This is a genomic window from Nitrosomonas sp. Nm33 (genome assembly GCF_900107265.1).
Lineage (GTDB): Bacteria > Pseudomonadota > Gammaproteobacteria > Burkholderiales > Nitrosomonadaceae > Nitrosomonas.
Genome location: NZ_FNPJ01000003.1, coordinates 1 through 57,671 on the forward strand (window position 1 = coordinate 1; position 57,671 = coordinate 57,671).

At 43.9% G+C, this 57,671-nt stretch carries 47 protein-coding genes, 2 tRNA genes and 1 riboswitch (1 of these 50 running past the window's edge); of the genes, 33 read left to right on the forward strand and 16 right to left on the reverse strand.

The features are described from left to right. Positions 1-66: 66 nt before the first annotated feature. From glcF to BLV54_RS00995, 4 genes are read right to left on the reverse strand one after another with little or no spacing between them, the layout of a single operon-like run. Positions 67-1,338, reverse strand: a complete 1,272-nt coding sequence (gene glcF, locus BLV54_RS00980; RefSeq protein WP_090566469.1) for a glycolate oxidase subunit GlcF — start codon at positions 1,336-1,338, stop codon at positions 67-69. A gap of 4 nt (positions 1,339-1,342) precedes the next feature. Further along, complete coding sequence (glcE, locus tag BLV54_RS00985) at positions 1,343-2,416, reverse strand: glycolate oxidase subunit GlcE (protein WP_090566471.1); 1,074 nt, start codon at positions 2,414-2,416, stop codon at positions 1,343-1,345. Positions 2,417-2,468: 52 nt separating this feature from the next. Continuing rightward, positions 2,469-3,923 carry an FAD-linked oxidase C-terminal domain-containing protein gene (locus BLV54_RS00990; protein WP_090566474.1) on the reverse strand — a complete coding sequence of 485 codons (1,455 nt, stop codon included), beginning with the start codon at positions 3,921-3,923 and terminating at the stop codon, positions 2,469-2,471. Between the two features lie 9 nt (positions 3,924-3,932). Beyond that, entirely contained in the window at positions 3,933-4,826 is an 894-nt protein-coding gene (locus tag BLV54_RS00995) for a 2-hydroxy-3-oxopropionate reductase (RefSeq protein ID WP_090566666.1), read from the reverse strand. 248 nt (positions 4,827-5,074) lie between these two features. On the opposite strand from BLV54_RS00995, the gene carA reads away from it, so the two are divergent. The 3 genes from carA to greA all read left to right on the forward strand — a co-directional run bounded on the left by carA (position 5,075) and on the right by greA (position 10,015). Then, on the forward strand, positions 5,075-6,232 hold the full coding sequence (gene carA, locus BLV54_RS01000) for a glutamine-hydrolyzing carbamoyl-phosphate synthase small subunit (protein WP_090566669.1): 1,158 nt from the start codon (positions 5,075-5,077) through the stop codon (positions 6,230-6,232). Positions 6,233-6,279: 47 nt separating this feature from the next. Next, entirely contained in the window at positions 6,280-9,477 is a 3,198-nt protein-coding gene (carB, locus tag BLV54_RS01005) for a carbamoyl-phosphate synthase large subunit (protein ID WP_090566477.1), read from the forward strand. Positions 9,478-9,538: 61 nt separating this feature from the next. Continuing rightward, positions 9,539-10,015 (forward strand): transcription elongation factor GreA, encoded by a 477-nt coding sequence (gene greA / locus BLV54_RS01010; protein ID WP_090566480.1) that lies wholly within the window; start codon positions 9,539-9,541, stop codon positions 10,013-10,015. A 43-nt stretch (positions 10,016-10,058) separates the two neighbouring features. Here the strand turns inward: greA and yhbY are convergent, their stop codons facing one another. After that, a complete protein-coding gene (gene yhbY, locus BLV54_RS01015) occupies positions 10,059-10,388 on the reverse strand; it encodes a ribosome assembly RNA-binding protein YhbY (RefSeq protein ID WP_090566483.1) in 330 nt (109 codons plus the stop codon). Between the two features lie 36 nt (positions 10,389-10,424). Here yhbY and BLV54_RS01020 point away from each other — a divergent pair, with 36 nt between their 5' ends. From BLV54_RS01020 to cysG, 5 genes are all read left to right on the forward strand, one after another. Continuing rightward, a complete protein-coding gene (locus BLV54_RS01020) occupies positions 10,425-11,045 on the forward strand; it encodes an RlmE family RNA methyltransferase (protein ID WP_090566486.1) in 621 nt (206 codons plus the stop codon). 158 nt (positions 11,046-11,203) lie between these two features. Further along, the gene (ftsH, locus tag BLV54_RS01025) at positions 11,204-13,108 is read left to right on the forward strand and encodes an ATP-dependent zinc metalloprotease FtsH (RefSeq protein ID WP_090566488.1); all 1,905 of its coding nucleotides are present in this window, start codon (positions 11,204-11,206) and stop codon (positions 13,106-13,108) included. Between the two features lie 120 nt (positions 13,109-13,228). After that, entirely contained in the window at positions 13,229-14,062 is an 834-nt protein-coding gene (folP, locus tag BLV54_RS01030) for a dihydropteroate synthase (RefSeq protein WP_256329013.1), read from the forward strand. Between the two features lie 29 nt (positions 14,063-14,091). After that, positions 14,092-15,456 carry a phosphoglucosamine mutase gene (gene glmM / locus BLV54_RS01035; protein ID WP_090566491.1) on the forward strand — a complete coding sequence of 455 codons (1,365 nt, stop codon included), beginning with the start codon at positions 14,092-14,094 and terminating at the stop codon, positions 15,454-15,456. A gap of 411 nt (positions 15,457-15,867) precedes the next feature. After that, positions 15,868-17,271, forward strand: a complete 1,404-nt coding sequence (cysG, locus tag BLV54_RS01040) for a siroheme synthase CysG (RefSeq protein ID WP_090566494.1) — start codon at positions 15,868-15,870, stop codon at positions 17,269-17,271. Between the two features lie 47 nt (positions 17,272-17,318). Here cysG and sbcB read toward each other — a convergent pair whose 3' ends face one another. The 4 genes from sbcB to metK form a co-directional block, all read right to left on the reverse strand. Beyond that, positions 17,319-18,785, reverse strand: coding sequence for an exodeoxyribonuclease I (gene sbcB, locus BLV54_RS01045; protein WP_090566497.1), 1,467 nt, complete (start codon positions 18,783-18,785; stop codon positions 17,319-17,321). A 124-nt stretch (positions 18,786-18,909) separates the two neighbouring features. Then, the gene (gene metF, locus BLV54_RS01050) at positions 18,910-19,755 is read right to left on the reverse strand and encodes a methylenetetrahydrofolate reductase [NAD(P)H] (protein ID WP_090566500.1); all 846 of its coding nucleotides are present in this window, start codon (positions 19,753-19,755) and stop codon (positions 18,910-18,912) included. Positions 19,756-19,897: 142 nt separating this feature from the next. Next, positions 19,898-21,310 carry an adenosylhomocysteinase gene (gene ahcY, locus BLV54_RS01055; RefSeq protein ID WP_090566503.1) on the reverse strand — a complete coding sequence of 471 codons (1,413 nt, stop codon included), beginning with the start codon at positions 21,308-21,310 and terminating at the stop codon, positions 19,898-19,900. Between the two features lie 16 nt (positions 21,311-21,326). After that, positions 21,327-21,406: riboswitch (S-adenosyl-L-homocysteine riboswitch) on the reverse strand. Positions 21,407-21,483: 77 nt separating this feature from the next. Next, complete coding sequence (gene metK / locus BLV54_RS01060) at positions 21,484-22,647, reverse strand: methionine adenosyltransferase (RefSeq protein WP_090566506.1); 1,164 nt, start codon at positions 22,645-22,647, stop codon at positions 21,484-21,486. A 209-nt stretch (positions 22,648-22,856) separates the two neighbouring features. Between metK and gltX the strand changes: the two genes are divergently transcribed. The 7 genes from gltX (at position 22,857) to hemB (ending at position 28,191) form a co-directional block, all read left to right on the forward strand. After that, positions 22,857-24,248 (forward strand): glutamate--tRNA ligase, encoded by a 1,392-nt coding sequence (gene gltX / locus BLV54_RS01065; RefSeq protein ID WP_090566508.1) that lies wholly within the window; start codon positions 22,857-22,859, stop codon positions 24,246-24,248. A gap of 53 nt (positions 24,249-24,301) precedes the next feature. After that, positions 24,302-24,377, forward strand: a tRNA-Ala gene (locus BLV54_RS01070). Positions 24,378-24,410: 33 nt separating this feature from the next. Further along, a tRNA-Glu gene (locus BLV54_RS01075) sits at positions 24,411-24,486 on the forward strand. A gap of 131 nt (positions 24,487-24,617) precedes the next feature. Next, entirely contained in the window at positions 24,618-25,607 is a 990-nt protein-coding gene (locus tag BLV54_RS01080) for a biotin--[acetyl-CoA-carboxylase] ligase (RefSeq protein WP_090566674.1), read from the forward strand. A 10-nt stretch (positions 25,608-25,617) separates the two neighbouring features. Continuing rightward, positions 25,618-26,367 (forward strand): type III pantothenate kinase, encoded by a 750-nt coding sequence (locus BLV54_RS01085; protein ID WP_090566511.1) that lies wholly within the window; start codon positions 25,618-25,620, stop codon positions 26,365-26,367. Positions 26,368-26,378: 11 nt separating this feature from the next. Further along, the gene (gene yihA, locus BLV54_RS01090) at positions 26,379-27,101 is read left to right on the forward strand and encodes a ribosome biogenesis GTP-binding protein YihA/YsxC (protein WP_090566514.1); all 723 of its coding nucleotides are present in this window, start codon (positions 26,379-26,381) and stop codon (positions 27,099-27,101) included. A gap of 82 nt (positions 27,102-27,183) precedes the next feature. After that, a complete protein-coding gene (gene hemB, locus BLV54_RS01095) occupies positions 27,184-28,191 on the forward strand; it encodes a porphobilinogen synthase (protein WP_090566517.1) in 1,008 nt (335 codons plus the stop codon). Between the two features lie 16 nt (positions 28,192-28,207). Here hemB and BLV54_RS01100 read toward each other — a convergent pair whose 3' ends face one another. Beyond that, positions 28,208-30,532 carry a penicillin-binding protein 1A gene (locus BLV54_RS01100; protein ID WP_090566520.1) on the reverse strand — a complete coding sequence of 775 codons (2,325 nt, stop codon included), beginning with the start codon at positions 30,530-30,532 and terminating at the stop codon, positions 28,208-28,210. Between the two features lie 234 nt (positions 30,533-30,766). On the opposite strand from BLV54_RS01100, the gene BLV54_RS01105 reads away from it, so the two are divergent. The 5 genes from BLV54_RS01105 to pilQ are packed head-to-tail and all read left to right on the forward strand — an operon-like array spanning position 30,767 to position 35,746. Then, positions 30,767-31,870, forward strand: a complete 1,104-nt coding sequence (locus tag BLV54_RS01105; protein WP_176969634.1) for a pilus assembly protein PilM — start codon at positions 30,767-30,769, stop codon at positions 31,868-31,870. Continuing rightward, a complete protein-coding gene (locus tag BLV54_RS01110) occupies positions 31,867-32,466 on the forward strand; it encodes a PilN domain-containing protein (RefSeq protein WP_090566527.1) in 600 nt (199 codons plus the stop codon). The genes BLV54_RS01105 and BLV54_RS01110 overlap by 4 nt, the downstream gene beginning before the upstream one ends. Further along, complete coding sequence (locus BLV54_RS01115; protein ID WP_371113266.1) at positions 32,467-33,099, forward strand: type IV pilus inner membrane component PilO; 633 nt, start codon at positions 32,467-32,469, stop codon at positions 33,097-33,099. It begins immediately after the preceding gene. After that, positions 33,096-33,617, forward strand: a complete 522-nt coding sequence (locus tag BLV54_RS01120; RefSeq protein WP_090566530.1) for a pilus assembly protein PilP — start codon at positions 33,096-33,098, stop codon at positions 33,615-33,617. Before BLV54_RS01115 ends, BLV54_RS01120 begins: the two co-directional genes overlap by 4 nt. Continuing rightward, positions 33,617-35,746 carry a type IV pilus secretin PilQ gene (gene pilQ / locus BLV54_RS01125; protein ID WP_090566532.1) on the forward strand — a complete coding sequence of 710 codons (2,130 nt, stop codon included), beginning with the start codon at positions 33,617-33,619 and terminating at the stop codon, positions 35,744-35,746. The genes BLV54_RS01120 and pilQ overlap by 1 nt, the downstream gene beginning before the upstream one ends. Before the next feature lie 4 nt (positions 35,747-35,750). Here the strand turns inward: pilQ and trmL are convergent, their stop codons facing one another. Together trmL and BLV54_RS01135 are read right to left on the reverse strand one after the other, a co-directional pair. Then, positions 35,751-36,221: a tRNA (uridine(34)/cytosine(34)/5-carboxymethylaminomethyluridine(34)-2'-O)-methyltransferase TrmL gene (gene trmL / locus BLV54_RS01130; protein WP_090566535.1), complete on the reverse strand. Its 471-nt coding sequence runs from the start codon at positions 36,219-36,221 to the stop codon at positions 35,751-35,753. Then, complete coding sequence (locus tag BLV54_RS01135; RefSeq protein ID WP_090566538.1) at positions 36,214-36,936, reverse strand: ComF family protein; 723 nt, start codon at positions 36,934-36,936, stop codon at positions 36,214-36,216. The genes trmL and BLV54_RS01135 overlap by 8 nt, the downstream gene beginning before the upstream one ends. 112 nt (positions 36,937-37,048) lie before the next feature. Here BLV54_RS01135 and bioB point away from each other — a divergent pair, with 112 nt between their 5' ends. From bioB to bioD, 5 genes are read left to right on the forward strand one after another with little or no spacing between them, the layout of a single operon-like run. After that, positions 37,049-38,056, forward strand: a complete 1,008-nt coding sequence (gene bioB, locus BLV54_RS01140; RefSeq protein ID WP_090566542.1) for a biotin synthase BioB — start codon at positions 37,049-37,051, stop codon at positions 38,054-38,056. Between the two features lie 12 nt (positions 38,057-38,068). Beyond that, positions 38,069-39,235, forward strand: a complete 1,167-nt coding sequence (bioF, locus tag BLV54_RS01145; RefSeq protein ID WP_090566545.1) for an 8-amino-7-oxononanoate synthase — start codon at positions 38,069-38,071, stop codon at positions 39,233-39,235. Between the two features lie 44 nt (positions 39,236-39,279). Then, positions 39,280-40,038, forward strand: coding sequence for a pimeloyl-ACP methyl ester esterase BioH (gene bioH, locus BLV54_RS01150; protein WP_090566548.1), 759 nt, complete (start codon positions 39,280-39,282; stop codon positions 40,036-40,038). Beyond that, complete coding sequence (gene bioC / locus BLV54_RS01155; protein ID WP_090566551.1) at positions 40,028-40,918, forward strand: malonyl-ACP O-methyltransferase BioC; 891 nt, start codon at positions 40,028-40,030, stop codon at positions 40,916-40,918. The genes bioH and bioC overlap by 11 nt, the downstream gene beginning before the upstream one ends. Positions 40,919-40,936: 18 nt before the next feature. Then, positions 40,937-41,599 (forward strand): dethiobiotin synthase, encoded by a 663-nt coding sequence (bioD, locus tag BLV54_RS01160; protein ID WP_090566554.1) that lies wholly within the window; start codon positions 40,937-40,939, stop codon positions 41,597-41,599. A 231-nt stretch (positions 41,600-41,830) separates the two neighbouring features. Here bioD and pip read toward each other — a convergent pair whose 3' ends face one another. Further along, positions 41,831-42,793, reverse strand: a complete 963-nt coding sequence (gene pip / locus BLV54_RS01165) for a prolyl aminopeptidase (RefSeq protein WP_090566557.1) — start codon at positions 42,791-42,793, stop codon at positions 41,831-41,833. A gap of 503 nt (positions 42,794-43,296) precedes the next feature. Between pip and BLV54_RS01170 the strand changes: the two genes are divergently transcribed. The 7 genes from BLV54_RS01170 (at position 43,297) to BLV54_RS01195 (ending at position 49,800) form a co-directional block, all read left to right on the forward strand. Further along, positions 43,297-44,457 carry a patatin-like phospholipase family protein gene (locus tag BLV54_RS01170; protein ID WP_090566683.1) on the forward strand — a complete coding sequence of 387 codons (1,161 nt, stop codon included), beginning with the start codon at positions 43,297-43,299 and terminating at the stop codon, positions 44,455-44,457. A gap of 12 nt (positions 44,458-44,469) precedes the next feature. Beyond that, positions 44,470-45,192 (forward strand): TerC family protein, encoded by a 723-nt coding sequence (locus BLV54_RS01175; RefSeq protein WP_090566560.1) that lies wholly within the window; start codon positions 44,470-44,472, stop codon positions 45,190-45,192. 43 nt (positions 45,193-45,235) lie between these two features. Continuing rightward, positions 45,236-45,661: a universal stress protein gene (locus BLV54_RS01180; RefSeq protein ID WP_090566563.1), complete on the forward strand. Its 426-nt coding sequence runs from the start codon at positions 45,236-45,238 to the stop codon at positions 45,659-45,661. 281 nt (positions 45,662-45,942) lie between these two features. Continuing rightward, the gene (locus BLV54_RS01185; protein WP_176969636.1) at positions 45,943-48,321 is read left to right on the forward strand and encodes a GspE/PulE family protein; all 2,379 of its coding nucleotides are present in this window, start codon (positions 45,943-45,945) and stop codon (positions 48,319-48,321) included. Continuing rightward, positions 48,309-48,608, forward strand: coding sequence for a hypothetical protein (locus BLV54_RS15350; protein WP_143032382.1), 300 nt, complete (start codon positions 48,309-48,311; stop codon positions 48,606-48,608). Before BLV54_RS01185 ends, BLV54_RS15350 begins: the two co-directional genes overlap by 13 nt. A 9-nt stretch (positions 48,609-48,617) precedes the next feature. Beyond that, a complete protein-coding gene (locus BLV54_RS01190) occupies positions 48,618-49,154 on the forward strand; it encodes an REP-associated tyrosine transposase (RefSeq protein ID WP_090566569.1) in 537 nt (178 codons plus the stop codon). 226 nt (positions 49,155-49,380) lie between these two features. Further along, complete coding sequence (locus BLV54_RS01195; protein WP_090566572.1) at positions 49,381-49,800, forward strand: REP-associated tyrosine transposase; 420 nt, start codon at positions 49,381-49,383, stop codon at positions 49,798-49,800. Between the two features lie 438 nt (positions 49,801-50,238). On the opposite strand, the gene BLV54_RS01200 is transcribed toward BLV54_RS01195, so the two are convergent. The 3 genes from BLV54_RS01200 to BLV54_RS01210 all read right to left on the reverse strand — a co-directional run bounded on the left by BLV54_RS01200 (position 50,239) and on the right by BLV54_RS01210 (position 54,134). Then, entirely contained in the window at positions 50,239-50,694 is a 456-nt protein-coding gene (locus tag BLV54_RS01200; protein WP_090566575.1) for a pilin, read from the reverse strand. 202 nt (positions 50,695-50,896) lie between these two features. Continuing rightward, on the reverse strand, positions 50,897-53,689 hold the full coding sequence (glnE, locus tag BLV54_RS01205) for a bifunctional [glutamate--ammonia ligase]-adenylyl-L-tyrosine phosphorylase/[glutamate--ammonia-ligase] adenylyltransferase (RefSeq protein ID WP_090566577.1): 2,793 nt from the start codon (positions 53,687-53,689) through the stop codon (positions 50,897-50,899). A gap of 190 nt (positions 53,690-53,879) precedes the next feature. Next, entirely contained in the window at positions 53,880-54,134 is a 255-nt protein-coding gene (locus BLV54_RS01210; RefSeq protein WP_090566580.1) for a hypothetical protein, read from the reverse strand. On the opposite strand from BLV54_RS01210, the gene BLV54_RS01215 reads away from it, so the two are divergent. Continuing rightward, positions 54,133-57,671 carry the 5' portion of a YhdP family protein gene (locus tag BLV54_RS01215; RefSeq protein WP_090566581.1) on the forward strand. 367 nt of this gene lie beyond the right edge of the window, so 3,539 of the gene's 3,906 nt are visible here — the first part of the coding sequence; its start codon is at positions 54,133-54,135; its stop codon lies beyond the right edge, outside the window. The two genes, BLV54_RS01210 and BLV54_RS01215, sit on opposite strands and share 2 nt — an antisense overlap.

The following is a 57,671-nucleotide window of genomic DNA, read 5'->3' on the forward strand; positions in this document are numbered from 1 at the left end:
ATACGATACGACAAACTAAAGAGAAATTATGAAAGTATGGTTGCCATGGCATGCGGGTATCTGTGGCTACCTGTGTGAAATGTCAACAGACCCTAGTATTTCATCCAAAACTTCTATCCAGTGCCTGACGGATAATGAGGTACCGCTTTGTAGATGCATTAAGCAACCAATATTTGCAGTTACGAGCTGATCTGGTTTCTCGGCAGTAAGGTTAATTAATTTTTCTTTGAGCAATTGTTGAGATAATTTTGGCTGAAGGATGGAGTAAGTGCCAGCAGAACCACAACAAAGGTGAGCATTTTTAACAGAACAAAGCGTAAAACCAGCAATACCTAGTATTTTCTCGACAACACCGCGAATCTGCATACCATGCTGGAGCGTACAAGGAGAATGAAACGCAAGCTTTGTTTTGTCATATGGTTCTGATTTTTCAAGGAGAGTGGCCAGGTTATCTGTTTCTGCTGCTAAGATTTCACTGATATCTTTGGCTAATGCTGAGATTTGTGTAGCTTTTTCCTCATAAGCTGGATCGTGGTGCAATAAATGCCCGTAATCCTTGATTGTGACTCCACAACCGCTTGCTGTAATCACGATGGCTTCTATCGGCTGTGTATTCTTTTTTTCATCAATAAGTGACCACCAGGCATCGATATTGCGGCGCATGTGATTCAATCCATCTTGCTGAGTATCAAGATGGTAAGAGAGCGCGCCACAACAGCCTGCTTTTTCTGCCGTAATTAGCGAAATTCCAAGCTTATCGAGAACGCGCGCGGTAGCAATATTGATGTTAGGTGAAAGCTCCGGCTGCACGCATCCATCGAGTACGAGCATGGTTCGTTGATGTTTTTTTGTTGGCCACTTTTTGTTATTTTGAATCTTGGGAGGGATTGATTTTTTTAATTTGCCCGGAAATAAAGGGCGAAAAAATTGGCCTATTTTGAACAATGATTTAAATAAATATCGGTTAGGCAGCGTTTTGTTCAATAAATAGCGGATGCTTCTCTCACGCATGCCACGTGTTACATTTTTGTGAATAACACCTCGCCCAATATCGAGTAGTCGACCATATCGTACGCCAGAGGGACAGGTTGTTTCACAAGCGCGGCAAGTAAGGCATCTATCAAGATGACGCTGTGTTTTCTGTGTGACTGGCTGCCCTTCCAGGACTTGTTTCATCAAGTAAATGCGACCTCGTGGGCTATCCAGTTCATCTCCCAATAATTGATAAGTGGGGCACGTGGCCAGGCAAAAGCCGCAATGTACACAGGATCTCAATATGGCATCAGCTTCCTGGCCTTCCGGGGTGTGTTTAATAAAATCAGCAAGATTAGTCTGCATTGGTTTAGTACTCCGAATATATTCGTCCTGGGTTGAATATTCCGGCAGGATCAAATTTTTGTTTCAAGCGCTTATGGAGTGTCATCATATAAGTAGTTAAGGGATGAAAAACCTGAGCAGAGGATTTTTCACCATAAAACAAGGTAGCATGTCCGCCTGCAGCTTCTGCTTGCGATCGAATTGCTTTTTCATTTAAATTTTCATCGCTCGCCAGCCAGCGCAATGCACCACCCCATTCTAATAATTGTTGTCCTGGCAATAATAGCTTCGGGGTAGAAGATTTGATTGATAAGCGCCACAGCCTCCCCCCCGAATGAAAGAAGGGGTGAGTATGCTCACGTATGGATTGCCAGAACGATTTTCCTTGTTTAATTTCTTCTCCACCAAGTTTAAGACGGGCGGCATGCACGGCAGACTCGGCGCCGGAGAGTCTCACAAAAAGATTATCATTATAAAAGCAGGTGGCAGAAATAGGTAATGGTTTACTTGCCCATTGATGCATCTTGTCAATCGCTTCGGATTCTTTCATCTGCATGCCTAGAGTTATTTCCATTGATGGTAGCGGCAATACCTTGAGTGAAACTTCCAACAGAACTCCTAGGGTCCCCATTGCGCCTGTTACAAAACGTGAAACATCATAACCAGCAACATTTTTCATTACCTGCCCGCCAAAATGTAAATCATCCCCTCTGCCATCAAGCATACGTACCCCGAGCACAAAATCACGGACTGCTCCAGTATATGCTCTTCGGGGTCCAGATAGCCCAGTAGCGATACAGCCACCCAATGTTGCATTTTCACTAAAATGAGGCGGCTCAAAAGCCAGCATCTGATGATGTTCGGATAATATCGTTTCAAGATCAACCAGGCGTGTACCTGTTCGTGCGGTTACGACAAGTTCACTTGGTTCGTAATTTACGATGCCGGAATAAGTTGCTATATCAAGTGTGTCATACGCTTGACTAGTCAACTGGCCACCATAAAAATGTTTGCTGTTACCGCCACGTATATAGAGCGGTTTTTTGTTTTTCACCGCAGCATTAATAGCATGAATAAAGTGTTCAACTGCCTTTGGCATAAGGTAGAAAAGATAATGTGGTTTGGAGGGATTTTTCTAGTGTATTGCTCAATCAGAATCTAGGTATCGTTGGAAATTTATCTTCTCCACGATGTACATGCATAGCTCCTAATTCTGCGCAGCGATGAAGCGATGGAATAGCTTTTCCGGGATTTAGTAAGCCATCTGGATCAAAAGCTTGTTTGATTGCATGAAATAGGTTTCGTTCTGCAGATTTGAATTGAAGACACATTTGATCCAACTTTTCTACTCCAACGCCATGCTCTCCAGTGATCGTTCCGCCAGCTTCGATACATATTTCCAATATTCTAGCTCCGAAAGCTTCGGTTTTCTCTAATTCTCCAGGTTGATTGGCATCATAAAGTATTAGAGGGTGTAAATTACCATCACCCGCATGGAAAACATTCAAACAGCGCAATCCATATTCAGCAGAAAGGGTTTCAATGTCACGTAATACTTGGGCTAAGCGCTTGCGAGGAATCGTGCCATCCATGCAGTAGTAATCGGGAGATACTCTACCGGCAGCGGGAAAAGCAGCTTTGCGTCCCGCCCAGAAACGCAGTCGCTCTGATTCATCGCGTGAAATGCTGATTTTGATTGCGCCACTATCCTGCATGATTGTACTTATCTTTTGAATTTCATCTGCGACCTCTTCTGTCATGCCATCGGCTTCGCACAATAGGATGGCAGCAGCATCTAAATCATAGCCGGCATGCAAAAAATCCTCCACTGCATGGATAGTGATTTTATCCATCATCTCCATACCAGCCGGAATAATTCCGGCGCTGATGATGTTAGCTACAGCGTCTGCAGCTTTTTGGACATCATTAAATGCTGCCATCACTAATTGTGCTTTTTCAGGTTTGGGAAGGAGTTTAACTGTGATCTCGGCGATGATACCTAGCAGTCCTTCACTGCCTGTCATTAAAGCCAGCAAATCATAGCCTGGGCTATCGAGTGCGCTACTTCCAATTTCGATTGCTTGGCCTTCCACGGTTAGCACTCGCAACTTGAGAATATTGTGTACCGTCAATCCATATTTCAGACAATGTACTCCGCCAGAATTTTCAGCTACGTTACCACCAATCGTGCACGCTATTTGTGATGAAGGATCAGGAGCATAATACAAACCGTATGGTGCAGCTGCCTCACTAATCGCCAAATTCCTTACCCCTGGTTGTACACGTGCCGTGCGTGCTACTGGATCGATTTCAAGTATGTGTTTCAATTTGGCGAGCGATAGCAAAATACCTTCATTATGAGGCAGCGCGCCACCAGATAGACCCGTTCCTGCACCACGCGCAACTACCGGAGTTTTGGTGGCATGGCAAATCTGTAGAATCTTGATCACTTCTTCTTCTGTTTGAGGGAGCGCAACGATCATCGGGGTTTGCCGATATGCAGATAAACCATCACATTCGTACGGTTTTAAATCCTCCGTTTCATATAGAACAGCATTATGAGGAAGAAAGGAGCACAGTTTACTGATTAATTCGAAACGGGACATAGGTCGATATCATTCTTTTATTTGATGATTGGCTAATTTTTCAAGAATACAAACAAGGGCGGAGTTATCCCACTTGGCGCCTCCATGAGCAATGCATGCATTATAAAGCGATTCGGTTGTAGCTGTATTGGGTAAACTTACGCCTAAGTCAGATGCACATGAAAGGGCGATAGCGAGATCTTTCTGTTGCAATTCGATCCGGAATCCTGGATCAAATAAACGTTTGATCATGCGATTTCCATGAACCTCAAGAACACGTGAGGAGGCGAAACCTCCCAGCAAAGCTTGTCGCACTCTTGCCGGATCAGCACCCGCCTTGGATGCAAACAGGAGTGCCTCGCCTACCGCTTCTATTGTAAGCGCAACTATAATCTGGTTTGCAATTTTGCAAATTTGACCCGTACCATTAGCACCTATCAACGTGATTGTTTGTCCCATCAAACCAAGTATGGGCTTTATTTTTTCAAATACACTTTCGTCGGCTCCGACCATGATGGTTAGTGTAGCATTCTTCGCGCCCACATCACCTCCCGAAACAGGAGCGTCCACATAATCACAACCTAGTTGATTGATTCTGTTCGCGAATTTTATGGTTTCGAGAGGAGAGATAGAACTCATATCCACAATTATTCTTTTAGCAGGATTTTCATTCAAAGCATCAGCGATTCCATTATGACCAAATAAAACTTTTTCAACATCAGGTGTATCAGGTAGCATCAGAAAAATAATTTCTGCATTTTGAGCGACTTCTTTGGGTGAAGCGCAATTCTTGCCGCCTTGTTTGATAAGTTCCTCAGGTACGCCGCTACGAGAATGCAGAAATAATTTGTGCCCACCACGAATAAGATGTCCTGCCATGGGCGTCCCCATGATACCTAAACCAATAAAGCCAATATTATTTATCACTCAATCTCCTTTAAGGATATTATTTTCTTTCTGTCAGCAAAAAATTGATCTGATCACACCTAATTTAGAGGGCTGATAATAACTAAAAAGTGTTTTGTTGATAATGCTATAATTTTGTTTACTTGACAGTGTGCTTACTGTTCATAGAAAACTCACTTTATCTCACGTATAATCAATAGAGATTTTGAACGTGGGCATTGCAAGTCTACGTCTTTATGTCTGGTCAGATCCACAAGGAGCCTTTTGTGTCACAACATCCACGTGCTATCCTCGTTTTGGAAGATGGCACTGTTTTTCATGGAATTTCTGTCGGTGTTGAAGGGGTAACTACTGGCGAGGTTGCTTTTAATACAGCTATGACAGGTTATCAAGAAATTCTTACTGATCCTTCCTATTGTCGTCAAATCATCACGCTTACTTATCCCCATATTGGTAACACTGGGACTAATTCAGAAGATATAGAATCATCAAATATAGACAAAGTCTATGCTGCCGGTTTAGTGGTGCGTGATTTACCTGCCGTTTCTAGTAATTGGCGAAAAACTGAATCACTCCCTACCTTTCTCAAAAATCAGAAAGTTGTTGCCATTGCTGAGATTGATACCCGTAAGCTTACACGTATTTTAAGAGAAAAAGGGGCTCAAGCAGGCTGTATTATGGCTGGTAAGATCGATGAATCCAAAGCATTGCAGGAAGCTAGAGCATTTCCAGGATTAGCCGGTATGGATCTTGCGAAGGTCGTTAGCTGCAATCAAGCATACGAATGGAAGGAGGGTGAATGGAAGTTGGGGGGTGGGTATCATATCCAGCAAACAACACACTTCCATGTTGCTGCTCTTGACTATGGAATTAAACGCACCATATTGCGAAAGCTGGTGCAACGTCATTGCAAAGTAACAGTATTTCCAGCACAAACACCGGTAAATGAAATTCTAGCCTTGCAGCCTGATGGTATATTCTTATCAAATGGACCTGGTGACCCAGAACCCTGTAATTATGCGATTAATACTACCCAAAGGTTGCTGGAAGAAAAAATCCCGCTTTTTGGTATTTGCCTGGGCCATCAGATACTTGCACTTGCAATTGGCGCTAAAACAATCAAAATGAAATTTGGTCACCATGGTGGAAATCACCCTGTCCAAGATCTGGACAATGGTCGAGTGATCATCACAAGTCAGAACCATGGATTCGCTGTAGATATAAATACGCTTCCATCCCATGCACGTATTACCCATCTTTCGCTATTTGATAATAGTTTGCAAGGCTTTGAACTTACTGAAAATCCGGCTTTTACTTTTCAAGGGCATCCGGAAGCGAGCCCTGGTCCACACGATGTGGATTATTTATTCGATCGTTTTATCGGTCAGATGAATCAGCGTAAAAAAAGCCAATTTGAATCATAGTAGCTTGTATACATACTCAGTTTTACAGATTGCCTGGTTAGAGGAATATGCCTAAACGTACTGACTTAAAATCCATTCTCATCATCGGAGCTGGGCCAATTGTCATTGGTCAGGCCTGCGAATTCGACTACTCCGGTGTACAGGCATGCAAAGCCTTGCGTGAAGAAGGTTATCGTATTGTTCTGATTAACTCCAATCCTGCGACAATTATGACTGATCCAGGAATAGCCGATGCAACGTATATCGAACCCATCACTTGGACGATGATTGAGAAGATTATTGAGATTGAGCGTCCTGATGCCCTATTGCCAACAATGGGGGGGCAAACAGCCCTGAATTGCGCGCTTGATTTAGTTAAACATGGTGTTCTCGAAAAATATGGTGTGGAGCTCATTGGCGCGTCCCGTGAGGCCATTGATAAAGCTGAAGATCGGGAAAAATTTAAAGAGGCGATGTCGCGAATTGGGTTAAATTCAGCACGTTCTGCAGTCGCGCATAGCCTGGAAGAAGCATTGCAAGTCCAGGCCATGATTGGTTATCCTGCTATTATTAGGCCATCATTCACTTTGGGTGGCAGCGGGGGAGGTATTGCATATAATCGTGAAGAATTCGTTGAAATTTGCGAGCGTGGATTGGATATTTCCCCAACTAAGGAGCTCCTTATCGAAGAATCAGTCATTGGCTGGAAAGAATTTGAAATGGAGGTGGTGCGTGATAAACATGACAACTGCATCATTGTATGCTCTATTGAAAATTTTGATCCAATGGGTATCCATACCGGTGACTCGATTACAGTTGCGCCAGCACAAACTCTCACTGACAAAGAGTATCAGCTCATGCGTAATGCATCTATTGCAGTGTTACGTGAAATTGGTGTAGAGACGGGTGGCTCCAACGTGCAATTTGCCATCAATCCGCAAGATGGTCGTATGTTGGTTATTGAAATGAATCCACGTGTATCACGCTCTTCAGCATTGGCGTCCAAAGCAACAGGATTTCCCATCGCTAAAATTGCTGCCAAGCTGGCAGTCGGATATACGCTTAATGAGCTTGGTAACGATATTACCGGAGGGATGACGCCTGCTTCTTTTGAACCAACAATTGATTATGTGGTAACTAAGGTTCCACGCTTTGCTTTTGAAAAATTTCCTCAAGCTAATGATCGACTAACCACCCAGATGAAATCTGTAGGAGAGGTGATGGCTATTGGCCGTACTTTTCAGGAATCGCTACAAAAGGCATTGCGCGGATTGGAAACTGGCGTAGATGGTTTGGATGAAAAAACCACTGATATCGAAACCATTGAAACTGAGTTAGGTCATCCTGGTTCTGAACGCATCTGGTATATTGCTGATGCATTCCGTTGCAATATTTCATTTAATGAAATTCATCATCTCACACATATTGATCCTTGGTTTCTCTCACAAATTGAGGATTTAGTGAGACAAGAGCAAGCGCTTAGAGACAAAAAGCTAGACTCGCTCGATTTACAGGCATTGCGTAAATTGAAGCGATGTGGTTTTTCCGATCGGCGGTTGGCCAAATTGCTTAATACAAGTGAGACGGCTGTGCGAGCACGTAGGCATCAAGAAAATTTACGCCCTGTTTACAAGCATGTTGATACCTGTGCAGCAGAATTTGCTACCTATACGAGTTATTTATATTCCACTTACGAAGAGGAATGCGAAGCAAATCCCAGTGACAGAAAGAAAATTGTTGTGCTGGGTGGCGGGCCTAATCGAATTGGTCAAGGGATTGAATTTGACTATTGCTGTGTTCATGCATCCCTTGCTTTACGTGAAGATGGATATGAAACCATCATGATCAATTGTAATCCAGAAACGGTATCCACAGATTATGATATTTCTGATCGATTGTATTTTGAATCGCTTACGCTGGAAGATGTGCTTGAAATTGTAGCAATAGAGAAACCGGCGGGTGTTATTGTGCAATATGGTGGTCAAACGCCTCTTAAGCTTGCACGGGAACTTGAAGCTAATGGTGTCCCCATTATTGGTACCAGTCCAGATATGATAGATTGTGCCGAAGATCGTGAGCGTTTTCAGGAGATGCTTCACAAGTTAGGGTTAAAACAGCCGCCTAATCGTACAGTGCGCAGCGCTGAGGCTGCCTTGTCAGCAGCAAGTGACATTGGTTATCCTTTAGTCGTTCGTCCCAGTTATGTGCTTGGTGGTCGTGCTATGGAAATTGTTCATGAGCAACGTGATCTCGAGCGCTACATGCGTGAAGCCGTCAAAGTATCCAATGATTCACCCGTTCTGCTAGATCATTTTCTTACCAATGCGACTGAAGTAGATGTCGATGCAATATTTGATGGAGAAACCGTTTTAGTTGGTGGAATAATGGAGCATATTGAGCAGGCAGGTGTCCATTCAGGGGATTCTGCTTGTTCTCTTCCTCCCTTTAATCTCTCCTCAGCCATGCAAGATGAATTGCGTCGGCAAACCGGAATGATGGCTCGTGCTCTCAATGTAAAAGGATTAATGAACGTACAGTTTGCTATTCAGAATGAGACTGTGTTTGTACTGGAAGTCAATCCCAGGGCATCTCGTACGGTTCCTTTTGTCTCTAAGGCAACTGGCCTTCAGCTAGCAAAGATTGCTGCACGCTGCATGGTTGGTAAGAAAATAGCCGATCAAGGTATTTTAAAAGAAGTTGAATTGTCCTTTTTTTCAGTGAAAGAAGCGGTTTTCCCTTTTGCTAAACTCTCCGGCGTAGATACTATATTGGGACCTGAGATGAAATCTACAGGGGAAGTCATGGGAGTGGGTTCTACTTTTGCAGAGGCATTCGTTAAATCGCAGCTTGCTACTGGTGTTCGGTTACCCATGACTGGTAAAATTTTTATCAGCGTGCGTGGCAGTGACAAACCAGAGGCTGTTAGTATTGCTCAAAAATTTGCAAAGCTAGGATTCACTATTTATGCCACTCATGGTACTGCGGAAGCGATGGCTGAGGCTGGTTTGGTGGTCAATAAAATAAATAAGGTTGCAGAGGGCCGGCCACATATCGTTGATATGATCAAAAATGGAGAAATTTGTCTGATTATTAATACAGTTTCCGATAAGCGAAGCGCAGTTCAGGATTCATATTCGATCCGGCATGCTGCGTTACAAGCGAGAGTTACATATTACACGACTATGGCTGGAGCTCGTGCAGCATGTATGGGTATCGCTGAAATGCGTGAGTTGCAAGCCTATAACTTACAAAAACTACATGCATAATGAAAAAGATTGAATTCCAAATAAATAATATAAAATCGATAATAAAAGGTGGAAAAGTGTTATGAGTCCAGTTCCATTAACCGTGAGAGGTGCAGAAAAACTGCGTGCAGAATTACATGAAATGAAAACTGTACAGCGCCCTGCTGTCATTGCCGCTATTGCAGAAGCGCGTGCTCATGGTGATCTTTCTGAGAATGCTGAATATGACGCGGCAAAGGAAAAGCAAGGGTTTATTGAAGGACGCATTGCTGAACTGGAGGCCAAGCTTTCAAACGCTCAGATCATCAACCCTGAGCTGCTAAATGCGGATGGCGCCTGTGTTTTTGGTGCTACGATCGATCTTAAGGATATGAACAGTGAAGTGATAGTAACCTACCAAATTGTAGGGGATGACGAGGCTGATATTAAAGAAGGAAAGATTTCTATCAGCTCTCCAATTTCCCGTGCATTGATCGGTAAGTATGCGGGTGATATAGCAGTAGTAGAAGCGCCAGGAGGTATCAGGGAATATGAAATTCTGGATGTAAAATACATTTAGTGTATTGATTAATTCCTTCTAGAACCTTCTAGAAGGATAATGATTAGTTTCTTGTGATTAAGGTGGTTTCTTGAGAAATCTTAGCAGGTGACTCTCTTTCTTCGGGTTCTGGACGATAAATGACTAGAATTTTACCAATATGATTTATAGGAAAGGCTTCCAATCGCTGACAGATTTCTTCAAGCAATAAGGCTCTCTCTTTTCTATCTCCATTCAATATTTTAATTTTGATAAGCTCGTGGCTTGAGAGACCTCTATCGAGTTCGTTTATTACGCCTGTTGATAGACCCTCTTTACCTATAATCACGACTGGATTAATGTGATGAGCTTGCGCAGCAAGCGATCGGCGTTGGGAAGTATTAAGTTTCAACATAGATAAATTCTTTATAAAATTCTATTTTACTACGTGATGAAGTCTGCTAAAACTAGTAAAGCATGGATGACAGAACATGTTAATGATTTTTTTGTCAAACAAGCAAAAAAAGAAGGTTATCGCTCGCGAGCAGCATATAAATTAAAAGAAATTGCTGAGCGCGATCAACTTTTTAAACCAGGAATGACAGTTATAGATTTGGGCGCAGCACCTGGCGGTTGGTCACAAGTAGCAATTGAAAAAATAGGAAAAAGTGGGAGAGTTTTTGCATTAGACATACTCGAGATGCCCTCCTTATCAGGTGTTACTTTTATCCAGGGTGATTTCAGCGAAGAAGCAATTCTGAAAAAATTTAAAATTTGTCTTGGAAATTATCCCATAGATCTTGTAATTTCAGATATGTCACCAAATATAGCTGGTATAGGAGTCAGTGACCATGCACGCAGTACTTATCTTGCTGAATTGGCATTGATGTTCTCCAGGGAGCAATTGAACCCGGGTGGGAATTTCCTTGTCAAATTTTTTCAAGGAAGTAATTTCGATCAATATCTGAAGGATATGCGAGCAAGCTTTAAAAAAGTAGTTATTCGTAAACCTAAGGCATCACGAGATCGGAGTAGCGAACTATATTTATTGGGGTTAGGGAAAATCTGTTAGACTGAATATCCGTTTTGTCAATTGAATGGCGGATATTAAGTTTTGTTTTAACCAGATACTTTCAAATAACCAGTTTTGTCACAAATATTACAAAATAGGATTAGAATGAGAAATTTAACATTCTGGCACATCATTAAGGTGCAAACCAAGGGGCTATCATGAATAATCTAATTAAAAATATGGCTATTTGGCTGGTGATTGCGTTGGTGCTAATGACAGTATTCAATCAATTCACTGTACGTCAATCATTACAGGCGCCGCTGGAGTACTCTCAGTTCATCAATGAAATGAATCAAGGCAGGATTGCGAAAGTGATTATTGATGGGCGCACGCTTAAAGGAACCAAATCAGATGGTCGGCAATTTATAACTTATGCACCGTCAGATCCGTGGCTAGTCAGTGATCTGCTCAGAGCAGGGGTGATCGTCGAAGCTAAACCAGAAGAAGAGCCTTCTATGCTAATGAGCATATTCGTTTCATGGTTCCCTATGCTATTGCTGATTGGAGTATGGATTTTCTTCATGCGTCAAATGCAAGGTGGTGGACGAAGTGGCGGAGCATTTTCTTTTGGTAAGAGTAAAGCCAGGATGTTGGATAAAAATAGTAATCACGTGACATTTGCAGATGTTGCGGGTTGCGAAGAAGCAAAAGAAGAAGTAGCAGAGTTAGTTGAGTTTCTGAGAGATCCTACAAAATTCCAGAAATTAGGTGGACGTATCCCCCGAGGTGTGTTAATGGTGGGTAATCCAGGAACTGGAAAAACATTATTAGCCCGGGCTATAGCAGGAGAAGCGAAAGTTCCCTTTTTCAGTATTTCGGGTTCGGATTTTGTCGAGATGTTCGTGGGTGTTGGTGCATCCAGGGTAAGAGACATGTTTGAACAAGCCAAGAAACATGCGCCTTGCATTATTTTTATTGATGAGATTGATGCAGTTGGTCGTCAACGCGGTGCTGGTTTAGGTGGTGGAAATGATGAACGTGAGCAAACACTGAACCAATTACTGGTAGAGATGGATGGTTTTGAAGGCAATATGGGTGTAATCGTGATTGCGGCAACCAATCGTCCTGATGTACTTGATCCCGCTTTGTTACGTCCAGGTCGTTTTGATAGGCAAGTTACAGTTCCACTTCCTGATATTCGTGGTCGTGAGCAAATACTTCAGGTTCATATGCGGAAGGTGCCTATTTCTCCAGATGTCCATGCAGATATTATTGCAAGGGGAACACCTGGGATGTCAGGTGCAGATCTTGCAAATCTAGTTAATGAAGCAGCGTTGTTTGCAGCACGTGCTAACAAACGTTTAGTTGATATGGAGGATTTTGAGCGCGCAAAAGATAAGATCCTGATGGGTACTGAGCGACGCTCGGTGGTTATGCCTGAAAATGAACGGCGTAATACTGCTTATCATGAATCGGGGCATGCTGTGGTAGCTTATCTTTTACCAAAAACTGATCCTGTGCACAAAGTTTCAATCATCCCTCGTGGACGAGCACTGGGTGTGACGATGCAGCTGCCAGCTGAGGATAGATATAGTATGGATCGTGACCAGATTCTGCAAACTATCGCAGTAATGTTTGGGGGGCGTATCGCAGAAGAGATATTTATGAATCAAATGACTACAGGTGCTTCCAACGACTTTGAACGTGCTACTGAAACTGCCAGAAGAATGGTTACCCAATGGGGCATGTCTGATACACTTGGACCAATGGTTTACGGCGAAAATGAAAGTGAAGTGTTCCTGGGGCGATCAGTAACTACTCATAAGAATGTAAGTGAAGCGACTATGCAAAAAGTTGATATGGAAATTCGCCGTATTATTGATGATCAATATGCGCTTGCTCGTAAACTTATAGAGGAAAACAGTGATAAAATAGAAGCCATGACTAAAGCACTGCTTGAGTGGGAAACTATCGATAGCGAGCAAATCAAAGACATTATGGAAGGACGACCACCCCGTCCCCCACAATCGCCACAATCTCCAGCTTCAGTTAAGGAGAAAGAAGGTAAGCAATCTGCAGGAGCTATTGCAACTGAAACACCGGCACAAGAAGCTGAAGTATAATCAATAAAGGCTTTCCTAGATCAAATGGTCTGCGTATCAATTAGTACGCAGACCATATTTTTTATCCAGATAGTATATCTTTTGGTATTTTGCTAGGTACCTGATTTTCTTAGTCTTACAGTGAACCAATTGCAACAATTAAAACTGAATGATGGTCCTTATGTAATGGGGATCATTAATGTAACACCTGATTCATTTTCCGATCACGGCCTCTACGCAACAACAGATAAGGCTCTTGAGCTTGCTGAACGTTTGATTCAAGAAGGCGCAGATATATTAGATATTGGAGGTGAATCAACGCGACCTGGAAGTTTAGGTGTTAGTCTTGAAGAAGAGCTACGCCGTGTAATACCTGTGGTAGAGATTTTGTCTCAAAAAAATATTCCAATTTCTGTAGATACCTCTAAACCAGAAGTCATGCAAGCTGCGATAAGCGCTGGTGCGTCCATAATAAATGATGTGAATGCGTTGCAGGCGCCGGGTGCTATCGAAATTGTCGCAAAAAGCAGGGCAATAATCTGCTTAATGCATATGCAGGGAAAACCAAGAAGCATGCAAGAAAGCCCTTATTATGTTGATGTGGTTTCTGAAGTTAAAAGCTTTCTCCAGCATCGCATTGATATTGCAGTCTCAGGTGGTATTCCATACCATCGTCTCATCATAGATCCCGGCTTTGGTTTTGGTAAAACACTCAAACATAATCTTGAGTTACTCCGAAATCTCGATCAGTTTGTGCAAATGAACGTGCCCATCCTGGCAGGGTTATCGCGAAAATCCATGCTGGGAGCAATTACTGGGAATGATGTGGATAACCGAGTTCATGCGAGTGTAGCGGCAGCCTTATTTGCTGTCACTAAAGGTGCCAAAATTCTACGTGTCCATGATGTTAAGGCAACAAAGGACACTATCATGGTTCATAATGCATTAATTACAAGGAATAATGAGGGCAATTAACTTCTGGTTTTAAGGATTCAATTCGCAAAATGAATAAAAAATACTTTGGAACTGATGGTATTCGTGGACGAGTAGGGGAATTCCCCATCATACCTGAATTTATCATGCATCTTGGTTATTCGGCTGGGAAAATACTAGCCGCCTCTGATTGGCATCTTGCAAAAGGAGAACGACCAACAGTTCTGATAGGAAAAGACACGCGGGTATCAGGTTATATGTTTGAGTCTGCTCTGGAAGCAGGGTTTTCTGCCGCAGGTGTCGATGTCTTATTATCCGGACCATTACCTACCTCTGCAATTGCTTATTTAACCCGGGCTCTTCGCCTTCAAGCTGGAATTGTCATTTCTGCTTCGCATAATCTGTTCGAAGATAATGGCGTGAAATTCTTTTCGTCAGGAGGGACCAAATTACCTGATGACATAGAAATTAAAATAGAGGCAGGATTAAACAATCCAATTCAAACAATGCCTTCAGCAAAACTGGGGAAAGTACAACGTCTTAATGATGCAACAGGGCGTTATATCGAGTTTTGCAAAAGTACCTTTCCTTATGATCTTGATCTTCGTGGTTTACGTATTGTAGTAGATTGTGCTCATGGGGCGGCTTATCATATTGCTGGACATGTAATGCTTGAGCTGGGAGCAGATGTCATCACTATCTGTGCAGAACCAGATGGTTTTAATATCAATCACGAATGTGGAGCAACCCATATCACCACGTTACAGAATTCAGTTAAGCAACATGGAGCTGATCTTGGTATCGCGCTCGATGGTGATGGTGATCGTGTATTGATGGTTGATAAAGATGGAACTATCTATGATGGGGATGTTTTGCTTTATATTATTGCTAAACATCGTCAGCAAAAGAATATTCTGAAAGGTGGTGTGGTTGGCACGCTTATGACAAACCTAGCTATTGAGAAAGCTTTTGGGGAGCTTGGTATTCCTTTTATGAGAGCGCGCGTTGGTGATCGTCATGTGCTTGAATTACTGATAAAGAATAATTGGCAATTAGGTGGAGAAGGTTCTGGGCACATTGTATGTCTCGATAAGCATACAACAGGTGATGGAATCATTACAGCGCTGCAAATTTTGTATGCATTACGTGATACAGCCTTGACTTTGGCGAAGTTTACGCAGGATGTAGTACTATATCCGCAACGGTTAATTAATGTGAATGTTCCTAAAGGCTTTGATTTTCGTAATGATGTAACGATTACTTTGTCTACACAGCAGGCAGAAAGTGATCTTGGAAGCGATGGACGAATATTACTTCGTGCGTCTGGGACTGAACCACTCATCAGGGTAATGGTAGAAGGCAGGATGAAGCAAAAAGTTGATCATTGGGCAGAACAGATTGCTAATGCGGTTCAGCTTGCTGCTAATTTACAATAGATAGAAGATATAAATGATGGGGGATTGTACCTCAGTACTCATGCTCAATAACGCTTGATATCCTATAAAGAATTTGTAAATAATTAGTATGAAGGACTTGCTGATGTCGAGCCGAAAAAAATATGAGAGCCATCGGTCCAGGGATAAATAACCAAGTAGAATCAAATTAATCCAGCATGGCTTAATGAAAAGATCAAGTTGTTGGGTAACGAGGCAAATTGGATCTCAGAATTGATGAAGTACTAAAACTAAAAAGGAGATTATGATTTAACGACATAACTTATTTAGTATATTGCTAATCAATCTATCGCTGTTAAATCTACTTATCGGGAAAAATTGAAGCTCAAGAATTTTTCAATATACGAGAATGTTATAACGAGCAATAAACAAAATAAGAGATTTATCGGTTCTATGGACTTTCTGCCAATTTTTCTTAATATTAAAGAACGTAACTGTCTCGTCGTCGGTGGAGGAGAGGTTGCTGCCAGAAAGACCGTATTATTATTGAAAGCAGGAGCGCAAGTCAGCGTCGTATCTCCAAATCTTAATGATGAGCTAAGTAATCTTCTCCAGCGAGGCAGCATTGCTTATCATGCAGATACTTTTAACTCCATGCATCTGAGAGATGTGGTATTGGTGTTTGCTGCAACGAATGAACGCTCAGTCAATCAATATGTTTCTGAAACCGCTAATCGACTTGGTATACCGGTTAATATCGCTGATGATCCCGCATTGTGCTCATTTATCATGCCGTCGATATTGGATCGTTCCCCTATTCTAGTGGCCATTTCTAGTGGGGGAACATCACCTGTATTAGCAAGGTTATTACGCGCACGACTGGAGGCTTTGATACCAGAAGCTTATGGCCGTTTGGCCCATTATGCTGCTAAGTTCCGTGAGCATGTCAAGCGCCGTTTCAGCTCTCCCAAGAAGCGACGTTTATTCTGGGAAAAAATTTTACAAGGCCCATTTGCTGAAATGATTTTCTCGGGAAAAGATCAGGAGGCGCAAGCATATTTGCTTAGCTCGCTTGAGCACGAAACAAGCGAACTACCTTGCGGAGAAGTATATTTGGTAGGTGCCGGACCAGGTAATCCCGATTTACTTACCTTTTGTGCGATGCGTTTAATGCAGCAAGCTGATGTTGTCGTATACGATCGTTTAGTATCTCCAGCCATACTCGATATGGTAAGACGCGACGCAACGCGTATCTATGCAGGGAAGGAGCGCGATAAGCATGTTTTACCACAAGAATCAATCAATCATTTATTGGTAAGATTAGCAAGAGAAGGAAAGCGAGTACTTCGACTGAAAGGAGGTGATCCTTTTATTTTTGGCCGAGGCGGCGAAGAAATTGAAACATTATCTCAGCATCACATTCCTTTTCAGGTAGTGCCAGGAATCACAGCAGCATCAGGCGTTGCTTCCTATGCAGGTATTCCGCTTACCCATCGTGATTATGCCCAATCCTGCATTTTCGTTACGGGGCATCTCAAAAACAACACTATCAATTTAGATTGGCAGGCGTTAGCCAGACCGCAACAGACTATCGTGATTTATATGGGATTGCTTGGATTACCCGTACTGTGCGAGCAGCTTATCGCGCATGGTCTTCCAGCATCGACACCAGCAGCCATTATACAGCAGGGAACCACTCACAAACAGCGCGTCGTAATTGGCTCGCTAGAAACATTACCTGCCCTTGCTTCGGCTGCTAACTTGGTTCCCCCAACGCTCATTATTGTTGGAGAAGTGGTCAAATTACATCAAAAATTAGCCTGGTTTGAGCCCATATGTGATTCCGATGGAGAGTAATTAGAGGGCATGGGTTAATTCTAAGGAATGTGAATTTACTATGGGAGTTATTCTTTCATATTGAATAAATCCCAAGGTATGTTATTGGCTGTAGCTAATTCTTTACCCCATGTCTCAATGGCGTTCAATATTTGCAAAATATGAGCATTTTCTGCATACGTTTCACACAAATCCCTTATTTTTTCGGCAAATTCGATTAAAGTGATACTATTACCACAATTTTTCTCTGTAAGATGTTGATGGCATATTGCTCCCCATCGCTGTAATTCTTTTGCCGACAAGGTATCTGGCCAATTACGTGCACGATATCGAAATAATAGTTCATGGAGTCGCTTATCCTGGAAATTAAAATGATTATGTGTAAGCTGCCAGGGTGATGCATCGCGTACTGCAGTCATGAGAATGCGATCGCTCTCACTGAAAAAATTATCATAAAGTGCCAGATCTACATCTCTAGCTGTCTCAAATTCCATACCAGAATAGGCTTGCGCTACTCGCTGCATAAATGCCGTATTTTTATGCAATATTTGCCAATGTTGATTGCAAACCTCTACATTAAGATTAATTCGTGATGCAGTAGATTTATCGAGAACATTCTGAGGAGCAAGTGCAGGACATTTGTTAATCTTTATTGATTTCACAGGCAAGCGTGACACTTCCTCAGGTAATGCTGATTGGGGTGTGAACAAGCGTATTGCCAGTTCCTCTACACTCAATTCTATAAAAGGTGCTGGATTGTGGCGCAGATCATAAACCAAAATACTGTTACCGTTTCCCTGCTCTTGAATCATTGGCATTACTATTGTAGTGCAGCCAGTTTCTGAGGGATACATACGAGAAGTATGGATAACAGGGGTGTGATTGATTAGATCCAATAATAAAGCTGCTTTATGCTTGTTGCGAAGCTGAAAAAACCAGTTATATAGACGTGGTTGTTTATCACATAACAAACGCGCCAGCTTGATAGTTGCTTTGACATCTGATAGCGCATCATGGGCAGAATCATGATGAATATTATTGGCTGCTGTTAGATCCTCGAGACGGAAGCTGGGCTTACCATCATCATGCCTAGGCCATATAATTCCCTCAGGTCTGAGAGCATAAGTCATGCGCACCAAATCGATGAGATCCCAGCGCGAATTCCCTTGTTGCCATTCACGCCCATAAGGATCGTAAAAATTTCTATATAGGGTGAAGCGCGTAACTTCATCATCAAAGCGCAATGTATTGTAGCCAACACCACAAGTCCTGGGCTGTGCCAGTTCTTTGTGAATTTTTGCAATGAATTCTGGCTCAGGGAGACCTTGTTGATCGGCTATTTGAGGCGTAATTCCGGTCAGTAAACAGGCATCGGGTTGTGGCAAAATATCTTTTGATGGTTTGCAATAAATGACTAGAGGATCACCGATTTCATTAAGTGCTTCATCAGTTCTCAAACCGGCAAACTGAGCTGGTCGGTCGCATCTGGGATCAGAGCCGAAAGTTTCATAATCATGCCAATACAATGTTGTCATTGCGTGTATCTGAGTGATCTTTTTATTCAACCGTTATGGCTGCATCTATATTTTTCTCCAATAATACCCAAAGCTTATAGAGGCAGTTAAATCAGAAAAATTCTGCAGAAGAGCGGTAATAGATTTATAAACCAAGGCGTTGCCAAATCTTTGTAGTCAGGACAGCTGAGTTAAGTGTATAAAAATGAAGTCCGGGCGCACCTGCTTTGAGCAACCGTTCACATAAATCGGTTACCACGTCTAGTCCAAAAGCATGGATAGAAGCAATGTCATCTCCATATCCTTCAAGTTTTTTTCTGATCCAGCGAGGAATTTCAGCACCGCAATTATCCGCAAATCTAACTAGTTGAGAAAATTTGTTGATTGGCATAATACCAGGGACAATCGGTACATTCAGATTGGCAGCCTCGCACATATCAACAAAATGAAAATAAGCATCTGCATTATAAAAAAACTGCGTAATAGCTGAGTCTGCACCCGCTTCTATTTTATTTCTAAAATTTCTGAAATCTTCTTGAACAGATCGAGCCTGTGGATGATATTCTGGATAAGCTGCGACATCCATCTTGAAGGTATTGCCAAACTCATTGCGAATGAATGTAACCAATTCGTTTGCATAACGAAATTCACCCGGTTGAGCCATTCCGGAAGGTAAATCTCCACGCAGTGCAATGATGTGGTGAATCCCATTTTCTTGGTACTTTCTCAAGATTGAATAAATATTTTCTCGAGTAGAACCAATACAGGAAAGATGTGGCGCAGCAGGATGACCTTCTGCCAGGATTTCTAATACTGTCTCAAATGTCCGATCACGAGTGGAGCCCCCTGCACCGAAGGTGACCGAGAAAAACTTTGGCTTGAACTGGGCAAGCTGGCGGCGCGCAGCTCGTAATTTCTCCACCCCTTCTGGAGTTTGTGGGGGAAAAAGTTCAAAGCTAAAAGTAGGCGAAAAAGCTTTCTGTGATTTCAACTTATAGTGTCTATGATCATTACAAAGTTAAGGGGGTAATCTTACTAAGATAGTAAAAATGATTACCTACCCCCTCTATCAAAAAGTATTATTTAAGCAAGAATCTTATTATATTCAAATTGTTCCTGCTTTTAATACATGATTAATATCGATATGCTTCTGGTTTGTAAGGACCATTCTTATCCAGATTAAGGTATTGCGCTTGTTCGTCGGTTAATTCGGTCAGTTTCGCACCCAACTTTCCAAGGTGTAAGCGTGCTACTTTTTCATCCAGGTGCTTAGGCAATACATAAACTTTTTTCTGATAGTTTTCTCCATTTTGCCAGAGCTCAATTTGTGCCAATACCTGATTGGTAAAGGAGCTGGACATGACAAACGAAGGATGACCCGTCGCACAGCCCAGGTTTACCAATCTACCTTGAGCTAATACGATAATCCGACGGCCTGTCGGGAAAATGACATGATCAACCTGTGGCTTGATATTTTCCCATTGATATTGCTGAATTGAGGCGATATCTATTTCAGAGTCAAAATGTCCAATATTACAAATAATCGCCTGATTTTTCATTTTCAGCATGTGATCATGATGAATCACGCGGATATTACCTGTTGCAGTCACAAAAATATCCGCTTTATCGCATGCATCATCCATGGTTACTACGCGATAACCTTCCATAGCGGCTTGTAGTGCACAAATTGGGTCGATTTCAGTAATCCAGACTGTCGCCCCCAAACCCCGCAGTGATTGTGCGCAGCCTTTGCCCACATCACCATAGCCACATACCACTGCAATTTTACCGGCAATCATGACATCGGTAGCACGCTTGATACCATCCACCAGCGATTCTCGGCAACCATAAAGGTTATCAAATTTTGATTTGGTCACTGAATCGTTAACATTAAATGCGGGGAATGGCAAAGCTCCCTTTTTTTGCATTTCATATAAACGATGAACACCTGTGGTCGTTTCCTCAGTGACGCCTCTGATGCTGGCAAGCTTTTCAGAATACCAGTTGGGTTGACTGTTAATTCGTGATTTGATCGCTGCAAAAAGTACGCGTTCTTCTTCATTGGTAGGATTTGCAATAGCTGAAGGGTCTTTCTCGGCCTTACTTCCAAGTGTTAGTAGTAAGGTCGCATCGCCACCATCATCCAGAATCATATTTGCGTTGCTGGTTTTTTCACTTTTCGACCACTCAAAAATACGGTGAGCATATTCCCAGTAATCTTCCAGTGATTCACCTTTATAGGCAAATACCGGAATATTTTTTGCAGCAATGGCTGCTGCTGCATGATCTTGTGTTGAAAAGATATTGCAGGAGGCCCAGCGAACCTCTGCGCCCAAAGTAATAAGTGTTTCGATCAATACTGCTGTCTGAATTGTCATATGCAATGATCCCGCTATTCGTGCACCTGTCAGCGGTTTTCGTTCTGCATATTCCTGGCGCAATGCCATCAAGCCTGGCATTTCTGTTTCAGCAATAGCAATTTCTTTTCTTCCCCACTCTGCTAGGGAAATATCAGCAACGCTGTAATCAATGAATTGACCGTTCATAGTTAAATTCTCCTAAAATGAACGAGCGCCGTTTTTTCGCTATCCTTATAAACTGAGCCTGACGGATTGATAGCCGTTGCAGCGCTCCTCAGTTTATGGGAACAATCCAAGCTTACACTTAAATAGGGAATAGTAATCTCAGTAAGTAGATTTTATTCTTGAAATTGAATCAATTAGATTCCAGCATCAACGCGAAGCTGCGCCGCTTTATCAGTTTTTTCCCAAGTAAAATCCGGATCTTCCCGCCCAAAATGACCATAGGCAGCAGTTTTCTCGTAAATCGGTCGTAATAGATTAAGTTTGTGGATAATTGCTCTTGGGCGCAAATCAAAGTGTTGCTCTATTAGTTTAACGAGTTCCTCGTCAGGTATTTTTCCGGTACCGAAAGTTTCAACCATTAGAGAGACTGGGCGTGCAACGCCGATAGCATAAGCAACTTGTACTTCACATTTAGTGGCAAGTCCAGCTGCTACGATATTTTTTGCTACATGACGTACAGCATAAGCTGCAGAACGATCTACCTTGGAGGGATCTTTACCAGAGAAAGCACCGCCACCATGATGAGCAGCACCACCATAAGTATCCACAATAATCTTACGGCCTGTTAGACCGCAATCACCCATAGGTCCGCCGACAACAAAACGTCCCGTCGGGTTAATCAGATACAGGATATTTCCACTTAACATTTCCTTGGGAAGTACAGGCTTAATAATTTCTTCGATAACCGCCTCGCTCAGGGTAGCATGAGAGATATCTGGATCATGTTGAGTTGATATGACAACTGTATCTATCCGCTGCGGCTTACCGTTGATATATCTCACCGACACTTGAGATTTGGCATCAGGCCGCAACCATGGCAACCGTCCATTCTTTCTTAATTGTGATTGTCTTTCCACTAAACGATGAGCATAATAAATTGGCATTGGCATTAATTGTGGGGTTTCATCACATGCGAAACCAAACATTAATCCTTGATCCCCCGCGCCCTGATCCATTTCTTCTTCTTTACTACGATTAACTCCTTGTGCAATGTCAGGTGATTGCTTATTAAATGCTGTTAATACAGCACAGGTGTTCCAATCAAAACCAATCTCGGAGCTGGTATAACCTATTTTTTTAACTGTTTCACGTGCAATTACATTGTAATCGACTGACGCATGTGTTGTAATTTCACCTGATAAAACAATTAACCCTGTGCTGCACATCGTTTCGCAGGCTACCCGCGCATTTGAATCTTGACTTAATATAGCATCTAAAACTGCATCTGATATTTGATCTGCAACCTTGTCAGGGTGTCCTTCAGAAACAGATTCAGAAGTAAAAAGATATTCACTCATGTTGTTTGAAATTTTTTAAAGTTGCTCAGTATAGCAAATAGTGTGAGATTAAATAAAAGAATAAAGCAAGATCATTAAGTTGTACTTATTTCGAGCTTTTTGTTAAGAATAAAAATGTAAATTAAAAAATATATTCCAATAGAACACTATCTTTCATAATTGCGTAAACTGTTCTGTTTCTAATTGATATTACTCATAGCATTTTTATAATGGTACGTACACGATTTGCTCCCAGTCCTACTGGCTATCTTCATATTGGAGGGGCTCGGACAGCCCTTTTTTCTTGGGCATTTGCCCGCAAACATAGTGGTAAATTTATTTTAAGAATTGAAGATACCGATCTTGAACGCTCAACTCAACAATCTGTGCAAGCTATCCTTGATGGGATGGCTTGGCTAGGTCTTGATTATGATGAAGGTCCCTTCTATCAAATGCTGAGATTGGCGCGTTATCATGAAGTTGCTGAACAATTACTACGGAACAATCTAGCTTATCGCTGTTATGCCAGCAAAGAAGAGTTGGATTCGTTACGAGAGCAACAACGTGCTGCTGGGCTAAAACCAAGATACGATGGACGCTGGCGTGATGCGAAACAAACTCCTCCAGACGGAGTCAAGCCAGTTATACGCTTTAAGAATCCCACAGATGGACATGTAGTCTTTGAAGATTTGGTCAAGGGCCAAATTGTTGTGGCCAATAGTGAGCTTGATGATCTGGTCCTGCTGAGAAGTGATGGCATACCCACTTATAATTTTGGTGTTATTGTGGATGATCTGGATATGAACATCAGCCATGTTATTCGCGGAGATGATCATGTCAACAATACACCCCGCCAAATTAATATTCTTAAAGCACTTGGCGCTCCTATACCTCAGTATGCACATGTGCCAATGATATTAGGGGCAGATGGTGAAAGACTATCTAAGCGGCATGGAGCAGTTTCAGTGATGAATTATCATGAAGAAGGCTATTTGCCTGAAGCTTTGGTCAATTATCTCGCACGACTTGGATGGTCTCACGGTGATGAAGAAATATTCAGTACTGATAAGCTGATCGAGTGGTTTGATTTAGCAACAATAAGTCGTTCTCCAGCAAAATTTAACCCGGAGAAACTGATGTGGCTTAATCAGCACTATCTTAAAAACGAAGATGATTTACATATAGCCAAAATGATTACACCGTTTCTTGAGAAAGACGGTTGTAATATCCCTAATGAGCAATATTTATTGAAAATAATTAACTTGCTTAAAGAAAGGGTCAGGACGATTAGCGAGCTTGCTGATGCGGCTGTTTATTTTTTCCGCCCACTAGAACCATCTCATGAACTCAAAGTTCAGTATTTCAATCAGGAGGCAAAATCCATATTGCTTTATTTAATTGATAAATTTACCTCTATTGATTGGAGTCGCCAGGCTATCCATGATGAAATTAAAAAAGCAGCCACAATATTTAATGTCAAATTACCAAAGGTAGCCATGCCTTTGCGTATAGTTGTAACAGGCGAGACACAAACGCCTTCAATTGATGCGATATTGGAGTTACTGGGGAGGACAGAGACCCTCAAACGAATAAATCAACAAATATCTTACTTTCCAGATTGATCTTCAACTTTACAATAATCAAGTGTACCAGTATAATCCTTTCTCCTTCAGTCGGGGGTATAGCTCAGCTGGGAGAGCGCTTGCATGGCATGCAAGAGGTCAGCGGTTCGATCCCGCTTATCTCCACCAGTATCTCTCGATAGTCATTGTTAAGATATTCTGGTCCCCATCGTCTAGAGGCCTAGGACATCACCCTTTCACGGTGAGTACAGGGGTTCGAATCCCCTTGGGGACGCCACTATATGAAGGTATTCGTGGTAAGATTAACCATTAGCATGAATACTCAATCAGAAATTACTCCGCTTTCCATTTCACCTGGATAAAAGCATTTTTTCTGGGATGCTCGTAAATTTTTACACAGATCTAAATGTGAAATCGCTTACATTTGCTATTTTAAGACAATTAAGTGATGGCGAATTTCATTCAGGAACAGAACTTTCCCAGATTCTCGGTATGTCGCGCACAAGTATCTCAAATGCTTTGCATGATCTTGACAGATTAGGGTTGGTTATTCACAAAATTCCAGGCCGTGGTTATCGCTGGCTTAATCCTGTGCAATGGTTAGATACAACCGTGATTCAGACGCATCTGGCCGGAGAATCAGATCGCTTTCATATTCAAGTCCTGGATGTTACTGAATCGACTAACACTTTACTGCTGCATGAGATTACAAGAGAGAACATCATTCATGATGGAAGGGTTCATGTCATTGCTGCCGAACTGCAAACCCAGGGGCGGGGACGTCGTGGTCGGCAATGGTATACAGGTTTAGGAGACAGCCTGACTTTTTCGTTATCGTGGCAGTTTCAGCGAGGTGTCAATTTTCTATCTGGCTTGAGTTTAGCGATAGGTGTTGCAGTCGTTCGAGCATTGATATCAGTCGGGATCAAAGGTGTGACTCTAAAGTGGCCTAATGATCTACTATTTGAGTTTATCAAGTTAGGGGGAGTGTTAATTGAGTTGCAGGGTGACATGCTTGGACCGGCTATTGCAGTAATCGGTATAGGGATCAATCTAAGGTTACCTGATCATATTAAAAATAAGATAGATCAAAAGACGACAGACATCTATACCATTGTTCATGAGATACCTGATCGCAATAAATTGTTGGCTGTTTTATTGAGAGAATTGGTAGCGACATTGAATACTTTCGATCAGAAGGGTTTTTCATTATTTAGAGATGAATGGGTACGTTATCATGCCTTTGAGAATAAACTGATTGAGCTGCATTTACCGAATGGTTCTATACAGCAAGGCATAGCCCGTGGTGTTGCGTCTGATGGATCATTACTGGTAAGTACTTTGATCGGCGAGCAAAGTTTCAATGGTGGTGAGATCAGTCTGCGTAAATTAGATTGAAACAAAATCCATGTCTTATCTTTTAGCTATAGATTCTGGTAATACTACTATCAAGTGGGGGCTGCACAATGGTAATGACTGGTATGAGCGAGGAATCGTTGCTCAGAACCAACGCGTATTGCTGAGCCAAATTTGGCGAGATGTGCCGGAGCCGTCAGCTATTATCGTTTCCAATGTGGCAGGATCTTCTGCTGAAGCGGCGCTGTTAAATTTGTTTGCTATTTGGAAAGCAATACCACATTGGATTTCGGCAGCTGCTTATCAATGTGGTGTCAGGAATCATTACTCAAATCCAGCGCAATTGGGTAGCGATCGCTGGGCGGGTTTGATCGCTGCTTGGAGAATGAGGCAACAAGGTTGTCTTGTGGTCAATGTAGGTACTGCAATGACAGTAGATACTCTTTCTGATAGAGGAGAATTTTTGGGTGGAATTATTTTGCCTGGCTTTAATTTAATGAAGCAGGCACTAGCGAACCAGACTGCATTATTAACGTTAAAAGAAGGTCGTTTCCAAGATTTTCCGGTTAACACTGCGGATGCCATTCACAGCGGAGTAGTTCATGCATTGACGGGTGCACTAGACCATATGTATACATTGCTTTCAGCTAATTTGGGTCGCGATACTTTAAATTGTATTATCAGCGGCGGAGGTGCTGCTTTATTGTTACCTTATATTAAAATTCCTACTATGATTGTGGATAACTTAGTACTGGAAGGATTAAAGGTTATTGCCCAAGAAAAGTCTGAAATAGTTCAGTAGAAAATAGGTATATGTCGTTATTTCAGAATATCAGTTTTTATACTACCGTCAATCAGCTGAGGGATTTACCTCGGGCATCCGGTGTGGAAGTTGCTTTTGCTGGGCGTTCTAACGCGGGTAAATCCAGTGCAATCAATACTCTTGCCAAACGTGGTCGTCTTGCTTATGTGAGTAAAACACCTGGGCGGACCCAGCATATTAATTTTTTCCGGCTTGAGGATAGTAACTTCCTGGTTGATCTTCCTGGTTATGGTTATGCCAAAGTGCCTTTAGCAATTCGTCAGCATTGGGAACATTTACTCAGCACTTATTTGCAGACTCGTGATGTGCTGTACGGTATGGTACTCATTATGGATATCCGCCATCCTTTGACCAGGCTTGATCTACAGATGCTAGAATGGTTTTCGCTCACAAAAAAACCAGTGCATGTTCTGTTAACTAAATCAGATAAACTGAGTCGCAGTCAAGCTGCTTATGCGTTGAAAGAAGTAAAGTATTTCTTAACAGACCGATATCCACACTGTACAGTGCAACTTTTTTCTAGCATGGTGGGATATGGTATTGAAGAAGCTACCGCCATTTTAACTGATTGGTTCGGGTCAGCCGGAGCAAAGATTCATCAGCATACTATCGAACTAGAGACAAAAAAAAACCCGGTTAAAGGGGAAAAAACCGGGGGGAATCGCCTTATATCAAAGGCCTCGCCTCAGGGAGGGAAGGCGAGAGACGATTAAAAATATCGTCTATCTATATAGAGATAAAATTTCTTAGTAAGTTCCCTCCCAATTAATATTTTTATTTTTTAGATGAGTAATCATGTCATTCATTAGTCAGTTTCCACAAAAGAGAATGCGACGTTTACGTCGTGACGATTTCTCCCGCAGTTTGGTACGAGAAAATCATTTGCGAACAGACGATTTAATTTATCCTGTCTTTGTTCTAGAGGGAAAGAAACGAGAAGAAAAAGTAACTTCTATGCCGGGTGTTGAGCGGTTAAGTGTTGATTTGCTCATGCCTCAGGCTGAAAAGTGCTTGCGACTTGGAATTCCCGCTATAGCTATTTTCCCGGTGATTGACTCTTCACTCAAGAATTTGACTGCAGATGAAGCATTCAATCCGGAAGGGCTAGTACCACAAGCTGTCAGTCAGTTGAAGAAGAATTTTCCAGAGTTAGGGATTATTACTGACATTGCACTTGATCCTTATACCAGCCATGGTCAAGATGGACTGATTGATGCTAATGGTTATGTGATGAATGATGAAACAGTTAGGGTCCTGGAACAGCAGGCACTTGTCCATGCACAGGCAGGAGCGGACGTAGTTGCCCCTTCGGATATGATGGATGGGAGGATTGCTGCTATTCGTGCGGGATTGGATAACAATAAGTTTATTCATACTCGCATTCTCGCTTATTCGGCAAAATATGCTTCCAGTTTTTATGGCCCATTCCGTGATGCAGTGGGATCTTCTGCTAATCTGCGGTCAGGTAACAAATATACTTACCAAATGGATCCAGCCAACTCGGATGAGGCATTATGGGAAGTAGGGTTGGATTTGCAAGAAGGGGCCGATATGGTCATGGTAAAACCAGGTTTGCCTTATCTTGATATCGTACGCAGAGTAAAGGAAAAATTTGGTGCACCTACGCTTGTTTATCAGGTCAGTGGTGAATATGCCATGCTCAAGGCAGCTGCAATGAATGGCTGGTTAGATGAGGAGGCTTGTGTCATAGAATCCTTGTTGTCATTCAAGCGTGCGGGAGCCGATGCAATTTTGACTTATTTTGCAATTGATGCTGCTACTTGGTTGAGAAAAAATCTATAAGTCTGTATTCAGTTTATCAAAATAACTGATCCAACAGTTCTTCTATCGATCCAAAATCCTCAGCAGGTAAATCAGCCTCAGGGGGGAGTTGTTCGTTGAAAAAATATTCAGTCATCGCTCCTCCCGCTTCTCTCAAACCGGTTTCCGGGTTGATTCTAGCTATCGTGATTCCTGGGGGAGGGGTATAAGTCGCAACAGGTACATCTTTTAACGCCTTCTCCATGTAGTTTATCCAGATGGGTAATGCTACACGTCCCCCAGTTTCGTTCTTACCCAATGTCTTAGGCTCATCAAAACCTGCCCAGCTTATTGTGACTAGATTTTTTTGAAAACCACAAAACCAGGTGTCAATAAAATTGCTAGTCGTACCTGTTTTTCCGGCGATATCATTGCGACCGAGTCGTTTTGCCATAGTGGCTGTTCCTCGTTGAATAACGTCTTGCATCATACTTGTCATAAGAAATGCATTCCGTGAATCAATCACTTGCTTGGCACTTTTGCCGGCAACGACAGGTTGAGCATGCTCAAGAATTCTACCTTCATCATCTTCTATTCTCTCAATAAAGTAAGGATGAATGCGGAAACCACCGTTAGCAAATGCTGCATAGCCTACAGCCATTTGCAGGGGTGTTACAGAGCCTGCTCCAAGTGCCATAGGCAGAAAAGGTGGGTGACGATGACTGTCAAATCCAAAGCGAGTAATGTAATCCTGTGCGTAGCGTAATCCAATTGATTGAAGAATTCGAATGGAGACAAGATTTTTTGAATGAGTCAGGGCAGTGCGCATACGTATTGGACCACTGAACTTGCCATCAAAATTTTTAGGCTCCCAAGACTTACTGCCAGTTTGTGCCGCATCGAAAAATAAAGGAGCATCATTGATGATGGTCGCGGGTGTAAATCCTTTTTCCAGTGAAGCTGAATAAATGAATGGTTTAAAGCTGGAACCTGGCTGTCGCCACGCTTGAGTGACATGATTAAACTGATTGAGATTGAAATCAAATCCTCCGGCCAAAGCACGAATCATCCCATCGGTTGGATCAATTGCAACGAGCGCGGCCTCAATTTGTGGAAGTTGGACAATTCGCCAGACATTCTTCTCATTCTTTTGTATCCGAATTAATGCCCCAGGACGAATACGTTTATTACCAATTTTAGGGTCATCGGTAAGAAATCTTTTAGCAAACTTGAGTCCATCCCCGCTAATCTGAATAACTTCTCCACCCTTGTGATAGGCTTTAACAGAATTTAAATTAGCGGATAGCACAACAGCAATGAGAATATCGTTGCTATCATGAAATGCTTGTAGAGCTTCTTCCAGATTTTTTTTCAGGTTTGTATCGTTTGTATCATTTCTGGGTAACTCAACAAAACCTTCTGGTCCTCGATAACCATGGCGGTTATCATATTCTAATATGCCTTTACGGAGTGCTTCATAAGCCGCATCTTGATCTGACTTTCTCACAGTTGTATAAACTTTAATGCCGCTTGTATATGCTTCTTCGCCAAAGCGTTGATACATTACCTGTCGAGCCATTTCAACTACGTACTCAGCCGGCATGGCAAAATTCCGTACTTGGCGATGGATAGATAACGGTTGCTTTTCTGCCATGGCTAATTGTTCGCTGGTAATATAGTTGAGCTCGTGCATCCGTTTCAGCACATAACGTTGACGTATCTTTGCACGTTTTAGATTAACAACTGGGTTAAATCGTGAAGGGGCTTTAGGTAATCCTGCCAGCATGGCTGCTTCAGTTAGATTAATTTCATCTAGTGGCTTTCCGAAATAAGTTTGGGCTGCAGCTGAGAAACCGTAGCTTCTTTGACCAAGATATATCTGATTGATATAGAGCTCTAGAATTTTATCTTTACTCAGGCTGTGCTCAATCTTAAATGACAGTAATGCCTCACTGAATTTTCTGGTCAAGGTTTTTTCCTTGGTCAGAAAAAAATTACGCGCAACCTGCATAGTAATCGTACTCGCACCTTGAAGAGCGCCTCCTCCAGAAAAATTGGAATAAGCTGCTCGCAGAATACCGATGTAATCGACTCCGCCGTGTTGATAAAAACGGTCATCTTCAGCAGCTAGGATAGCTTGTCTAAGATAGACTGGCGTTTCATTGATTTTCACAAAATCTCTACGCTCTTCTCCAAATTCTCCGATTAATAGTCCATCTGCGCTATAGATCCGTAACGGTATTTTCGGTCGATAATCCGTTAAAACCTCAAGTGAAGGTAGTGTAGGGATAATCACAAGTGCTGCAAAAACGATCAGCAAAACTCCAATCAAGCTTGCAGCCAGCACTGCTAGAAAAGAATAGGCCAGCCAACGAAATAACATGAAATATAAAGTTTCTAACTATGTGGGATAAAAATCAATCTCTAATTATAGAGGGTATATCTGCTGTTTTTATATAAATCAAACTGTTTTGGAATCTGCCAGAATTTTGCCCGGTCTAGCAGCTTGCTAAAGAAAGTAGGATTGACCCGAAGGTTTCAGCATACCAATGAAAATCTTTGCATGTAATCTGACAGTGAAACCGCTTTACTTTAAGGTATTGTTTCTAATAAATCAATGTTTAATAAAAGCTTTGATATCAATCTTAATTTCTTCTCTACAAAGTCGTCACGGCTCCTGGGTGTAGACATCAGTTCTTCGTCGGTGAAAATGATCGAGCTTTCCATGGTTAACAAAGCTGAGAACACATTACGTCTTGAGAGATATGTAATTGAGCCGATGCTGAAAGAAGCCATTCTTGATGGAAATATCAATAATCTAGAGGGGGTAGGAGACAGCATCCGTCGTGCATGGAAGCGCATGGAGACACGTGTAAAGAATGTCGCACTTGCACTACCCGCGGCTGCTGTCATTACCAAAAAAATTATCGTGCCAATTGGACAACGAGAAGATGATCTGGTTTTTCAAGTTGAAACAGAGGCGAACCAATATATTCCTTTTACGCTGGATGAAGTAAATCTGGATTTTCAGGTAGTCAGAGCAATACCTGAAAATCCGAATGAAGTGGAAGTGGTGATCGCTGCTGCACGCAAAGAAAAAGTGGAAGATCGTGTTGCTGCTGCATTAACTGCCGGTCTAAAAGCAGCAGTGATAGATGTTGAACACTTCGCTGCCCAAGCTGCTTTTGAGTTAATTGAACGTCAGTTGCCTGAAGGAGGCAAGGACCAAGTAATTGCCCTGGTCGATATCGGTGCGAGCATTACCCGTTTAAATGTTCTTCACAATGGGGAATTTGTTTATACACGTGATCAGCCATTTGGAGGAGATCAGTTAACTCAGGAGATTCAGAATCAGTTTAATTTGACATTTGAAGAAGCAGAGGTAGCCAAGCGCAATGGGAATTTACCTAAAAGCTACCAGGCGGATGTGTTGCAACCTTTTTGCGAAACACTTGCGCAGGAAGTGACACGTGCTTTGCAGTTCTTTTTTTCTTCTACTCAATATATACAGGTTAACTATATTTTTCTTTCTGGTGGGTGTGCAGTGATTCCTGGTTTGGAGGAGGTTATGACTGAACGCACTCAAGTTATGACACAAATCGTTAATCCTTTTGTAAATATGGAGCTATCTAACCGTATCGCCCTCAGGCAGCTGAAAGTAGATGCACCCTTATTAATGGTTGCCTGTGGATTAGCAATGCGGAGCTTTGATCCATCATGATCCGCATTAATTTACTTCCGCACCGTGAGTTTAAACGTAAGGCACGCCAGCAGCAGTTTGCCATACTGGCTGGAGTTGCGTGTGTTCTTGGAATACTGATTATCTGGGCAGGGCATGAGGCTATCTTAGGAAAGATTGAGTATCAGAATAGGCGTAATCAATACTTGCAGAGCCAGATTGCTATTCTCGATAAGCAAATTGCAGAAATCAAAAAAATCAAGCAGCAACTCCAGGAAGTGCTAGCGCGCAAAGAGGTAGTGGAGACATTACAAGTCAATCGTACTAATGTCGTTCATATATTAGATCAGCTGGCAAGACTAATGCCAGATGGGGTATATCTCAAGAGTCTCAAGCAAACTGATCAGCATATCCATCTTTCTGGCTATGCGCAATCAAATGCATGGGTATCTACCTTAATGCGAAATTTAGACGCGTCACCCATATTTGAATCTCCTCTATTGATCGAGATCAAGGCAGTTAATGTCAATAATATGCGTATGAATGAATTTGATTTGAATGTGAGGCTCGCCGAGGTGTTGGCTGGCTTCGATAATGAACATACGCCGGCAAATATTTCCAATCAGTTAAGAAGGTAGATGACGATGAATTTGTTGGAACAATTGCGACTACTTGACCCCAATGATCCAGGTGGCTGGCCAGTAGCAATCAAGGCCGGTGCATTAACCAGCTTGCTGATAGCAATTGTCGTTATAGGTTATTTTCTGGATTGGCAGGAACAATCGGAAATTCTTGAAAGGGTTGAAGCAGAGGAAGTCACGCTCAAAGAAACTTACCTGATCAAAAAGAGGAACGCTGTTAATTTGGATATTATGCGGCAGCAATTACAGGAGCTCGAGCAGACGCTAAGTATCATGCTGAAACAATTGCCCAATAAATCTGAAATAGACGCTTTGCTGGTAGATATTAATCGGGCTGGTTTGGGACGAGGATTGCAATTTGAATTATTTAAGCCCGCAGCTAGCGAAACGATCAAGGAAATTTATGCTGAATTACCCGTAACGGTACGTGTGATAGGCAATTATCACGATATTGGTGCTTTTGCAAGCGATGTTTCCCAATTACCACGTATTGTGACGTTAAATAATATCAATATTACTCCTGGGAAGGAGCAATATTTGGTATTAAACGCTGTCGCGAAGACCTTTCGCTATCTCGATGATGAAGAGCTTGCTAATCAGAAGAAGAGTAATAGTGCGGGGAATAAATGATTAAGCGGTTTTATTATTTATGGTGTGCGCTATTTGTTATGGTTTCTGGCTGCAGTGAAAGTAACTACAGTGATCTGGAGGAGTTTGTGAATAAATCGGGGGATGGGTTGCGTGGCAAGGTAGATCCATTACCTCAGATCAAGTCTTTTACTCAGTTCAATTATGAAGCATTTAACATTCGAGATCCTTTCAATGCTCAAAAAAATATTCAATCCAAGAAGCATGACACTCTTCAGCCTGATCTGAAACGGCATAAGGAAGCGTTGGAGAATTTTCCGCTGGAAAATCTGATAATGGTTGGAACATTGCAGCGAAACAAGCAAATTTTTGCATTAGTGAGAACGCCTGATAATACCGTGCATCGTGTCAAGGCTGGTAACTACTTGGGTCAGAATTTTGGATTGATTACAGATATTTCTGAGACAGAAGTCAAACTAAAAGAAATCATACAAGACAGTGCCAATGATTGGGCCGAGCGTCTTAGTACTCTCGCATTGCAAGTGCAGGAGCAGAAATAATGAAAATGACGATAGCGAGAGAATTTTTCTATAGGTGGCGATATGCATCCCAACTCATACTATTATTCATATTATTTCAGATTCCTATCGTCACGGCGGATAATTTGGCACGTGCGGGGTCAACGCAGCAGAACAGAATCAATGCAATTGATGTGGTTAGCAATCGAAGCAGACAAATCATGGTTAAAGTATCGCTTGATCAACTGCTTGATACTGCTCCTGTAGGCATTTCTTTAAATAATCCGGACAGGATTTATTTTGATTTTATCAATACTGTTAATGCGCTTGGTAAAAGAGTGCAGGAAGTAGGTGAAGGAGGTTTGGATAGCATTAACATTGTTCAAACTGAAAACCGTACCCGCATGGTGATGAACTTGTTAAAACCTATGTCATATGAGACTAAAATTGTCGGAAATCACCTGCTTATTTCGCTAAATGGAGCCAATGCAAAAAAAGTTGCCAGCGCTTCTGTTCATTCTCCTGACACCATGGATATTCAGGAGAAAAAGCTAGTTAGCCTGCAAGATATCGATTTCAAGCGTGGTCTGAATGGCGAAGGCCGTGTAGAAGTCGATCTATCCGCGCCAGGGGCAGGAATCGATGTTCGCCAACAGGGTAATCGGATCATGGTCGAATTCATCAAGGCTTATTTGCCCCCTCATTTAGCGCGGCGCTTGGATGTGGTGGATTTTGCCACACCTGTGCAAATCATAGAAACAATGCCAAAAGGCAATAGCGTCCAGATGGTCATAGAACCAAAAGGGCGGTGGGAGCATACTTCCTATCATGCAGGTACTAGATTTATTCTAGATGTCAAACCGATCGTCGAAAGTGAAGATGTTCCTGCCCACAAGAAACTGGTCACGGGAGGGTATACTGGTGAGAAACTATCGCTTAATTTTCAGAATGTAGAAGTCCGCTCGGTTTTGCAGGTTCTGGCTGATTTTACTAATCTGAATATTATTGCCAGCGATTCAGTTAAAGGAAGTCTTACTTTGCGCCTGAAAGATGTTCCTTGGGACCAAGCTTTGGATATTGTACTTCAATCCCAGGAGCTCGATAAGCGTAGAGTGGGTAATGTTATTTTTGTGGCCCCACGTGAGGAATTGGTCGCCAGGGAAAAAACCGAACTGGAGTCTCGTCAGCAAATTTCTGAATTAGAACCTTTGCATACTGAAACTTTCAAGTTAAATTATCGGACAGCCAGTTCAATTCCTCTCAAAGGAATTTTGAGTCAACGTGGAACTGTAGAAGTTGATGATATCAGTAATACTTTGACCGTTACCGATATTCCTATCAGACTGGCAGAGGTCGCCAAACATGTTAGAAATCTTGATACCTCTGTGCGTCAAGTCATGATTGAGTCCCGTATCGTGGTTGCGACGGATACATTTAGTCGCAATCTGGGTGCCCGATTTGGCGTACAAAGTGCTCATCAGATAGGAAACCGTAATCTGGGAATCTCTGGCAATCTGGATAATTCCAGCGCTCTTGCTGCTGGCGCTGCCCCGAGCGGTGGTCAGAATCTTAACGTCAATTTACCCGCTGCTGCGATTGCGGGTGCAGCCGGAGGGCCTGCTGCTTTAGCGCTCAGTTTAATCAAGATCAATGATGATTCGCTGATCAATTTGGAACTATCCGCGCTAGAATCAGACAGTAAAGGTAGAGTGATTGCCAGTCCACGTCTAGTAACAGCTAATCGCGTAGAAGCGATCATTGAGCAGGGAACCGAAATACCTTTCCAGATTGTCAGCCAGCTCGGCAGGCCGCAGATTCAATTCAAAAAGGCTGTACTGGCTCTTAGGGTAACGCCACAGATTACTCCGGATGACAACATTATTATGAAACTGCAAGTCAATCAGGACACCCGTGGTCAAGATACGCCCGCTGGACCAGCGATTGATACCAAACAAATTACAACTGAAGTATTAATCGGGAATGGTGGAACGGTTGTAATTGGTGGGATTTTCGAGCGACAAGAAAATATAGCTAATAACAAGGTGCCTTTGCTGGGTGATGTACCGATACTTGGTAATATCTTCAAGAATAATTCAAAACGGGATGATAAACGGGAGCTCCTGATTTTTGTTACTCCCCGGATCTTGAATGAAAATTCAGGTATGCGCTAAAGGATTAGAATTTCTTGTCCACGATAAACCCAAGTTGTCGCCAAGCCTCAAAGACTACAATAGAAACTGCATTAGCAAGATTCAAGCTGCGACGGTCAGGCAGCATTGGAATATGGATACGTTGGGTATTCGAAAAACTCTCCAGAATCTCGATCGGTAATCCGCGGCTTTCTGTACCAAACAGAAAAATATCTTGAGTGTGATATTTAACCTGATCATAGCGCTGTGTTCCTTTAGTGGACACAGCAAAAATACGCCGCCCTGGCAAACTGTGAATACATTCTTCCCAATTTTTGTGTAGGACCACATTAGCAAATTCATGATAGTCCAGTCCGGCCCGGAGTAGTTGCTTGTCATTCAGGAGAAAACCTAACGGTTTGATCAGATGAAGTGTCGCTCCTGTATTTGCACAAAGTCGGATGATATTGCCGGTATTAGGAGGAATTTCAGGTTGATAGAGAATAACATCAAGCATAAGGCATATTCTGCAAAATAGTCTGATGCTCAGTTGTTTTGATTAAAGCGGTTGACGGAATCGCTCTGGTGATCACCCATACACTTACCTCGATTGCTCCTTGTTTACGTACCACTTTTGCCAATTCATTCAATGTTGCACCGCTAGTCATGACATCATCCAGTAAGGCAACATGCTTATGCGCGAAATTCGTTGTGCATTCAAATGCATTGCGCATGTTAGTTTGTCGCTTCTTCCAGGATAATTCAGTTTGAGAAAGTGTGTCTCTGGTACGTACACAGGCATGAGGCAATAGTGGAATATTCATTTGCCTGGATATATGTCGACTTATTTCTAACGCTTGGTTAAAGCCTCTCTCTTGTAATCTAATCGGATGGAGCGGAACAGGGATGATGACATCGGGTGGAGGGCAATTATTCGTTTTTGCAATCAATAGATTGGCCAAGATGGGCGCCAGGGTCAGATTTTCTTGATATTTAAGTGAACGAATCATGGCATCGACGGGAAAAGCGTATTGTAATGCTGCGATCGTACGTGTCCATACTGGATGATTCTTCAGGCAATTACCGCAGACACGTGAATCTTTTGTTGGCAATAAGCACAAAGGGCAATGCTCAGAAGGTAATTGGGGTAAGTTATTATAACATGCGTGACATAGATCACTTTCGCAGGCTGCCAAGCATAAAAGGCAATTTGCTGGGAACAGAATTTGCATAAAATTTAATCGCCTGTTCAAAAATCTTGAAAGAAAATTTGACAATTGAGGTCTGATCCTTGATGATTCCTGGCATCGTATTATAAATCGAGCAAAATTTTCTGACCTTATTATGATTGAATCCAGTACAAAGTGTGTTTCAAGCGAGAAAAAGAAAACTATTGGTGATCAACAGGATCGTAGTCGTGTGGCGCAATGGAGTGTTCCACAAATCCAGGCCTTATTGGATTTGCCTTTTCCTGATTTGATTCATCAAGCGCAATCGATTCATCGGCAATACCATGACGCCAATGCAGTTCAATTATCTACCCTGATTTCTGTGAAAACAGGTGGCTGCCCGGAAGATTGTGGTTATTGTCCCCAGGCCGCGCGCTATCATACCGGTGTTGAGAATCAGGATATGTTGTCGCTGGATACCATTATGGCCGCTGCACAGACAGCCAAGGCGGAAGGAGCGACACGGTTTTGTATGGGAGCAGCCTGGCGTGGCCCCAAGCAACGAGATATTGACCGCATGACCGAAATCATAGAGGCCGTAAAGGATCTGGGACTTGAAACCTGTGCCACTTTAGGCATACTGAAACCAGGGCAGGCTGAGCAACTCAAACAGGCTGGTTTGGATTATTACAATCACAATCTGGATACGTCTCCAGAATTCTATGGAGAAGTCATTACCACACGTGACTACCAGGATCGCCTTGATACACTTGAAGAAGTGCGCAGGGCAGGCATTAATGTATGCTGTGGTGGTATTGTGGGTATGGGTGAATCCCGGCTTGCTCGCGCCGGATTGATTGCTCAGCTGGCAAATCTAGATCCTTACCCTGAATCAGTGCCGATCAATTATCTTGTGCAAGTTGAGGGCACACCGCTTTATGGTACGGAAGCACTTGATTCGTTCGAGTTTGTACGTACCATTGCAGCAGCCCGTATTACTATGCCGAAAGCGATGGTCAGATTGTCTGCGGGAAGACGGCAAATGGCAGAGACTATGCAAGCATTGTGTTTTCTTGCGGGAGCTAATTCCATTTTTTATGGAGACAAGCTGCTGACAACAGGTAATCCCGAAACAGACAGCGACAAAGCGCTATTTGAGAAATTGGGGTTACGCACCTTATAACCGGAAACCGGAATGCTAACAAATCTCTCAGCTAAACTGAGGGAGCGGGAAAACGCGGGGTTGTACCGTCGTCGACTAATGCTCGAAAGCCCTCAGACGATTCATCCTACGATTGAGGGAAAGCAGTATCTTGCTTTCTGTAGCAATGATTATCTAGGGCTTGCCAACCATCCGGCATTGATTGAAGCGGCTTGTGCGGGAGCACAACGATATGGCGTTGGATCAGGCGCTTCCCATCTGATCTGCGGCCATTCTTCGGCACATCACACGCTTGAGGAAGCATTGGCAAGCTTTGTAGGTTTACCCCAGGCATTATTATTTTCTACCGGCTATATGGCCAATATGGCGGTGATAACGTCGTTGGTTGGTCGCGGGGATACCATTTTCGCCGATAAACTCAATCATGCTTCACTCAATGATGCAGCGCTGCTTTCTAAGGCAACCTTTACGCGTTATCCCCATCTTGACTTAGCCAGGTTGGAAAGGTATCTGGCTGAATCGGAAGCAAAATGTAAACTCGTAGTAACCGATGCAGTATTCAGTATGGATGGCGATATCGCTCCTGTTGTTGAGCTATTGACGTTATGTGAGCAGTATGACGCCTGGTTGTTACTGGATGATGCGCATGGCTTCGGAGTACTCGGCAAAAACGGTAACGGCGTGCTGCATACGTTTGATAAATTTAATTTGCGCTCACCTCTCCTCGTTTACATGGCTACACTCGGTAAAGCAGCGGGTGTTTCCGGTGCTTTTGTGGCTGCTCAACCGGAAATAATAGAAACGCTCATCCAATTCGCGCGCACCTATGGTTATACCACTGCTACGCCTGCGTTATTGGCTCATACTCTCATGACCAGTTTGTCATTGATCGAACTGGAAGCATGGCGACGCAAAAAATTAATAAAACTTATAACTCAATTGAAAACCGGGTTGCAATCATTGCGTTGGTCATTAATGCCTTCCATGACGCCCATTCAGCCATTAGTGGTAGGGCGCAGTGACGAAGTCATGCATTTAAGTGCAGCGTTACGTGACAGAGAAATCCTTGTGCCTGCAATCCGCCCACCTACTGTTCCGAAGGGAAAAGCTCGATTGCGGATTTCCTTATCGGCTGCACACTGTGAAGAGGATGTTGAGCAATTAATCGAAGCTTTACATGATTTGGCAAAAATCATTTAACTGGAAACAAGCAAAACACTTAATATGAAAAATAGCAGTGTAATATGAATCGGTTGCATGTAGAAATTTTAGGGAAGGGACCAGATCTCGTGATGTTGCACGGCTGGGCAATGCATAGTGGTATCTGGGACAGTGTCCGTGACCAGCTGGCGCTGCATTTCCGGCTGCATTTGGTCGATCTGCCAGGGCATGGCCAGAGTCCGGTATGGAAGTCGTATTCACTCGAAGAAATCGTGGCAAGTGTTGCGGAGATTTTGCCTGCGGAAAGTATCGTATGCGGCTGGTCACTCGGCGGGCAGGTAGCCATAAAGCTGGCTTTATCTATGCCGACGCAAGTGAGTCAACTTGTTCTGGTGGCGACCACACCTTGTTTCGTCAAACGGAATGATTGGCAGTGGGGAATGGATCAATCTACGCTGCTGCTTTTTATGGAGAATCTGGAGCGCCATTATGCTCAGACTCTAAGCCGTTTTTTTACCCTGCAGGTAAATGGTGGTTGTGACATGACAAGCGTATTAGCACAAATACGCAACCATTTTTTTCAACATAAACAACCTGATGGTCACGCGCTCAGAGCTGGTTTACAGATTTTGTTGACAACCGATTTACGTGAAAAATTAGCTGATGTTTCTCAACCTGTCTTGCTCTTGCATGGAGAAAATGATGTGATCACGCATGTGGATGCAGCCAAATGGATGCACCAGCATTTGCCTCACGCAAAATTAATCGGCTTTCCACACTGTGGTCATGCCCCGTTTTTATCGCATCCCAATCAGTTTGTAACCAGTCTGTATGATTTATGATCACATTTTAGATAAGCGTCAGTTGCGTCAAGCATTTGAACGAGCTGCAGTCAGCTATGATCAAGCGGCCGTTCTGCAGCGGGAAGTATGCGAGCGCATGTTATCACGCCTCGATTACATCAAACATACTCCTGATTGGATACTCGATATGGGCAGCGGTACCGGCTATGGCAGCCGTAAGCTTATCGAGCGTTATCCACACAGTAAATTGGTGGCGGTGGATATCGCGCTTGCAATGCATCTCCAAGCGCGTCCTTCGCATCCTTCGCTTCCTCGATGGCAGCAGTGGTTACCGCTGGTAAAACGCTCTATTACTCATTATGTGGGCGCGGATATCGAACAGCTTCCGCTGCGGGATGCTTGCATGGATATGATCTGGTCGAATCTGACCGTTCAGTGGTGTAATGATCTCAAGCAAACCTTTGCGGAAACACATCGTGTTCTGAAAAGCGGAGGACTGCTGATGTTTAGCACCTTTGGCCCAGATACCTTGAAAGAATTAAAGCAGGCTTTTAAAACGGTGGACAGTTACAGTCATATCAACCGATTTATGGATATGCACGATATCGGCGATCTGCTGGTTTATAACGGTTTTGCCACACCCGTAATGGATATGGAATACATCACGCTCACTTACCATGAAGTCATGGATATCATGCGTGACCTCAAAGCGATCGGTGCACACAATGTGACTTATGGCAGGCAGCGTGGCTTGACTGGAAAAGGAAGATGGCAACAGGTGATGAAGCATTACGAATCATTGCGTCAGGCAGGGAGGCTGCCTGCGACCTTCGAAGTAGTCTATGGTCATGCCTGGAAACCAGAACCACGACAAAATGTTCTTAAACCCGAAACCAGACAGAAGCTCGGTCTGGAATAAATTATCGTATTGAACGCTATGCCAGTGGGTTACTTCGTGACCGGAACGGATACGGGTGTAGGTAAAACCCTCACAAGTTGCGCGTTGCTACACGCGTTTGCCATGGCTGGTAAATCGGCGATTGGCATGAAGCCAATTGCGGCAGGTTGCGAAAATGGTAAATGGATAGATGTGGAGCGCCTTGTTGAGGCCAGCAATGTACCAGCAGCGCGTGAATTGATTAACCCTTATGCGTTGGTACAGTCGATTGCACCGCATATCGCGGCCAGGCAAACTGGTATCGTTATTAATATAGCAACTGTTCAACGGGCTTTTAAAGCGTTGCAGGAAATGGCAGAAGTCGTCATTGTCGAAGGGGCAGGAGGATTTCTGGTGCCACTTGATGATCGATACGATAGCAGCGATCTGGCGCGTACATTGGGATTGCCCGTGGTGCTGGTAGTAGGATTGCGGTTGGGTTGCCTCAACCATGCCTTATTGACTGCCCGTGCTGTTCATGTAAGCGGCTTATCCCTGGCAGGCTGGGTAGCCAATCAGATTGATCCTCATATGGAGAACCAAGCCGAAAACATTCATACCTTGCAAGATCGCCTTAATTGTCCTTTGCTTGGCGTTTTGCCGTTTAGCGAAAAAATAGCGGCGAGAGAATACGCCAGCTTGCTCGATATCACGCACTTGTGAGGTTGTGAATAAATCTACTGCGCTCACCAATCACTGTGTTGGGCGGCGGTACTCGCTCCTCGCCTATCTATTTGATATGTAGCTACGCTAAAACGCAGTTTCGCTAAAACTTCGTTTTATCGAAACTCGCTTCGTTCGTTTTCTCGTAGCTCCGTTCCGTCCGCCTTGCGTTTGGTGCACTCGTTACGATTTCTTCACAGCCTCTATGGAGTTGAACAGCTGGCAGGGGTACTATTTCACCAGCTTGAGTATAGTTTTGAATTTTTCCGTGGCCTGGATTAATGCTGATCGAATACCGGGTTCCCACGCAGAATGACCCGCATCCTCGATAATGATATATTCGGCTTGAGGCCAGGCTTGGTGTAAGTCATCTGCGCTGATGATCGGGCAAACGGCATCATAACGTCCCTGCACGATGATAGCAGGAATGCCGTGGAGTTTTTTGACATTATCCAGCAACGAATTCTGCGGCAAAAAGATATCGTGACTGAAATAATGGGCTTCCATGCGTGCAAGCCCGAGTGCAACCGTATCACCTGAAAAGTAATTAACGGTTTCTGGGCTGGGTAGCAAAGTGGAGCACCTGCCTTCATAGCTACTCCATGCACGGGCGGCAGGCATATGGATGGCAGGATCGGGATCCATCAGGCGTTGATAATAAGCTGCCAGTATATCTTTTCGCTCATGGGGAGAGAGCGGTGCGACAAAATCTCGCCAGGGTTCGGGAAAGAAATGGCGCAGCCCATAAAGAAACCAGTCGATTTCACTTTTGCGGCAAAGAAAGATGCCTCGCAGAATGAATCCCAGGCAACGTGAGGGATGCGCTTCTCCGTACGCCAGTGCCAATGTGCTGCCCCAAGAACCCCCGAATACCAGCCACTGTTCGATACTTAGAGACCGTCGCAATGTTTCGATATCCTCGATAAGATGGGGCGTGGTATTGTCTTGAATTTCACCCAAAGGCATCGAGCGGCCCGCTCCACGCTGATCGTAAATAATGATGCGGTAGTGAGCAGGATCAAAGAAGCGACGATGATTGGGTGTTGATCCTGCACCTGGACCACCATGGAGAAACAAGACAGGGATGCCATCAGGATTGCCTGATTGCTCCCAATATAGGGTATGCCGCGCATCGACTGGCAACATTCCTTGTTGATAGGGCTCGATTTCTGGGTGAAGCTCAGTATGTGACATGTCATCCTCTATTATTGATGGTATAAATCCGGCAGTTTACTGGTTGTGGAGATACTGGAAAAGCAAAACAAATTACTGAATTTTGTTATTTGCTCGAAATAATCCTAAAAACTGTAGTTGAACGGGATGGAGTATGTGGTGATCCAGGTGCGAGGCAAGGCGCGATGAGGTCGCAGAGTCGTCCCCTGCAACGAAGAGCAACATCGCATTCGTGCCTGGAGCGACATATGATGCACCTCAATCAAGCGATCAGCTGCGGTTCTTAGGATAATTTTTTGTTAAAGCAGAATAATCATTGATTCAGTATACCTGGTTAAAGGAAATGATTATGATGCATACCTAAAGACAGGATGTAAGTGTTTAATGTTGATAGCAGAAATAGAAATACCTGAAAATGTTGTTGTGAGTTCAGTATGCTAATGCGTTATCATTCAGTGCGAATAATTTTTCTGAGAAAGCTTTGTGTGATGCGCTTGAAAAGCTGAGAAAGAAGCTGATTGCCAGTGAGCGAGCTGAATAATACTTCCGCACGATTATCAAAATTAGGCCTGGTTTTGACAGGTGGGGGAGCGCGTGCCGCTTATCAAGTAGGTGTGCTGCGCGCAATCGCTGAATTGTTACCTTCTCATGCGCGTAGCCCTTTTCCTATTATTTGTGGAACCTCAGCAGGCGCCATTAATGCAGCTGGTTTGGCCATGTCGGCCACCCATTTTGCCACGGGTGTGCGGCAACTGGAGGCAGTGTGGGGGGATTTGCATGTTGATCAAGTGCACCGGGCAGACCTGCTCGGTGTGATCCGTAACACAGCTCGTTGTGTTGGCTCATTACTGTCGAGTGATCTGGTTAGAACGCCTTTTTCGCTATTAGATAATGCTCCGTTAAGAAAGCTGCTTAGCTGCCGTCTGCCGTTTCGTGGTATCCAGCGAAGTATCCATCTCGGCGCCTTGCATGCACTGGGTGTGACCGTTTGGGGATATACTTCAGGGCAATCGGTAACGTTTTATCAAGGCCATGAAAGTATCAAACCCTGGAGCCGGGTGATGCGTGTGGGTGTGGCAACGCGTATTGGTATCCAGCATTTGCTTGCTTCTTCGGCTATTCCTCTCATTTTCCCAGCGGTTCGGCTAAACCGCGAATACTTTGGCGACGGCTCTATGCGACAACTCGCACCGCTAAGTCCAGCGTTACATCTCGGGGCAGATCGAATCCTGGTGATCAGTGTAACCAAAAAAAGAGAAATTCCCCTTGAGCGTGTTAAAGTAACGAGTTATCCGCCCGTAGCACAAATCGCGGGTCATATGATGAGTAGTATTTTTGTTGATAGCCTGGAAATTGATCTGGAGCGTTTGCAGCGCATTAATGGAACTTTAGCGCTCATTCCGCCTGAAACAAAAAAAGAGGGAAGTATTTTGCTGCGTCCAATAGAATCGATGGTGATTTCACCTAGCGAAAGAATCAACGAAATTGCCCTGCAGCATGCTCACTCCTTGCCACGCACCATGCGCTATTTATATCGTGCAGTAGGCGCATTGAGTCCGAGTGGTTCGAGATTGTTGAGCTATGTTTTATTTGAAGCTTCTTATTGTCGTGCCTTGATTGATCTTGGCTATCGTGACACGATGCAACATCAAGATGAAATTCTTAAATTCATTACTATGTCTTGAGAGAAATTAAATATGGATTTTTCTGATCCCCAATTCTGGGTTGCAGCATTACAAATTATTGCAATTGATATTGTACTTGGAGGAGATAACGCAGTGATCATTGCGCTTGCTTGCCGGCGATTGCCTGAGAAGCAGCGCAACCAAGGAATTTTCTGGGGAGTATTTGGTGCGATAACAATACGCGTCATATTGGTTTTCTTTGCGCTTAATCTATTGACACTTCCTTTTCTGAAACTTATTGGCGCGCTGCTGCTGCTTTGGATAGGGATCAAACTACTGCTACCAGAATCGACAGATGATGGACATGAAATTGATGCCAACACAACCCTGCTGGGAGCTATTAAAACGATTATCATCGCTGACACCGTCATGAGCCTGGATAATGTAATAGGTATTGCTGGCGCTGCTCAAGGTGATCTTACCCTGGTTATTTTTGGCCTCCTGGTGAGTGTTCCGATCATTGTCTGGGGCAGTAAACTGGTCATGAAACTGATGAATCGTTTCCCCCTTACCATTTTTGTTGGAGCTGGATTGCTTGGCTGGATTGCGGGTGACATGGCAATTACCGATTCGGTGACTAAAGAATGGGTCAATGTGCATGCTGCTTTTCTACACTGGCTCATGCCGATTTGTACTGCATTAGCCGTGATCGTTACTGGCAAGTGGCTGGCAGCTAGAGCACAGAAAAATATAGCCTTGGTTGATCTCATGAAGGATACGAATAAACCAGTGTGACAATTAGGTAAGTGATGAAAAACACAATTTAAAGGAGTGCTTCATGTTAAAAATACTGCTGCCAGTTGACGGCTCCACTGCCTGCTACAAGGCCATTGCCCATTTTATCCAGTTGCTCAAGTGGTATAAGGAAGTACCGGAAATTCATCTGCTCAATGTGCAGTTTCCATTGCATGGTGATGTTTCCATGTTTATCAACCAGGAAAATATCAAGCAATATCACCAAGAAGAAGGATTGAAGGATTTAAAACTGGTACGCGATTTATTGGACGAGGCTGGTATTGCTTATCAGTACCACATAATTGTAGGTGATGCAGCAAAAATGATCGTTCAGTTTGCGACAGAAAAGCAATGTGACCAAATTGTTATCGGACCACGTGGACTCGGCACAGTACAAGGTTTGCTGCTGGGTTCGGTCGCCAGTAAGCTGATACATCTTTCACCGGTTCCAGTTCTTTTGATCAAATAACAGGAATCGGGTGTAATTCCTCTGCTATTACCGAGAATGCCAACAGGTAAATCGTGTTAAATATCTGGACAAGAAACCACGTCTAGCAATTCAGAGTATAGGTTATAGCGATCTGAATCCAGGTAACTGATAAAAACAAACATGCTTTGAACGCGTTTAATGGGCCTGTTTGGCTCCGTTTTACTTACATTCCCAATAACGATCGGTTGATTGCACCTGGCAGTGGTTAGCAGGTGCAATCTTTTTAATGTAGATCTTCTTGAATAAATATCACGATGAGTATGCAAATTGTACCTGAACCATTGTCAGACAATTTTACTGAAATCAATGGCCAGCAGAATTTCTCGCAGAGATTACAGGAGATCACCAGCAAGATTCAGGCTGCCAGTAATCTCGATGAGCTCATGCCGGAAGTGAGTAAGGACATCTGTACTTTGTTCAACGCGGATCGACTGACTATTTATATGGTGAGTGAAGACAAATCATCTATTGTTTCACGCGTTAAGACTGGATCCGGTTTATTTCAGGAGTTGAAGCTGCCGATTAGCGAGCACAGCATCGTAAGCTTTGTCAGTTTGCACAAAAGAATCGTCAATTTGAAGGATGTTTACGATCGGCATGAATTGATGAAACTGGACGCACAATTACGCTTTCACAAGCAGGTAGATAAACGAACCGGCTATCGGACCAAGCAAATGCTGATGGCACCGATCTTGAATGGAGGGGAAAACGAATTACTGGGTGTCATACAAGCCATTAACCATAAGGATGATAAGCCTTTCCCTGACATCATCGTTGAGAGCATAGGCGAAGTTTGCCAGGCACTGGCTGTTGCTTTCAAGCAGCGTCAGAAACAGCAATTATTAGTAAAATCCAGATATGATCATTTGATATCAGACGCTGTCATATCGGCGTCTGAGCTTGAGTTGGCAGCACGATCTGCGCGTGAAAAAGGATGTGATCTGGAAGATGTGCTCATCGATGAATTTCGGATTAGCCCCGCCCAAATTGGCGAAGCATTAGCTGATTACTTCCATGTACGCTATGAGCCATACCGGGCTGACCGGGTTAAACCGATCGAGGTCTTGAGGAATCTCAAGCGGGATTTTGCTGAGAGTAACCAGTGGCTGCCGATTGATGAAACTGAGGAGGGTTTGGTGATATTGACGCTGGACCCGGAAAGAATCAAAGCGCTGCGCATAGTCAATCAGATTTTTCCCAAGCATAAAATTATTTATACCGTCTGTACCCAGCGAGAGTTCAAGGCGACATTGGATTTGTTCTATGGGAGTGGAAAAGGCACTGCCTTGGAAGACATCGGCAGTATCGATGAGATGCTTTCTAAGCTCAAAGAGAATGAGGAAGAATCGGTCGTCGAAATAGATGAAACTTCTGCAGCTTCTGAAAACGAGCTGGTCAAGCTCGTCAATAAGATCATTATGGACGCCTATAGAATGGGTGTTTCCGATATCCATATTGAGCCTTATCCTGGCAAAGAAAAAACCAGAATTCGTTTTCGCAAGGATGGCTCGCTGATGCCTTATATCGAAATTCCGGCCAGCCATCGCAATGCGCTGGTAACGCGGATCAAGATCATGTGTGACCTGGATATTTCCGAGAAGCGCAAACCGCAAGATGGCAAAATAAAATTCAGAAGGTTTGCGCCGCTTGATATTGAACTAAGGGTAGCTACGCTTCCTTCTGCTGGCGGGCTGGAGGACGTCGTCATGCGTATTTTGTCAGCGGGGGAGCCGATTCCACTCGATAAAATGAATTTTACTGCCCGCAATCTGCAAGAACTCAAATCAATCATCAGCAAGCCCTATGGCTTGTTTTTCGTCTGTGGTCCGACCGGTTCCGGTAAAACAACCACGCTGCATTCGATTCTGAAGCATCTCAACACACCGGAAACCAAAATCTGGACAGCTGAGGATCCGGTTGAAATCACCCAAAAAGGATTGCGTCAGGTGCAGATCAATGTCAAAGCCGGCCTCACCTTTGCCACGATAATGAAATCCTTTCTGCGGGCAGATCCGGATATCATCATGGTGGGTGAAATGCGCGACAAGGAAACGACCAGTCTCGGTATTGAAGCCTCACTGACCGGTCACCTGGTGTTTGCTACTTTGCATACCAACAGCGCGCCAGAGTCGATCATCCGTCTGCTGGATATGGGCATGGATCCATTCAATTTCTCCGATGCCCTGCTTGGTATTCTGGCGCAACGCCTGGCCAAACGTTTGTGCAAGTGCAAAAAACCGCATATTGCCAGCCAGGAAGAAATCAGCATGCTGCTCATGGAATATTGCGAAGAATTGAAAAATATCGAGCATTTCAAGGTTAACCCTGACGCTGCTTATCAGCAAATCGAAACCCGCTGGCTGCAGGAATATGGTGATGAGCAAAAACAGATTACACTGTACGAGGTGGTCGGCTGCGATGCGTGTAATGGGACGGGTTATTCAGGGCGCGTAGCGCTGCATGAACTCCTGACCGCAACCGATGCCCTGAAAAAGAACATCCAGGAACATGCGCGCGTAGCTGAGATGCTGGTGACTGCACTCAATGATGGCATGTGCACCTTGAAACAGGATGGCATCGATAAAGTGCTGCAGGGTATTACTGACATTCATCAGGTGAGGGCGGTGTGTATCAAGTAATTCCCGGGAAAGGTCTGAATAAGTGGCTGCTGTGGCGCATTGCTTCGTTGCGCGGTGCTCGTCCCTTCGCCTATCTTTATGTGATATGGCTCAGGTCTTGCGCTCCGTGCGCCTTGCACTGTATCCGCCTCGCTTACTTATTCAGATCTTTCCTGGAAGACCGTTCCCGTAGAAAAGTTCCAAATTTACCGTTCGGCCTGAGCTGTGAGCCTGTCGAACAGTCGAAGGCCAATATTACAACGAGCAAGGTAGGGCGGATAAGCTTGTGTCATCCGTCATATGTATAAATTTAACCAATGTCGAATTATCGACGCAATCACATTCCTGGCGGAACCTGCTTCTTTACGGTTAACTTGCTTGATCGGCAATCACAGTTGCTCGTTAAGCATATCACCGAACTTCGGGAAGCTGTCCGTATAACCAGACATCAGCAACCCTTTCATATTGATGCCTGGGTCGTGTTGCCTGATCATCTTCATTGTATCTGGACATTACCGCCCAATGACCATGATTATTCCAGTCGATGGCGATCCATCAAGAAAACGTTTTCAAAATCAATCCCAAAAACCGAATATCTTTCCCCTATCAGGGTTAAACGTCATGAACGGGGTATTTGGCAACGGCGTTTCTGGGAACACACCATTACAAATGAGGCTGATTATGCCGCCCATATGGACTATATCCATTACAATCCGGTTAAACATGGTTGGGTAAAAACGGTCAAGGAATGGCCTTATTCAACTTTTCATCGGCTAGTCAAGAAAGGCATTTATCCCCCTGATTGGGCAAGTTTGGATATGACATTGAGTGAAGTGGGTGAAAGACTCGAATAAAGAGGAGTTATATGTAGGATATAGGCAGAGGCAGGCGGATGACGCAAGCTTATCCGCCCTACCTTGCTTATTCAGATCTTTCCTGGAAGACCGTTCCCGTAGAAAAGTTCCAAATTTACCGTTCGGCCTGAGCTGTGAGCCTGTCGAACAGTCGAAGGCCAATATTACAACGAGCAAGGTAGGGCGGATAAGCTTGTGTCATCCGCCATATGTATAAATTTAACCAATGTCGAATTATCGACGCAATCGCATTCCTGGCGGAACCTGCTTCTTTACGGTTAACTTGCTTGATCGGCAATCACAGTTGCTCGTTAAGCATATCACCGAACTTCGGGAAGCTGTCCGTATAACCAGACAGCAGCAACCATTTTATATTGATGCCTGGGTCGTGTTGCCTGATCATCTTCATTGTATCTGGACATTGCCGCCTAATGACCACGATTATTCCAATCGATGGCGATCCATCAAAAAAGCATTCTCAAAATCAATCCCAAAAACTGAATATCTTTCCCCTATCAGGGTTAAACGTCATGAGCGGGGTACTTGGTATTCAACTTTTCATCGGTTAGTCAAGAAAGGCATTTATTCCTCTGATTGGGCAAGTTTGAATATGACATCGATTGAAGTGGGTGAAAGACTCGGATAAAGAGATATATAGGATAAAGGTAGGCGGATGACGCAAGCTTATCCGCCCTACCGTGCTATGCAGCATGAGCGTTACCTCCATTTATGTTTGATTTTAGGTTTCAATACCCACATCAAACTCGGTAACGCTCTCTAGTTCAAGTGCTTTGTACGATTAGATCTGAACTTCTACATATTATCTACCCTACTGCTGCGCTAACCCTCTCTTGTAGGGGTGCGGCTTGTAGGGCGCAGTAAGCGCAGCGCATTGCACCGGATGGTGAAGTGAGGCACATAAGGCGCAATACCCGCTGGTTATTGCGCCTTACGCGGGTTGATTGAAGTGGGTGAAAGACTCGAATAAAAAGATATATAGGATGTAGGCAGGCGGATGACGCAAGCTTATCCGCCCTACCTTGCTACCTTGCTGGGATGTTTTTTTGATCAAGCATTAGCTAGATTAGCAAATCGCACCGCCATCCCGGGTACGGCAGGTACTGTTGGTGGCATCTACTGCCCAAGTCAATTTACCTTGAGCATCAGGAGTTGGAATGAGAATGTAGGTTTCACCATTTAATCCATTAAACTTTGCTGCTGCTTTAGCAGTGATTGCCCCACTACCATCAGCTGCAAGAGCAACATCACCAACTGCACCGGCAGCAGTAGGCGCTAGGGGAATCACTCCATTAAAACCAAAAGCAGCCTTGACTACTTTACCTTCCTCAAAACAATCTCCTTGTTGGACGCAGACTTCAACACCAGCTTTGATACCAGATGTTGCATTAATAACTTCACTGAATCTCGCTTTTAGAGTGTATTGTTGATAAGCAGGCACGGCCACCGCTGCCAAAATACCGATAATGGCTACTACAATCATTAACTCGATCAGGGTAAAACCTTTTTGCATTTGTTGCATGAATCATTCTCCTTTGGGTTGAAAAAAATGGCCCACTGAGTGCATGGGACAATATGAGCAGAATTCGCACGATATCTTTTACTTAAAATAATGCTGCTGGCATCATAACGGCATTCAGGAAAAAAGTTTATTTTGAAATAAGTGGTTTATTGGGTGCTTTTCTCAAATTAGCATGGAGTAAACTACTTGGAGTTAGTTACCCCTATATACCAAATACCTGTTCCCATAGTTGCAATACTGCCATGCGCGCATGGCTTAGATAATCGGCTTGGATACGGGCAAACTCAACTGGTTTTTCCTGGAAAGCAACTGATCCCGCCAGCTCATGGTCGGCATTCAAGCGCAAACGGTGCTGTAAGCGACGAAATTCGCGGTAGGCTGTCAGCACTTGCTGGGCTGTTTCAGTTGGAATAAGTCCCAGTTCACCGGCAAGTTTCAGCAGAGCGATATTGCCAATATTACCGGTGAGTTGCGGGTATTTGTGCGCGTGGCCGAGCACCAGATATTGCACGATAAATTCCACATCGATGATGCCTCCTCGATCATGCTTGATATCGAACAGTGTGGTTGGATTGGGGTGGGCATCCAGCATTTTTTCGCGCATCATCAAAATATCCTGTCTTAGCTTAGCAAGATCGCGCTGTTCACACAGAATTTCCTTGCGGATTTGCTCAAATATTTTTCCAAGATGCTGATCACCCGTGACGAAGCGGGCGCGTGTCAATGCCTGATGCTCCCATACCCAGGCTTGTTTATGCTGATATTGGGTAAACGCTTCAATGGAAGAGGCCAAGAGACCGCTGGCGCCGTTAGGACGCAAACGTAAATCAGTTTCATACAGAATTCCAGCCGAAGTGTGGCTGGTTAGCCAGGTATTGGTGCTTTGTCCCAGTTTGGTGTAGATCTCCTGCGCATCGGGATGGTTGTCCTGGTAAAGGAAAATGATGTCGAGATCGGATGCGTAGCCAAGTTCTTTGCCACCCAGTTTGCCGTAGCCGATGATGGCAAAAGCAGGCTGTTCGCGGTGCTTTTTCTTGAGCCCTCTCCAGGCAAGGTTGAGTACGTTGTCGAGAATGAGATCAGCGAGCTCGGTCAGATGATCGCTGAGCGTTTCCAGTAACAGCTTTCCTTCCAGATCAATTGCCAGTAACCGAAAAACCTGTGCATGCTGGAAATGCCGCAGGACATCCATTTGCCATTCGGTGATATTGCTTTTGGGGCTGTCGACATGGTTGAGCTGGCGTGCCAGCTCTTGCCTGAGCGCAGGCCAATCGGGCAGTTGAGACGGCCCCCGTGGTGCTAACAATTCATCGAGCAGGATAGGGTGCCTGCCCAGATAATTACTTGCCCATTGACTGGCGCTGACCAGCTTGGTGACCCGAGGCAGGGTTTGTGGGTGTTCCAACAATAAGGCCAGGTAGGCTGCATGCTGACTGATATGCTCCAGCAGTTGCAGCATACGCTCCAGCGTGGCTTCCACCGGCGGAAACTGAGCAATCGCTTCTACCAGGATGGGCATCAATGATTTGATTTTTGGCTGGTTGGCTGGTGGTAATTGTTGGAAAAAATAACCGCCATAGAATTGCTGGATACGCGCCGAGATTTTTTCAGGCTCGGTAAACCCCAACGTCGTCAGCTGAGTGGTGGCAGCTTCCACCTGAGTTCTGTCTCCGGCTTGCTCTTGCCAGAAGTTCGCCAGGATGTCATGGGTTGGAGATTTGCGCGGGGCAGCAAAGATCAATTCAAAATGGCGGGCAACATTGTTGCGGTGGATATCGAGCTGTTGCAGGAAATTGGCAAAACCGGGATATCCCATGGCTGCTGCAATTAATTCTTGATCTTCAGGGTTTTCAGGCAGATTCTGGGTTTGCTGATCATCCAGATATTGCAGACGATGTTCCAGCTTACGCAGAAAGCGATAGGCATCGATGAGTTCAGTGAAGGTTTGAGCAGGGACAGGCTGTTTCTGCTGCAGGCGTTGCAGAGCAGTTAGCGTAGGACGTATACAAAGATCTGCGTCCCGTCCACCGCGTATCAGTTGAAAAACCTGGGTAATGAATTCAATTTCACGGATCCCGCCAGGACCCAGTTTAATGTTGTCATGCATTTCGCGACGATCTACTTCCTTGCGTAGTTGCGCATGCAGGCGACGCATGGCTTCATAGGCCTCAAAATCCAAATACTTGCGAAAGACAAAAGGGCGTGTGATTTCCTCCATCAGGATCGCGGTTGGTGTAGCGGGGCCTGCAATAACCCGACTTTTGAGCCAGGCATGCCGCTCCCATTCTCGCCCCTGCGTAACAAAATATCCTTCCAGCATTGCGAAACTGATTGCCAGGGGGCTGTTTTCTCCGTGCGGACGCAAACGCATATCGACTCGAAACACATAGCCATCCACTGTATAATCATTCAAGCCGGCAATCAGCTTGCGTCCCAGGCGAGTAAAGAAATCATGGTTGGAGATGGATTTTCTGCCATTCGTTTCTCCATCTTCGGGGTAGATGAAAATCAGATCGACGTCGGAAGAAACGTTGAGCTCTCCTCCTCCCAGTTTGCCCATGGCAACGACTAATAGTTGCTGCGGGGTTAAACTTTTTTCACCAATAGGTGAACCAAACTGATTTGGGTGAGTCATCCAGTTTTGATGATGTGCGAGTGCAAAACGAATGGTGACCTCTGCTAAATTGGTCATCGTGACCATGACTTCAGCCAGATCAGCCATACCAGCCAGATCGCGTGCAGCCAGACGCAGAATGACCCGTTTACGGAGTTTACGCAAGGCACTATGCAGACCCGTTTCATCTAAGGTTTGGATCGAGCAGGCTGTGTTCAGGAATGCGAGCATTTCCTCACGTGTAAAGGGGTGATGAAGATTTTCAACCAGATAAGTGCGTAAATCGGGCTCGCTTTCTAGTAGACGTCGCGCATAGCGGCTGAAGCGAAGGATGCTTTCCAGCACTAATTCAGGTGATGAATCGTTGGTATGTAAAAACATATTCAAGGTTGAAATAAAACATTTTTGGTGTGCTGAAACCAGTTATATCGATATGTAGATAGAATGAGTGTTTTGTGTGGGTTTCCGGACCGGAAAATGTTCCTGTTTCATATTAGATACTGATTGTGATCAAACTCTTCTTTTTGTTTTCTAAGGATTAAGCAGTTTTTCTCAGATTAAAAACTGAGTTTCATATTAAACCTGGATACTTTAGTTGATTGCTCGTTCTAGTGTTAATATTATAAATATAATAACCTTTCCTATAAGTTTCATCCTTACCTTGTGGGTGTTTCTGCTCCGGCACCGATTGTGCGATTTTGCAAGCAGATGGCTGCGTTGCAACTCTTTGGAATGGAACGACCATTCCGCGCCGTTGCTTACCCTGCACTTGCAGAACTACACACTCTATCCTGCTCAACTGAAAATCCAGGTTAAATTGTGCCATGATGCATTCCTTTATTAAGCATAGCATCTTAACCTTACGTAGGCTCGGGTGGGCTGTGTTTGCTGTCACAATGTTTTTTTTCCTGCTGCTGTTGTCATTGCGTTATTGGCTGCTTCCCGATATTGAGCGCTACCGACCAAACATCGCTGCCGCTATTTCTCAGGTTGCAGGACAAGTAATCAGTATAGAGCGCATTGATGCAAACTGGGATGGATTACGCCCATATTTACGCTTGTATGGTGTGCGAGTGCATGATAAGCAAGGAATTCCTGTTTTAATTCTGACCGAGCTGGATGGGTCACTTTCCTGGCGATCGCTGCTATACGGAGAATTGCTCTTCCGTGAAATTAGAATTGAGCGACCCGTTCTGAACATCCATCGTGATGCAGAGGGTGTAATACACATCGCAGGCGGTACGTTTGATCAAGAGGATGCTGACAATGGCTTTTTCGATTGGCTGTTAAGTCAGCGCCAGCTGCTCATCAATGACGCTGATGTTTATTGGCTGGATGAGCCACGTGCTGCGCCAGTCCTGTATCTGAAAAAAGTAGATTTACGTATGCATAACAAGGATGGCCAGCACCGTTTTGGGTTGCGGCTAACTCCGCCAGATAAAGTGGCCGCTCCCATCGATATACGCGGTGATTTTGCGGGTGAATCGATTAATGCATTGGATCAGTGGCGCGGGCGCTTATTTGCCCAATTGAATCATGTCGATCTCGGTGCCTTGCAAACTTGGTTATCGTTTCCAGGCGAGCTGGAATTTGATCGTGGCAGTGGAGCTTTTCGTGCGTGGATTGGCATGGAGGGTAAGTCTGTCACATCCTGGACAGCTGATGTCAATCTTCATGAAGCATATATGCATTGGGCAAAGGATCTCCCAAGGCTTGATCTTACCCGTTTGCATGGTCGCGTGGGGTGGAAAAGAAATAGCGACGCGGATCAGCGGGAAGATGAATGGTTTGCCCAGCAGTTGAGTGTTGCCATTGGAAATGAATTGCTTGCCAAACCGGTAAATATTTTATGGCAAAGACGGGAATTGGATGGAGAGATATCTGAAGAAAATAAATTACGGATAGATGATCTTGATTTGAGCGTTGTTGCTTCCCTGGCAAGTTACCTGCCTATTGAGAATTCCTTCCAAAAGCACTTCAGTGAATTATCTCCAAAGGGAGCAATAGAGCATGCCCAAATCTATTGGCAAGGGGATTGGACAAGGCCTTTATCATTCACTGTGGAAGGAAGTTTCCACAATTTGGCCATGAAAGAGTTTGGCAGGCTGCCCCCAGTGAGTGGAATAAGTGGCAGCGTCAAGGTATCTGAGCAAGGTGGATCGCTCAGTCTTGATTCAGATAGAGCCAGCATGAAATTGTTTGAGGCATTGGATGAACCACTTGAACTCGATAGACTCATCGCGCAGGTTGATTGGAAGATATCGCCTGATCAGGATAAGACTTTGTTTAAATTCAATCGCATTGCATTTGCTAATCGCTATGTGTCCGGAACGATGCACGGTCGCTACCATAGCGGTGCCAGTGAGCAACTAGGTACAATCGATCTGGCTGGAGAGTTGACGAATGCAGAACTAAGTTATGTCAAGAGGTATCTGGCGGTCGTGGCTGATCGGGAAGCTGCGCAAAATTGGCTGGATAAGGTAATCGTAGGGGGGCGGTTGGAGGATGTCAAATTTGCTATTCAGGGTGATTTGAGTAAATCTTCTTCGGAGCTACGCAATAAGCTTGCTTTGAAGTTGACAACCAAAATCACTGACACAACGGTAAATTTACCAGAAGGATGGCCGAGCGTGACAGATATTCAAGCCGATCTTTCGTTTCAGGATAATCAGCTCGAAATGGCGATTTCGCGAGCAAGAATGGCCGATATTGTAGTGAAGGATACACGGCTGCGAATTGCAGATTTAGATGCACCACAACCAATTTTACAACTGAAAGGAGGGGCCGAAGGCGCCACTCAAAATATAATTAATTTGATTGAAAAAAGTCCTCTGAATCTCCATGCTGCTGATTTTTCTTATCAAGGCAATATTACCGGCAATGGAAAATTGCGCCTGGAATTAGCCATGCCGATAAAATTATATCGAGATGAAAGTAAACATATCGAGCTAATGGGTCATTATCAGTTTATCGATAACAAGATTGATTTAGGTCATGATTTGCCTGCTTTGAGTAAGGTTAATGGGTTGCTTGCTTTTACTGAGTCTACTTTGACAATTGAAGATGTGCGTGCGCAAATGATGGGAGGGCCGGTGAAGATTAATTCTATTGCCTTGCCGAACGAAGGTATGCGCATTGTAGCGGCAGGCAAGGCTAATTTCGATTACCTGCATTCACCTAAACCTGATCATTCGGCGAGTACTCTGCAGTTGTGGCTGCAGTTTATGCAGGGAGTCACTGATTGGTCAGCAGTTTTTGATATTAGTGAAAAAGGAATCGATGTGAAGGTCGAATCACCGTTAGTGGGGGCCGCTTCTTCATTACCCGAACCTTTTGCCAAAGCTGCTGGAGAAATGATTCCTTTTAGTTTTGAGAAGAAATCCATTGATTCAGAACATGAGATTCTGCGCTTTCGTTATGGCGAGGTAGTAACGGCAGAAATTCAACGAGTACGAGGAGAAAATGGTCATTACTATCCAGCACGTGGTGCGATGAATTTTCGGGCTGCACCAGCTGAATTGCCGAAAGATACCGTCACATTCGTACATGGTACGATTCCCGTGTTGGAATGGGATCGGTGGAAAGCACTTTTCGATCAGCATAATGAAATTACTGTCCGATCAGGACAAGCTGGTCGAGGAATTAAGGCATTGCTGACTGATCGGATCAATTTCGATCTAAATATTGGCAGGTTTGATTTTCTGGGAAGCCGTTTTAATGAGTTTGTATTGAATGCCAAAAAACACAGTGGGCAATGGCATACTTTTGTTGTAAGTAAAGAGGTCATCGGTGATATTGTTTGGGATTCTGTCAGGAAGGAAGCATTTGCACGATTAAAAAAATTGGTAAAACCAGAAACCATTCCGGAATCTGACTCAGTCGTGAAAAAAAAGAACCAACCCAAGGATTGGCCAATCATGGATCTGCATGCTGACGAGTTCTATGTTGGAGAAAAGCTATTAGGTAAATTAGTTTTGTTGGCTCATCAGCAGATAGATGGCTGGCATATCGATCAACTACAAATTACTCACGCCGACAGTTCTTTTTTGATGCAGGGAGTGTGGCAGAATCGTATTACCCCTTTTCAAATGCAAGCGGAAGTCGAACTGCAAGCAAAGAGTATAGGCAAATTTCTGGCGCGTTTAGGCTATCCAGGGCGTATTGCACGCGGAAAGGGTGAGCTGGAAGGTACATTAGTATGGATGGGGGAGCCTTTTTCCATAGATTTCCCTTCTCTGTCAGGTAATCTGAGAATGACTGCACAACGTGGTCAATTTACCAGATTCAAGCCAGGGGTGAGCAAATTGCTGGGTATTTTTGATTTAAAATCACTTCCTCGCAGACTGACATTGGATTTTTATGA

Bases quoted from the DNA above. Each gene is read 5' to 3' on its own strand.
- sbcB (WP_090566497.1), bottom strand. From the start codon at position 18,785: ATGACAACATTGTATTGGCATGATTATGAAACTTTCGGCTCTGATCCC.
- BLV54_RS01135 (WP_090566538.1), bottom strand. From the start codon at position 36,936: ATGCAAATTCTGTTCCCAGCAAATTGCCTTTTATGCTTGGCAGCCTGC.
- hemB (WP_090566517.1), top strand. From the start codon at position 27,184: ATGTCATTCATTAGTCAGTTTCCACAAAAGAGAATGCGACGTTTACGT.
- BLV54_RS01200 (WP_090566575.1), bottom strand. From the start codon at position 50,694: ATGCAACAAATGCAAAAAGGTTTTACCCTGATCGAGTTAATGATTGTA.
- yhbY (WP_090566483.1), bottom strand. From the start codon at position 10,388: ATGTTGAAACTTAATACTTCCCAACGCCGATCGCTTGCTGCGCAAGCT.
- BLV54_RS01105 (WP_176969634.1), top strand. From the start codon at position 30,767: ATGTTTAATAAAAGCTTTGATATCAATCTTAATTTCTTCTCTACAAAG.
- glnE (WP_090566577.1), bottom strand. From the start codon at position 53,689: ATGTTTTTACATACCAACGATTCATCACCTGAATTAGTGCTGGAAAGC.
- carB (WP_090566477.1), top strand. From the start codon at position 6,280: ATGCCTAAACGTACTGACTTAAAATCCATTCTCATCATCGGAGCTGGG.
- BLV54_RS01175 (WP_090566560.1), top strand. From the start codon at position 44,470: ATGGATTTTTCTGATCCCCAATTCTGGGTTGCAGCATTACAAATTATT.
- bioF (WP_090566545.1), top strand. From the start codon at position 38,069: ATGCTAACAAATCTCTCAGCTAAACTGAGGGAGCGGGAAAACGCGGGG.
- bioC (WP_090566551.1), top strand. From the start codon at position 40,028: ATGATTTATGATCACATTTTAGATAAGCGTCAGTTGCGTCAAGCATTT.
- bioD (WP_090566554.1), top strand. From the start codon at position 40,937: ATGCCAGTGGGTTACTTCGTGACCGGAACGGATACGGGTGTAGGTAAA.
- BLV54_RS01190 (WP_090566569.1), top strand. From the start codon at position 48,618: ATGTCGAATTATCGACGCAATCACATTCCTGGCGGAACCTGCTTCTTT.
- cysG (WP_090566494.1), top strand. From the start codon at position 15,868: ATGGACTTTCTGCCAATTTTTCTTAATATTAAAGAACGTAACTGTCTC.
- glcE (WP_090566471.1), bottom strand. From the start codon at position 2,416: ATGCCAAAGGCAGTTGAACACTTTATTCATGCTATTAATGCTGCGGTG.
- ftsH (WP_090566488.1), top strand. From the start codon at position 11,204: ATGAATAATCTAATTAAAAATATGGCTATTTGGCTGGTGATTGCGTTG.
- BLV54_RS01210 (WP_090566580.1), bottom strand. From the start codon at position 54,134: ATGGCACAATTTAACCTGGATTTTCAGTTGAGCAGGATAGAGTGTGTA.
- greA (WP_090566480.1), top strand. From the start codon at position 9,539: ATGAGTCCAGTTCCATTAACCGTGAGAGGTGCAGAAAAACTGCGTGCA.
- yihA (WP_090566514.1), top strand. From the start codon at position 26,379: ATGTCGTTATTTCAGAATATCAGTTTTTATACTACCGTCAATCAGCTG.
- BLV54_RS01020 (WP_090566486.1), top strand. From the start codon at position 10,425: ATGAAGTCTGCTAAAACTAGTAAAGCATGGATGACAGAACATGTTAAT.
- BLV54_RS01120 (WP_090566530.1), top strand. From the start codon at position 33,096: ATGATTAAGCGGTTTTATTATTTATGGTGTGCGCTATTTGTTATGGTT.
- BLV54_RS01085 (WP_090566511.1), top strand. From the start codon at position 25,618: ATGTCTTATCTTTTAGCTATAGATTCTGGTAATACTACTATCAAGTGG.
- gltX (WP_090566508.1), top strand. From the start codon at position 22,857: ATGGTACGTACACGATTTGCTCCCAGTCCTACTGGCTATCTTCATATT.
- BLV54_RS01195 (WP_090566572.1), top strand. From the start codon at position 49,381: ATGTCGAATTATCGACGCAATCGCATTCCTGGCGGAACCTGCTTCTTT.
- trmL (WP_090566535.1), bottom strand. From the start codon at position 36,221: ATGCTTGATGTTATTCTCTATCAACCTGAAATTCCTCCTAATACCGGC.
- pip (WP_090566557.1), bottom strand. From the start codon at position 42,793: ATGTCACATACTGAGCTTCACCCAGAAATCGAGCCCTATCAACAAGGA.
- bioB (WP_090566542.1), top strand. From the start codon at position 37,049: ATGATTGAATCCAGTACAAAGTGTGTTTCAAGCGAGAAAAAGAAAACT.
- BLV54_RS01115 (WP_371113266.1), top strand. From the start codon at position 32,467: ATGACGATGAATTTGTTGGAACAATTGCGACTACTTGACCCCAATGAT.
- BLV54_RS00990 (WP_090566474.1), bottom strand. From the start codon at position 3,923: ATGTCCCGTTTCGAATTAATCAGTAAACTGTGCTCCTTTCTTCCTCAT.
- bioH (WP_090566548.1), top strand. From the start codon at position 39,280: ATGAATCGGTTGCATGTAGAAATTTTAGGGAAGGGACCAGATCTCGTG.
- BLV54_RS01110 (WP_090566527.1), top strand. From the start codon at position 31,867: ATGATCCGCATTAATTTACTTCCGCACCGTGAGTTTAAACGTAAGGCA.
- ahcY (WP_090566503.1), bottom strand. From the start codon at position 21,310: ATGAACGGTCAATTCATTGATTACAGCGTTGCTGATATTTCCCTAGCA.
- pilQ (WP_090566532.1), top strand. From the start codon at position 33,617: ATGAAAATGACGATAGCGAGAGAATTTTTCTATAGGTGGCGATATGCA.
- BLV54_RS01100 (WP_090566520.1), bottom strand. From the start codon at position 30,532: ATGTTATTTCGTTGGCTGGCCTATTCTTTTCTAGCAGTGCTGGCTGCA.
- glmM (WP_090566491.1), top strand. From the start codon at position 14,092: ATGAATAAAAAATACTTTGGAACTGATGGTATTCGTGGACGAGTAGGG.
- BLV54_RS01180 (WP_090566563.1), top strand. From the start codon at position 45,236: ATGTTAAAAATACTGCTGCCAGTTGACGGCTCCACTGCCTGCTACAAG.
- glcF (WP_090566469.1), bottom strand. From the start codon at position 1,338: ATGCAGACTAATCTTGCTGATTTTATTAAACACACCCCGGAAGGCCAG.
- metK (WP_090566506.1), bottom strand. From the start codon at position 22,647: ATGAGTGAATATCTTTTTACTTCTGAATCTGTTTCTGAAGGACACCCT.
- BLV54_RS01185 (WP_176969636.1), top strand. From the start codon at position 45,943: ATGCAAATTGTACCTGAACCATTGTCAGACAATTTTACTGAAATCAAT.